This window comes from Pseudomonas sp. PDM03, from assembly GCF_014852385.1.
Classification (GTDB): domain Bacteria; phylum Pseudomonadota; class Gammaproteobacteria; order Pseudomonadales; family Pseudomonadaceae; genus Aquipseudomonas; species Aquipseudomonas migulae.
The window spans coordinates 1-57,671 of record NZ_JACVBM010000024.1 but is presented as its reverse complement, the minus strand read 5'-3'; the positions used below and the strand labels follow the sequence as shown (position 1 = coordinate 57,671).

The window sequence follows — 57,671 nt, the reverse complement described above, 5'->3', positions numbered from 1 at the left end:
TGCGATGCGGCGTTGAACCGGAGCAAGGAACGCGAACGCTGGATCGCGTTTTCCATTCCGGTGTTTCGGGCCATGAGTAACGGCGTCGCCGTGCGGCGCGTTGACAGTGGGACGCTTGCCCCCTTCATCCAGGACGGTGAACTGGACCTGGCGGCCTTCCTGGCGAGCGGCGGCGAGAAGTTGGGCATTATCGCCGAGCGTAACTATGGTGATTACCTCGACGCGCTGCTCAAACAGGCACCACCTGACTCGCTGACCCCGCACTACGGCAACGACGCCTTGGGCAGCCTGTTGCAGATGCAACGCCTGGGGCGCTTGCGGCTGCTGTTGGGATACCGCCCGGAAATCCGCTATCAGGCCCAACAGCAAGGGATCGCCGAGGATGAATTGCAGTTCTACCCGATTCGCGGCGCCGAGAAATTCTTGTCCGGTTACATTGGCTGCACCGACACGCCCAAAGGTCGGCAGGCGATTGTCGAGATCAATCAATTGCTGCGAAAAATGCCTCACGATCGCTTGAGCGAGGCGTACGCCGCGTGGCTCGACCCGGAAAGTCGCGGTGCCTATCTGGAAGAATCCAGGAAGTATTTCGAGCAACAGGCGCTGGAATGACAAATCGCGGGCAAAAAGAAACCCCGAGAAGTGGGGAGACATCTCGGGGTTAAACGTGGTCTACAAAAAGACCAGTGGCAGCACGACTACAAGCACCGGAGCACAATGCTTGATCTTGCTGTTACATGCTCTGACTGACCTGGGTCCAGGAAGGTTCCCACAAAAGACAATTCAATTACTGCGGGCCACGACCTTGTCCTGTGCAGCATTGCGCAATGCCGCGATAACGCAGGGTTCCAGGCGTCCTTCGGCAATCATCAGATCGCGATGCAAGCCGTCGACCACATCTGTGAGCAGACGTTTGTCGGTCAACTGGGCCTGATTGAACTCCCGCTCGACCACGATGGCGCCGGTTGTGCTCTTCAGTGTCACCAGGCATTCGCCGTGAGCGCCTGAGGGGGTCAACGTTACCTGGTACGGGCTCAGAGCCTCACCGAGCAATAGATTGATACTTTCCATCTCGATCACCACTCAATAGTCCGAAAACAAAGTGCCTGGGGCGTGTTCACATTAAGTGACCATTGGCCCGAGAAGAAAGTTCTGGATTCCAGGTGCAGGCGCGTCGGCGTCTCTGGTGGGTAGAGCATGCATGGGGTAGATGACAGGTTTGTGTATGGCTTGGGTTTTGGTGGTTGGTTGGGATCGGGATCGGGATCGGGATCGGGATCGGGTGAATATCCGTTTCTTCGGTGAGGGCGGCTATTGGTTTCGCCCTTACGGCGAGTCACTTGGAAGAGCCCCAAGTAACCAAGGGCTCTTGCCCCTTTCGTTCGGTGGCTCGCTAAGGCTCGCCATGCCCTCGCTCCGGTCCTGCTCCGTGGGCCCGCCGCCATCGGCCATCCATGGCCGGGGGCGGCTAACCCGGCATCCATGCCGGGTTGCCCACTACGCAGAACCTGCGCTCGGCCTCTCGAGGGGGCGCTCAGATCAAAAGCGCAAGGCGAGCTAACGCTCGGCCTGATGAGTGGTGGAAATCAAAAGCGTACGCGATTCCCTGTAGGAGCGAGGCTTGCCCGCGAAAAACGACCGGACAACGCGTTCATTCAGACAGCCCGCGTTATCGTTGACGCCCATCGCCAGCAAGCTGGCTCCTACAATTTTGAATCGTGTGAACCCAATCACCGTGTAGGAGCCGGCTTGCTGGCGATAGCGGTGGGTCAGTCAGCACATTTATTGACTGGACGGATGCCATCGTCGGAACGCCGCCCGCAGCAAGCCGGCCCCTACAGGGGAGTGGTGCACAGTCCGGAATGAGTGAACGCATCAAAGAAGGACAACGCGAACAACCGAAGAGCCAGGTCGGCTTTCAGGCCGCCTCGGCGGCTGTGGCGGTAGTCGCCCCCTCGAGAGGCCGAGTGGAGGTTCTGCGCAGTGGGCACCGCGGCAGGGATGCCGCGGTAGCCGCCCCCGGCCATGGATGGCCGATGGCGGCGGGCCCACGGAGCAGGACCGGAGCGAGGGCATGCCGAGCCTAGGCGAGGCACCGAACGAAAGGGGCAAGAGCCCTTTGGTTACTTTGGGGCTTTTCCAAAGTGACTCGCTGTAAAAGCGAAACCAATAGCCGCCCTCACCGCAGCAACGGATATGCCCCCAATCAATCCAACCGATTACAACGGCTTCCCACGATTCCCATGCTGACTGACAAAAGCCTGTACAGCCTTAAGATCATTCGGCAACACCGTGCAACGCTCATCCCGCTCAAACAGATCGGCAAGGTGAACAGGCAACTCCAGCGCTTTACCCACGCCTGCCTTCTCAACCGCATCCGGGAATTTGACCGGGTGCGCAGTGCCAAGGATCACCATCGGAATATCCAGACTACGACGGCATTCACGCGCAGCCTTCACACCGATAGCCGTGTGCGGATCCAGCAACTCACCCGTCTGCTCGTAAACCTCAGCAATCGTTTCGCAAGTTTGCGCATCATCCACAGCCAGCGAATCGAACAGCTTGCGCGCTTCGGTCCAACGCTCCTGTTCAACGCTGAAGCCGCCGCCCTGCTTGAACGAATCCATCAACCCGGCAATCGCCGCGCCGTTGCGACCGTGCAGGTCGAACAGCAGACGCTCGAAGTTCGACGACACCATGATGTCCATCGACGGCGACAACGTGGCGTGCAGGGTTTCCTTGACGTACTGATTGCCGCTCATGAAGCGGTGCAGGATGTCGTTGCGGTTGGTGGCGACGATCAACTGGTTGATCGGCAGGCCCATGTTGCGCGCCAGGTAACCGGCGAAGATGTCGCCGAAGTTGCCGGTCGGCACCGAGAACGACACCGAACGCGCCGGGCCACCCAGTTGCAGGGCTGCGTGGAAGTAGTAGACGATCTGGGCCATGATCCGCGCCCAGTTGATCGAGTTCACCGCCACCAGACGCGTGCCCTTGAGGAAGCTTTGGTCGGCGAAGCTCGCCTTGACCATTTCCTGGCAGTCATCGAAGTTGCCTTCGATGGCGATGTTGTGGATGTTCTCGCCGAAGATCGTGGTCATCTGCCGACGCTGCACTTCCGATACGCGGTTATGCGGGTGCAGGATGAAGATGTCGACGTTTTCGCAGTGCTTGCAGCCTTCGATGGCGGCCGAACCGGTATCACCGGAAGTGGCGCCGACGATCACCACGCGCTCACCGCGCTTTTCCAGCACGTAATCAAGCAGGCGACCGAGCAGTTGCAGGGCGAAGTCCTTGAACGCCAGGGTCGGGCCGTGGAACAGCTCCAGCACCCACTCATTGCCGTTCAGTTGACGCAACGGTGCCACGGCGTTGTGCGAGAACACGCCATAGGTTTCTTCAAGAATCTTTTTGAAATCGGCATCAGGAATGCTGCCGGTGACGAACGGGCGCATCACCCGGAAGGCCAGTTCGTGATACGGCAGGCCGGCCCAGGAAGCGATTTCTTCCTGGGTGAAACGTGGCAGGTTTTCCGGGACGTACAAACCGCCGTCAGTGGCCAGACCGGCCAGCAGGACGTCTTCGAAATTCAGGGCCGGTGCCTGGCCGCGGGTGCTGATATAACGCATGACTGACTCCAATGGACAGTGTTCGCAAACCCGGGCCCGCACGCAGGCCCGGTGAACGATAACGGCTTAGTTCAGGTGCTCGACGCGGATCCGTACAACCGGACCGACCACGCCCGTGAGGGCTTCGAGGGCGGCAATCGCGTCGTTCATGTGCTGTTCCAGCACACGGTGGGTCAGCAGGATCATCGGCACCAGACCGTCATGCTCTTCGACTTCTTTCTGCATGATCGATTCGATGTTGATGCCACGCTCCGACAGGATGCTCGCGACCTGAGCCAGCACGCCCGGATGGTCCTTGGCCTGAATGCGCAAGTAGTAAGCGCTTTCGCAGGCTTCGATCGGCAGGATCGGATGCGCCGACAGCGAATCCGGCTGGAAGGCCAGGTGCGGCACGCGGTTTTCCGGATCGGAAGTCATGGCGCGAACCACGTCTACCAGGTCGGCGATCACCGACGAAGCGGTCGGCTCCATGCCGGCACCGGCGCCGTAGAACAGGGTCGAACCGGCAGCGTCACCGTTGACCATCACCGCGTTCATCACGCCGTTGACGTTGGCGATCAGGCGATCGGCCGGGATCAACGTCGGGTGCACGCGCAACTCGATGCCAGCCGCCGTGCTGCGAGCGACGCCCAGGTGCTTGATGCGATAGCCCAGCGCTTCGGCGTAGTTCACGTCAGCCGTGGTCAACTTGGTGATGCCTTCGGTGTAGGCCTTGTCGAATTGCAGCGGAATGCCGAACGCGATGGAGGCCAGGATCGTCAGCTTGTGGGCCGCGTCGATGCCTTCAACGTCGAAGGTCGGATCGGCTTCGGCGTAACCCAGGGCCTGCGCCTCGGCGAGTACGTCTTCGAAGGTGCGACCCTTCTCGCGCATCTCGGTGAGGATGAAGTTGCCGGTGCCGTTGATGATGCCGGCGACCCAGTTGATCCGGTTGGCGGACAGGCCTTCACGGATCGCCTTGATCACCGGAATACCACCGGCCACGGCCGCTTCGAACGCAACGATCACGCCCTTCTCGCGAGCCTTGGCGAAAATTTCATTACCGTGAACGGCGATAAGCGCCTTGTTCGCGGTGACCACATGCTTGCCATTCTCGATGGCCTTGAGTACCAGCTCGCGGGCAACGGTGTAGCCGCCCATCAGCTCTATAACGATGTCGATCTCAGGGTTCGTGGCCACTTCGAAGACATCGTTGGTAATCGCAATACCGGTCGTTTGGAACTGAGGCTTTGGCGTGCGAATGGCAATTTGTGCCACTTCGATTCCACGCCCGGCACGACGAGCAATTTCCTCGGCGTTGCGCTGAAGTACGTTGAAGGTACCGCCACCGACGGTCCCTAACCCACAGATGCCTACTTTGACCGGTTTCACTGTGAACTCCCCATAAAACGGCCGACTCAAGGCCGGCCGTGAAAACAGCCGCATGCTCGCGGCTCTCTATTAATGGCCCGGCAAATGTTGCCGCCGGACCATGATCGTCAAAGGCTGGCCGTGACGATGCGAATTTACTTCGCGCCCAGCGCCAGTTTGGCGACTTGTGGCGCAGGCTGGTAGCCCGGAATGACCTGACCGTCGGCCAAAACGATGGCCGGTGTGCCGTTCACGCCAATCGACTGACCGAGGGCGAACTGTTTGGAAACCGGGTTATCGCACTTGGCGGCCTTGATTTCCTTGCCGTCGACCATTTTGTCCATGGCCGCTTTCTTGTCTTTCGAGCACCAGACCGCTTGCAGCTGTTCGTCACCCGGCGAGCCCAGGCCCTGGCGCGGGAACGCGACGTAGCGCACTTCGATGCCGCGCTTGTTCAGCTCAGGCACTTCGGCATGCAGCTTGTGGCAGTACGGGCAGGTGGTGTCGGTAAACACGGTGATGTGCGATTTGGTTTCGCCGATGGCCGGGTAGACCACGGTTTCCGCAACAGGAATGGCGTTGACCAGCTTGGAAATGCCCAGGCGTTCAGCTTTTTCGGTCAGGTTGACCGGCTTGCCGTCCTTGAGCTGAAACATGTAGCCCTGAACCACGTATTGACCGTCGGCACTGGCATACAGCACGCGGCTGCCCTGCAGTTTGACTTCATACAGGCCCGGCAGCGGACTGGCGGAAATGCTTTCTACCGGCACTTCGAGCTGGAGGGTTTCCAGGCTTTTACGAATGGCTTTGTCGGCCGCATCATCGGCGACGGCAAGGGTGCTGACCAACGCAATGGCTGCGGCGGCGAAAATCTGGGTCAGACGCATGAGAACTCCTGAAGGCGGACAAATGGGACGACCAGAACGCCCGTGCCGAAACACCGGGTCATAACCGCCCATCGTGCAAACCGGCAAAGCCTACCACATAAGGGCTGTGTGGCCGAATGTGGGGTGACAAGACAACGCCCGCCCAGCGAAAACGCCGCGATCCTTGTAGGGATTGTGATCATCCACGCGGATGGTGTTTGGCATGCAGGTCCTGCAAGCGTGCCCGGGCAACGTGGGTGTAGATCTGAGTGGTCGACAGGTCGCTATGGCCGAGCAGCATCTGCACCACTCGCAAGTCGGCGCCATGGTTGAGCAGGTGCGTGGCGAACGCGTGACGCAGCGTGTGCGGCGACAGCGATTTGCCAATCCCGGCAACCTTGGCCTGATGCTTGATGCGGTGCCAGAACGTCTGGCGGGTCATCTGTTCGCCGCGCTGACTGGGGAACAGCACATCGCTCGGCCGCCCGCCGAGCAGCTCGCCGCGGGCGTCGCGCATGTAACGCTCGACCCAGACAATCGCCTCTTCGCCCATCGGCACCAGCCGCTCCTTGCTGCCCTTGCCCATCACCCGCAGCACGCCCTGGCGCAGGTTGACCTGCTCCAGCGTCAGGCTGATCAGTTCCGTCACCCGCAAACCGCAGGCGTACAGTACTTCGAGCATGGCGCGGTCACGCTGGCCGATCGCTTCACTCAGATCCGGCGCCTTCAGCAGTGCTTCCACATCGGCTTCCGACAAGGATTTTGGCAATGGCCTACCGAGTTGAGGCATATCAACGCGTAACGTCGGATCGACCGCGATCAACTTTTCCCGCAACAGATAACGATAAAAACCTCGAACACCCGAGAGAAATCGCGCAGTGGAACGGGGTTTGTAATTCTGCTCCAGGCGCCAGGCCAGGTGATCGAGGATCAGCTCGCGACCGGCGTTGATCAACTCCAGTCCCTTCTCCTGCAGCCAGCCATTAAACAAGGCCAGGTCACTGCGATAAGCATCGCGAGTGTTGTCGGAAAGGCCTTTCTCCAGCCATAACGCGTCGAGGAATTGGTCTATCAGTGGATGATCGATGGCAGGCATGGGCACTCGAAACATGCAGTCTTGAGACTGCGCGCGAAAAAAAGGTGAACAGTAAAAACCACCGCTAGTCTTTCATAGCCCGCTACTTCAAGGAACAGGAAGACTCAATGAACGAGCAACAGATTCTGTTGGCTTTTGGCGGTATTGGTGTGGCGCCCCCAAAGCCTCGATTGCCAACATCCTGCGTTGGGAAGGCATCGTCATCGACCCTATCGGCGCCCTCCTCGCCGTAGTGGTGTACAGCTTCATCATCGCCCGTACGTCGGGTGACGGCTTGAGCCAAGGCCTGCCGACCTTCGGCGGAGTTGAGGAACTGACCTACAACAAACTGGCTAATCTGCTGCATCAGGGGGCCGAGCTGTACAGCACAACTCTGACGGAGGGGTTCGGCAGGGAGGATTACCGGGCGCTGCACGGGGAGCGCGCGGCATTGCTGTTCGCTCGCAATGACAGCGGATGGGTGCATGTCGCGACGCCGGACAGTCCGTTGAAGCCTTCGGCGGGGTGGTCGTTGCTGGCGTTGATTCAACCGCAGGTCGGCGGCGCCTGATAGATCGATTCGCGGGCAAGCCACGCTCCTAAAAGGGTCTACTTAATACCTGCAGGAGCGAGCGGTGCGGCGACCCGACTTGCCCGCGAAGGCCACACCTCGGTCCCGCGTCAGGCGGCAAACCCAGGCAACACCGGCACCGGCCGCTTGTCTTCATCAATCGCCACAAAGCTGAACTGCCCATGAATCGCCTTCTCGCGACCATCACAGCTCATGCTTTCAACAAATACTTCAACTTCGACCTTGAGGCTGGTGTTGCCGACCTTGATCACCCGCCCGACCAGTTCAACGATGGAGCCGGCAGGGATTGCGTGATTGAAGTCGATACGGTCCGTGGAAACGGTCACCAACGGTAGCCGGCAAAAGCGGGTGGCGGTGATGAATGACACTTCATCCATCCAGGCCAGCGCAGTGCCGCCGAACAGGGTGTTGTGGTGGTTGGTGGTCGACGGGAAAACCGCCTTGGTCACGCGGCTCACCGAGAGTTCGGTGCGGCGTTCGATTTCTTGCTCACGAGCGGTCATGGGTCTACAGCCTGAAACGAAATTCCGGGATAAATGGCGGGCAACAAAAAAGCAGCCCGTAGGCTGCTTTTTTCTGCATCGGAAGCTGGACTTAAGCCAGTTTTTCCTTGATGCGAGCTGCTTTACCGGACAGGTCACGCAGGTAGTACAGCTTGGCTTTACGTACGTCACCGCGACGTTTAACGGCCATGCTGTCGATTTGCGGGCTGTAGGTCTGGAAAGTACGCTCTACGCCAACACCGTTGGAGATTTTACGAACGGTGAAAGCACTGTTTACGCCGCGGTTACGCTTGGCGATAACAACACCTTCGAACGCTTGCAGACGCGAACGGTCGCCTTCCTTCACTTTCACCTGAACGACAATGGTGTCGCCCGGGGCAAAGGTAGGGATCTCTTTGGTCATCTGCTCTGCTTCGAGTGCAAGGATGATTTTGTTAGTCATGCTGTGCTCCTAAGGTAAATCAACGGACTTACCATCGATACGTTGTTAACTATCGTCCCGCTCGCGGATGTATTCCTCGAGCAGCTTCTTCTCTTCTCCAGAAAGCGAGCGGCTTTCCAGAAGATCGGCGCGTCGTTCAAAGGTCCTACCAAGGGACTGCTGTAAACGCCAACGCCGGATGTGCGCGTGATTGCCACTTAGCAATACGTCGGGAACACGCTGATCCGCATACACCTCCGGTCGGGTGTAGTGCGGGCAATCCAGCAAACCATCCGTAAAGGAATCTTCCTCGGCGGAGTCCGCATGCCCTAAAGCTCCAGGCAGCAGTCGTGTAACCGCATCGATCAGGACCATCGCCGGCAGCTCGCCGCCAGACAGTACATAGTCGCCAATCGACCACTCTTCATCGACATGAGCATCAATAAAACGCTCGTCAATGCCTTCATAGCGGCCGGCAATCAGGATCAATGCATCCAGATTCGCCAACTCGCGTACCGCCGACTGAGTCAGTTGACGGCCTTGGGGGGACAGGTAAATCACCTTCGCCGCCTCCCCGGCTGCTGCCTTGGCCTGAACCAGAGCATCTTCCAGGGGCTTGATCTTCATCACCATGCCCGGGCCACCGCCAAATGGGCGATCGTCCACAGTGTGATGTCGATCCGTCGTGTAGTCTCGCGGATTCCAACAGGTGAGCTGCAAGAGCCCCTGTTTCACCGCCCGACTGGTGATGCCGTACTCGCTGATGGCGGAGAACATCTCGGGAAACAAACTGATCACTTCTACGCGCAAGTTAGCCACGCTTAGAAGTCCGCGTCCCAATCCACCTTCATCTCGCCTGCGGCAAGGTCGACAGCCAACACACATTGCTCCGTATAGGGCAACAGGCGTTCGCGATCATCCAGGCTGCCAGCGCAAGGCTTGACCACCATTACATCATTGGCGCCGGTTTCCAGAAGATGATCGATTTTCCCGAGCAATTGCCCAAGGTGATCAATAACCTTCAGACCTTCCAGCTGGTACCAGTAGTACTCGCCGTCGGTCAATTCAGGGAACAGGTTGCGCGGCACGCAGATCTCATAACCGGCCAGAAGACGCGCTTCTTCACGATCATCAAGACCCTTGAGCTTTGCGACCAGGAACTTGTCGCTCCCGCGTCCGCTGACCAGCTCGACCTGTTTCACATTGCCTTCGCGCTTGAGCGTCCAGGTTTTGTACTGCAACAGGTTTTCAGTCGGATCAGTAAAGGAATACACCTTCACTTCGCCGCGAACGCCATGAACAGAATAAATCTTGCCGATAACGATCAAATCATCAGCAATGGCTGGCGTCGCGTTCATATTGCTCAGGCCGCAGCCTTAGCAGCGTCCTTCAACAACTGAGCAACACGCTCAGAAGGTTGTGCACCAACGCTCAGCCAGTAGGCTACGCGCTCTTGGTTCACGGACAGACGGACTTCTTGACCACGAGCAACAGGGTTGAAGAAACCAACCTGTTCCTTGTGCGAACCGTCGCGCGGGTTGCGGCTGTCGGTTACGGTCAAGTGGTAAAACGGGCGCTTTTTGGAGCCGCCAAGGGCAAGACGGATTGTTAGCATGTGAACATCGTTCCTGTAGTCGGTGCTGCAAATCTAAAGGCACAGCGGGCATAGGTGCCCGAAAGGCCGCATATTCTAAGGAATATCCGGACTTTTGCAAATGTCTTTTTCCGGCGGCCTATCGGACGCCAACCAGATTTGCTATAGAGCCGTCGTTGAAAACGGCCAGTCAGCTCCCGCCAAGTGCGGGTTTGCTGGAGATCCCACTTCCGTGTGGGCTGCGCAAGAGCAAGCCCCTGCGCGAATTCTTTACATTTTCGGCATGCCGCCGCCGGGCAACATACCGCCCATGCCGCGCATCATTTTGGCCATTCCGCCTTTCGCGGAGAATTTCTTCATCATCTTCTGCATCTGCTTGTGCTGCTTGATCAAGCGACCGATGTCCTGCACCTGAGTGCCGGAACCCATGGCGATCCGGCGTTTGCGCGAACCGCTGATCAGCTCAGGGTCGCGGCGCTCGGCCGGGGTCATGGAATTGATGATGGCTTCCATCTGCTTGAATTGTTTCTCTGCCGCGCCCTGGGCATTGCCCATTTGCGCCAGGTTCACACCGCCGATGTTCGGCAGTTTGTCCATGAGGCCACCGAGGCCGCCCATGTTCTTCATCTGTTGCAGCTGATCGCGGAAGTCTTCGAGGTCGAAGCCCTTGCCCTTCTTCAGCTTCTTGGCCAGCTTGTCGGCCTTGTCCTTGTCGAGCGTCGCTTCGGCCTGTTCGATCAGGCTGAGCACGTCGCCCATGCCGAGGATCCGCGAAGCGATACGCTCCGGATGGAACGGCTCAAGGGCTTCGGTCTTCTCGCCCATACCGATGAACTTGATCGGCTTGCCGGTGATGGCACGAACGGACAGTGCGGCACCGCCACGGGCGTCGCCGTCGACCTTGGTCAGGATCACACCGGTCAGCGGCAGTGCATCGCCGAAGGCCTTGGCCGTGTTGGCGGCATCCTGGCCGGTCATGGCGTCGACCACGAACAGCGTTTCGACCGGGTTGATCGCGGCGTGCAACGCCTTGATCTCGCCCATCATCTCTTCGTCGATGTGCAGACGACCGGCGGTATCGACGATGACCACATCAATAAACTTAAGCTTTGCTTCTTTTATAGCCGCTTGCGCGATGTCGACCGGCTTCTGGCTCAGGTCGGACGGGAAGAACGTCACGCCGATGTCGTTGGCCAGGGTTTCCAGCTGCTTGATCGCCGCCGGACGGTAAACGTCCGCGGACACCACCATCACCGACTTCTTCTTGCGCTCTTTAAGGAAGCGCGCAAGTTTACCGGCGGTGGTGGTTTTACCGGCGCCCTGCAAACCGGCCATCAATACGACGGCGGGCGGAACGGCGCTCAGGTTCAGGTCTTCGTTGGCCGCGCCCATCAGGCTTTCGAGTTCGGCCTGGACGATCTTCACGAAGGCCTGGCCCGGCGTCAGGCTGCGCGACACCTCGGTGCCGACGGCGCGTTCCTTGACCGAATTGACAAAGTCCTTCACCACCGGCAAGGCGACGTCGGCTTCAAGCAACGCCATGCGCACTTCGCGCAGGGTGTCTTTGATGTTGTCCTCGGTCAGCTTGGCCTTGCCGGTGACATGGCGCAGCGTCTGCGAGAGACGGTCGGTTAAGTTTTCAAACATTGCGCGATCCTTTCAGGCCCTGTGTAGACCGGGATAATGGCGGCCCAGACCGGAATCAACATGTGCTCGGCGAGCCTGCGGCGTGGGCAGGTCGCGGATTATAGCGAAGACTGCGACTGGCGGACACCTCGCACTTTCGTGGTGTGTGGGTTCTATGCCAAACTCAGCGCCTTTCGGGCTTGCCTAACAGGATTTATGCTCCCCTTGTCACCCAGTTTGCTTACCACCCTCGCCGCCGCCTGCTTATATGCCGCTGCGACCATTTATCAGGGCTCTCGCCTGGCCACCGGCGCCAAGGCGAACAAACGCCTGCTGGTCACGCTCGGCGTGCTCGCCGTGCTGGCTCACAGCGCCAGCCTGTTCACCCACCTGCTGACACCGATTGGCCTGGGCCTGGACTTTTTCAGCGCCGCCAGCCTGATCGCCGCAGCGGTCATTGCCCTGACGCTGCTGGCCTGCTCGCGGATCCCGGTGGAAAACCTGCTGATATTGCTGTTTCCGTTAGGCGCCGCCACCGTGCTGCTGGCACAGTTCGCCCCGGCCGGCACGGTGCAGATCATCGACGAAGAGCCGGGCATCCTCGCGCATATCCTGTTGTCGATCCTGGCCTACGGCATGTTCACCATCGCGGTGTTCCAGGCCTTGCTGCTGCTGGTTCAGGACCATCAACTCAAGCACAAGCACCCGTCCGGACTGATCAAGAACTTCCCGCCGCTGCAAACCATGGAAAGCCTGCTGTTCAGTTTCCTGTGGGCCGGCTGGACCTTGCTGTCGCTGTCGCTGATCTCTGGCTGGCTGTTCGTCGACAATCTGTTCGCCCAGCATCTGGTGCACAAAACCTTGCTGGCGTGCCTGGCCTGGATCGTCTTCAGCGTGCTGCTCTGGGGCCGCAACCGCCTCGGCTGGCGCGGACACAAGGCCATTCGCTGGACCCTCGCCGGTTTCTGCCTGTTGATGCTCGCGTATTTCGGCAGCAAGCTGGTCCGTGAATACATCCTGCACATCTGACGGGCGGCATAAATGGACGACTTGCCCATAGGGCCGATGCTCGCCGTAGTGGCCCTGCTGATTTTATGGTCGGGGCTGTTCACCGCCATTGAAGCGGCACACCAGCACTTGCTGGCCCAGCGCACCGCCTCGCGCGCAAGCGACAAACCGGTGGCAAAGCTGAGTTTTCCGCTCAACAGCCTGATTCTCTGCAACACCCTGTGCCGTGCACTGGTAGTGGTCATCAGCACTTTGCTGGCGATTTTCACTTGGGCTGAAAACGGCCCATGGGCCGCGTGCCTGGGGGCCGGCGCGATTCTGCTGGTGTTTGCCGACTACCTGCCGCGCACCCTGGCCGTCCGCTATCCCGACGCGGTCCTGGCGCTGGGCAACACCTTGCTCCGCGCGCCGCTGAAAATCATCTACCCGGCCGCCTGGCTGCTCAATGGCATCAGCCAGTTGCTGATGCGGCCGTTTGCCCGCAAGGCCAAAGTGGTGCAGCAGAGCGAGGACGAGACGCCGAAGGATCGTCACGACGACCAACAACCGGTTTGCCGTCCGCACGCGGTGTCCGGCATCCACGCGCTGGACAACATCACGGTCAACGACATTCTTGTGCCGCGCAGCGATGTCGACGGGATCAACCTCGACGACTCCATCGAAGAAATCCTCGAACAGCTTCGGGCCAACCGGCGCACGCGCCTGCCGGTGTTCCACAGTGACATCAACCAGGTCGAGGCGGTGCTCAACACCCGGCAGATCCGCCATCTGCTGCCCGACGGCCAACTCACTCGCGAAGCACTGCTGGCCGCGTGTCACGACCCGTATTTCGTACCGGAAAGCACACCGTTGCAGCTGCAACTGTTGAATTTTCACAAACAGCAGCGGCGCCTGGGCATGGTGGTCGACGAGTATGGCGAAGTGCTCGGCATCGTCACGCTGGAAGACATTCTCGAAGAAATCGTCGGCGAATTCGAAAGCCAGCACAGCCTGGACAACCCGCACATCCATCCGCAGGCCGATGGACGCCTGGTGATCGACGGTGCGGCGTCGATTCGCGACCTGAACAAAAGCCTCGGCTGGCATTTGCCCAGCGATGGCCCGAAAACCCTTAACGGGCTGGTGACCGAAGCGCTGGAGACAATTCCGGACAGTGCGGTATGCCTGAAGATCGGGCGTTATCGGCTGGAGATTCTGGAGACCGAAGACAACCGCGTGACCCGCGTGTTGATCTGGCACACGGCTGCAACCCCCACAACTGTGTGACAACCCGCCCTTGTAGGAGCCGGCTTGCCGGCGATGGCGTCCTTGAAATCGCTATCGCCGGCAAGCCGGCTCCTACAAAAAGCGTTTCCGACCGTGGCATAATCGACGCCGCTTACCCAAGCCCCGCCCCACCCCCGTGCTACCCGCACCCCCGCATCAAACCCACATCCCTGGGTGTTCGACCATAATAATTCGCTCCACTGGGGCACATGACTGTCAGGGATTACCGCATGACTACCAGCACGACCTACACCGAAACCACGCCTGTGCAACCGACGAACTCCGCCACCCGCGTGGCGACTGCGAGTTTCATCGGCACCGCCATCGAGTTCTACGACTTCTACGTGTACGCCACTGCCGCCGCGCTGGTGATCGGTCCGGTGTTTTTTCCGCAGACCTCCGGCACGGCCCAGATGCTCTCGGCGTTTCTCACATTCGGCATCGCGTTCCTCGCCAGGCCACTGGGCTCGGCACTGTTCGGCCACTTCGGTGACCGCATCGGGCGCAAATCGACCCTGGTCGCCTCCTTGCTGCTGATGGGCGTGTGCACCACGCTGATCGGCGTGCTGCCGGGTTACGACAGCATCGGGGCCTGGGCGCCGATCCTGCTCTGCGTGCTGCGCTTCGGCCAGGGTTTGGGCCTGGGCGGCGAATGGGGCGGCGCGGCATTGCTGGCGACGGAAAACGCGCCCAAGGGCAAGCGCGCCTGGTTCGGCATGTTCCCGCAGCTTGGTCCATCGATCGGCTTTCTCGCGGCCAACGGGCTGTTTTTGACGCTGGCAATGACGCTAAATGACGAACAGTTCCGTTCGTGGGGCTGGCGGATCCCGTTCCTGCTCAGCGCCGCGCTGGTGATGGTCGGCTTGTACGTGCGCCTCAAGCTGCACGAAACCCCGGTGTTCGCCAATGCCATGGCCCGTCAGGAGCGAGTGAAGATCCCGCTGGTCGAGTTGTTCAGCCAGTATTGGGCGCCGATGCTGCTGGGTGCCGGTTCGATGGTGGTGTGCTACGCGCTGTTCTACATCTCGACGGTGTTTTCACTGAGTTATGGCGTGTCGACGCTGGGCTACACCCGCGAGACCTTCCTCGCGCTGCTGTGTTTTGCGGTGCTGTTCATGGCCGCCGCGACACCGTTGTCGGCCTGGGCCAGTGACCGTTACGGGCGCAAACCGGTGCTGATCATCGGCGGCGTGCTGGCGATTCTGTCCGGGTTCTTGATGGAGCCGCTGCTGACCCAGGGTTCGACCTGGGGCGTGGCGCTGTTCCTGTGCATCGAGCTGTTTCTGATGGGCGTGACGTTTGCGCCAATGGGTGCGCTGCTGCCGGAGCTGTTTCCGACACACGTGCGTTATACCGGTGCGTCAGCGGCCTACAACCTGGGCGGCATTGTCGGAGCCTCGGCGGCACCGTTCTTCGCGCAGAAGCTGGTGGCGATGGGTGGTTTGAGTTATGTCGGCGGGTATGTGTCGGGGGCGGCGGTACTGAGTTTGATTGCGGTGCTGTGCCTGAAAGAGACGCGTCACAACGATTTGAATCGGGTGGCCTGAACCAGAAGCATCGCCAGCAGGCTGGCTCCCACAGGGTTATTGGGTGTACACAAAATCTGTGACCGCCCAATAACCCTGTAGGAGCTAGCCTGCTGGCGGGATTATTGGGTGTACACAAAATCTGTGACCGCCCAATAACCCTGTGGGAGCTAGCCTGCTGGCGATAGGCGCGCCTCGGTTACAGCTCGACTACGACCGCCTGAGAAGCACGGGTCGCTTTAGCACGGGCAGCCTCGATCGACTCATCCCGCGCCAGCGCCACACCCATCCGGCGCTGACCATTCACTTCAGGTTTGCCGAACAGACGCAACGCCGTGTCCGGCTCGCTCAATGCCGCGCCGAGATTGGCGAAAGCCGTCTGGGTCGACTGCCCTTCCACCAGAATTACCGCCGAAGCCGAAGGCGCGAACTGACGGATCAATGGAATCGGCAGCCCCAGAATGGCCCGTGCGTGCAGTGCGAACTGCGACAGGTCCTGAGAAATCAGGGTCACCAGGCCGGTGTCGTGCGGGCGCGGCGAGACTTCGCTGAACCACACCTGATCGCCTTTGATGAACAGCTCGACGCCAAACAGACCACGACCGCCCAAGGCTTCGGTGACCGCTTTGGCCACACGCTCGGATTCCGCCAGGGCAACCGGGCTCATGGCTTGTGGCTGCCAGGATTCCTGATAGTCGCCCTTCTCCTGACGGTGACCGACCGGCGCGCAGAACGTGGTGCCGCCGACGTGACGCACGGTCAGCAAGGTGATTTCGTAATCGAAGTCGATGAAGCCCTCGACGATCACCCGACCTTTACCGGCACGGCCGCCTTCTTGCGCGTAATCCCACGCGGTTTTCACGTCATCGACGCTGCGCAGCAGGCTCTGGCCCTTGCCCGACGAACTCATCACCGGCTTGACCACGCACGGGAAGCCCAGGTCCTGAACGGCTTTGCTGTAATCCTCGAAGGTGTCGGCAAAGTGGTACGGCGAGGTCGGCAGGTCCAGCTCTTCAGCAGCCAGGCGACGGATGCCTTCACGGTTCATGGTCAGTTGCGCGGCGCGGGCGGTCGGGATCACGGTGAAGCCTTCGGCTTCCAGTTCAACCAGGGTCGCGGTGGCGATGGCTTCGATTTCCGGCACGATGAAATGCGGCTTCTCGGCTTCGATCACGGCACGCAGGGCAGCGCCGTCGAGCATGTTGATCACATGGCTGCGGTGAGCGACTTGCATGGCCGGCGCGTTGGCGTAACGGTCAACGGCAATCACCTCAACGCCCAGGCGTTGCAGCTCGATCACCACTTCCTTGCCCAACTCACCACAGCCACACATCAATACGCGGGTCGCGGTTGGCGACAATGGAGTTCCGATACGGGTCATCTCAGGTCCTCAAAGGAGCGGATCATCGAGGGTCGCGGTGCCTGGCACGCTTCCCATGGGGAGAAAGCGCGGCATTTTACATGAACCTGAGGGTTTGGCTTCAGCCGGCGATGGCCAGTTTGCGCAAGCGCCACGCCATGATCAGCCACACGGCGGTCACGCCGGCGAACTTCGAGCCCATGGCGGTGAGGATCACGGCCGGGGTGAACGCGTCGATCATGCCGAAGAAGATGAAGGTATCGAGGGGAATGCTCAGGGCCGAACTTATCCACAGGCGGTCATGCAGCGGGCGTTTGGTGATGCTGAACACCAGCCAGTCGATGCATTCGGAGACCGCGAAGGCCGTGGCGCTGGCCAGGGCGATGGACGGATCGGAGGTGACATAGGACAGCACCAGCGCTGCGAGCATCGCTGCGATTGCACCGTGGCCGAAGCGGGTTTGCACCATGTCGCGCAGGACGAAGACCAAACCGCCCCAGGCAGACCAGATGATGTCCAGGTGCGGCGCGGTGGAGAAGGCGTAGTTGATCAGCACGACGCTGCTGATGTAGGCGATCAGGAAGAGCATGGAGGTACCTGTCAAATTGGCGCACAGGTTACTTCAGAGGAGGCGGTGGTGTCAGCGCTGACGCTTTCGCGAGCAGGCTCGCTCCCACATTTGATCGCATTCCCTTGTGGGAGCGAGCCTGCTCGCGATGGCCGCACCTCAATTTCCCGGTTTTGCCCCGATCATCCAGAGCAACCCGCTGGACTTCGCCCGCTCATGGCACAACCCCAACACCTTGCGCCGCTCTTCGTTGTCCATCCGGCTCCAGCCCGTGATTTCCGCCACGGTACGCTGGCACCCGGTGCAGATGTCATCGTCGTCCAGCGCACAGATATTCACGCAGGGCGATAGCACCGGGCGTTCGGGCGTGTTCATTCTTCCTGCTCTGCCAGATCGCGGGCATAACGCTGGGCGTTATGCACATAGTGCGCAGCGCTGGCCTCGAGCATTTTTTTCTGCGGCTCGGTCAGCTCGCGCACGACCTTGCCGGGCGAGCCCATGACCAGCGAACCGTCCGGAATTTCCTTGCCTTCGCCGATCAGCGAGTTGGCGCCGATGATGCAGTTCTTGCCGATTTTCGCGCCGTTGAGGATCACTGCATTAATACCGATCAGGCTGTAGTCACCGACGGTGCAGCCGTGGAGCATGGCGTTGTGGCCGATGGTCACGCCGGTGCCGATGGTCAGCGGGTAGCCCATGTCGGTGTGCATCACGGTGCCGTCCTGAACGTTGCTGTTCTTGCCGATCAGGATCAGTTCGTTGTCGCCACGCAACACGGCGTTGAACCAGACGTTGGCGCCCTCTTCCAGTTTGACCTTGCCCACCAGCACGGCGTTGGGGGCAACCCAGCTTTGCGGATGGGTGTCGACGCGGGCGTCGCCCAGGCGGTATTTCATCGTGTTGTCCTCAGGCTCAGGCAGCCGCGGCTTCACGCCATACGAGCGATGGCTTCAGGTGTTGATAAAACTCTTGGGCGGCTGGTGCAGGCTGATTTTGGCGTCATAGAGCAAGTTGATCAACTCGACGATCATGATCGCGGTCAGGCCCCAGATCTTGTATTCGCCATAACGATAACTCGGCACGTACCAACTGCGGCCCTGGTAATCGATGCGATGGGTATGTTCACGCGGGTCTTTGCGGAAGAATTCCAGGGGAACGCTGAACACCGCAGCGATCTCGGCGTCGTTGGCCAGGTACTCGACAAAATCCGGAATCACGCCGACATAAGGCGTGACCTTGATGCCGTGCAGGGAAATCAGCGGGCTCAACGGCCCGATCACTTCGACCAGCCCCGGCGGCAGGCCGATTTCTTCTTCGGCCTCGCGTAGCGCGGTGAAAATCAGGTCCGGGTCTTCCGGGTCGCGGCGTCCGCCGGGGAAGGCCACTTCGCCGCCATGGGTCGAGAGCCCGCTGGCGCGCAGGGTCAGAACCAGTTCCGGTTCATCACTGCGAGTGATGGGCACCAGAACCGCGGCCTCCGGGAAACGCTTGTCGGTTTCCAGTGTGCGTGGGATGTGGTTGCTTACTCGATGCAGTAGCTCGTCCAGCATGAGTCTTCTCGATTTATTCGCTACCTCGCATCATGCACCAATCACACCGACCGCCCAACCCCCCGAACTGCGGAGTGTCGCTAAACGACAACTTGCCGACAGACACCGCCGCACGCCAAGATAGGCGCAGCATTCAGGAACCCAAGCATGAAATTTTGCAGTCAGTGCGGCAACCCGGTCACCCAGCGCATTCCCGAAGGCGATTCGCGTCTGCGTTTTGTCTGTGACAGCTGTCAGGCGATTCACTACCAGAACCCCAATATTGTCGCCGGCTGCGTGGCGACCTGGGGCTCGAAAGTGCTGCTGTGCCGGCGCGCCATCGAGCCACGGCTCGGTTACTGGACCCTGCCCGCCGGTTTCATGGAGAACGGTGAAACCATCGAGCAGGCGGCCATTCGCGAGACCGCCGAAGAAGCCTGCGCGCGGGTGCGTAACTTGAGCATCTATACGTTGATCGATGTGCCGCACATCAGTCAGGTGCATGTGTTCTTTCGTGCAGAGCTGGTGGACCTGGATTTTTCCGCCGGCCCCGAGAGCCTGGAAGTGGCACTTTTCGACGAAGCCGACATCCCGTGGTCTGACCTGGCTTTCCGCACGGTGGGTCGTACCTTAGAATGCTTCTTCGCTGACCGGCGGACCGAGGTCTACCCCGTGCGATCCGAGTCGATCCCGCCGCTTGCTCAGCCTGCCATCACTTAAAAAACATCTATAAATAAAATAGCCGCGACACCTCTTAGGGATATCGTTTCAATGCGCTGGTTGCTTGCCCTGTTTTGCTTGTCGTTCGTCGCTATCTCCCAGGCTTCCGTTGCGGAAACGCTGGACGGCAAAGTCATCGACAAAGTTCTGGTTCTCAAGTCCGCCCACCAATTGCAATTGATCAACGACGGCAAGCCGCTGAAGACCTATCGCATCTCCCTGGGCAAACGCCCCAAGGGGCCGAAACTGATGGAAGGCGACAAACGCACGCCTGAAGGTTTCTATTGGCTGGACTGGCGCAAGGTCAGCGATAAATTCAACCTGGCGATGCACATCTCCTACCCGAACATCAGCGACTCTGCGCGCGCCCGGCGCGAAGGCGTCGAGCCCGGCGGCATGATCATGATCCACGGCACGCCGGACACCGAAGAAAATCCTGAAAACCTGTTCCACACCCTGGACTGGACCGACGGCTGCATCGCCATGCGCAACATGGACATGCGCGAGGTATGGGGCCTGGTGCCGGACGGCACGATGATCGAAATCCGCCCGTAATCCCACCGAGGGATTGTCGCCTCCTGACAGCCCGCTATCGCCGGCAAGTCGGGTCGCCGCATCGCAGCTCCTACAGGGTATGCGCAACCTTTGTAGGAGCTGGCTTGCCAGCGATGAGGCCCGGACAGACGCCAAAAATCTCCAACCCTGTCCAGAACCTGAACACACGTTACGAAATCCCTCCTGCCATTGAAACCACCCCCCACCTGCCCCATCTAAGACCCATACCCCATTGCGCAGGTGCCCCATGAGCGACCAGCAAGAATTCCCCGAAGACCCGAGCGACTACGCCGACCCCGAAAACGCCCCGCACCACTCCACCGGCAAAGGCCTCGCGCTGCCCGGCCAGAACCTGCCGGACAAGGTCTACATCATCCCGATCCACAACCGCCCGTTCTTCCCGGCCCAAGTGCTGCCGGTGATCGTCAATGAAGAACCGTGGGCTGAAACGCTGGATCTGGTGAGTAAATCCGATCATCACTCCCTGGCCCTGTTCTACATGGACACGCCCCAGGAAGACCCGCGCCATTTCGACACCTCGGCCCTGCCGCTCTACGGCACCCTGGTCAAGGTGCACCACGCCAGCCGCGAAAACGGCAAACTGCAATTCGTCGCTCAGGGCCTGACTCGCGTGCGTATTCGCACCTGGCTCAAGCACCATCGCCCACCGTACCTGGTGGAAGTCGAGTACCCGCACCAGCCAACCGAGCCGACCGACGAGGTCAAGGCCTACGGCATGGCGCTGATCAATGCGATCAAGGAACTGCTGCCGCTCAACCCGCTGTACAGCGAAGAGCTGAAGAACTACCTCAACCGCTTCAGCCCCAACGATCCATCACCGCTGACCGACTTCGCCGCCGCCCTGACTTCGGCGACCGGCAGCGAGCTGCAAGAAGTGCTCGACTGCGTGCCGATGCTCAAGCGCATGGAAAAAGTCCTGCCGATGCTGCGCAAGGAAGTTGAAGTCGCGCGGCTGCAAAAAGAAATTTCCGCCGAAGTTAACCGCAAGATCGGCGAGCATCAGCGCGAGTTCTTCCTCAAAGAACAGTTAAAAGTCATCCAGCAAGAGCTGGGCCTGACCAAGGATGACCGCAGCGCCGACATCGAGCAGTTCGAACAGCGCCTGGTCGGCAAGGTGTTGTCGACGCAGGCGCAGAAACGCATCGAAGAGGAGATGAACAAGCTGTCGATCCTCGAGACCGGATCGCCGGAGTACGCGGTCACGCGCAATTACCTCGACTGGGCGACCTCGGTGCCGTGGGGCGTGTATGGCGAGGACAAACTCGACCTCAAGCACGCACGCAAGGTGCTGGACAAGCACCACGCCGGCCTCGATGACATCAAGGACCGCATCCTCGAATTTCTCGCCGTGGGGGCCTACAAAGGCGAGATCAGCGGCTCCATTGTGCTGCTGGTCGGCCCGCCGGGCGTGGGTAAAACCAGCGTCGGCAAGTCCATCGCCGAATCCCTTGGCCGACCGTTCTATCGCTTCAGCCTCGGCGGCATGCGCGACGAAGCCGAGATCAAGGGCCACCGCCGAACCTACATCGGCGCGCAACCGGGCAAACTCGTGCAGGCGTTGAAAGACGTCGAAGTGATGAACCCGGTGATCATGCTCGACGAAATCGACAAAATGGGCCAAAGCTACCAGGGCGACCCGGCCTCGGCGCTGCTGGAAACCCTCGACCCGGAACAGAACGTCGAATTCCTCGATCACTACCTCGATCTGCGGATGGACCTGTCGAAAGTGCTGTTCGTCTGCACCGCCAACACCCTCGATTCAATCCCCGGCCCGTTGCTCGACCGGATGGAAGTGATTCGCCTGTCGGGTTACATCACCGAAGAAAAAATCGCCATCGCCAAGCGTCATCTGTGGCCCAAGCAGCTTGAGAAAGCTGGAGTGTCGAAAGGCAGCCTGAGCATCAGCGACACCGCGTTGAAGGCGCTGATCGACGGTTACGCCCGTGAAGCCGGGGTGCGACAGTTGGAAAAGCAACTGGGCAAACTGGTGCGTAAAGCCGTAGTGAAGCTGATCGACGAGCCGAAAGCGGTAATCAAAATCGCGCCGAAGGACCTGGAAGCCTCACTCGGCCATCCGGTGTTCCGCAACGAGCAAGTTCTGTCCGGTACCGGCGTGATCACTGGCCTGGCCTGGACCAGCATGGGCGGCGCGACACTGCCGATTGAAGCGACGCGGATTCACACGCTCAACCGTGGTTTCAAACTCACCGGGCAACTGGGCGACGTGATGAAGGAGTCGGCGGAAATTGCCTACAGCTACGTCAGTTCGAATCTGAAGTCGTTTGGCGGCGATCCGAAGTTCTTCGATGAAGCCTTCGTCCACCTGCACGTACCGGAAGGCGCCACCCCGAAAGACGGCCCGAGCGCCGGCGTGACCATGGCCAGCGCCTTGCTCTCGCTAGCACGCAATCAGCCGCCAAAAAAAGGCGTGGCCATGACTGGCGAGTTGACGCTGACCGGGCATGTTTTGCCGATTGGCGGGGTGCGCGAGAAGGTGATTGCGGCGCGGCGGCAGAAGATTTTTGAATTGATTCTGCCGGAGCCGAATCGCGGCAGTTTCGACGAGTTGCCGGATTATCTGAAGGAAGGGATTACCGTGCATTTTGCCAAGCGTTTTGCGGATGTGGCGAAGATACTGTTTTAATTCCTCGCCTCACTGCACAACGACCACCTGTCTGAACTGACACTTCTGACAGGTGGACTCATTTCCATGTCCTGATAAAACGATTGCTCATCGCCCATCAAAGTGAGAGCAATCATGGAAGAAAAGACGCAATTAGCCCCTCCGACTATCTTGAGTCCTAAAGAGGGGGATAAGGTTGAAAAACTGGTAATGAACGGGGAAGGCGAAAAGTTTGCCTTCACTGAACTGAACTTCAGTTTTTGGGCTGAATACGTTTGGAACCCCATGACCGAGGTAAAACCGGACGGGACGTGGAGCTTTACACCCGAAGGAACAGGACTTGAAATACCTATGCAGGCCTGGGTTCGTGTAAGGCAACGACGGTATTGGCCAGAAGAAGAGATCTCCGAACCAAGCGAAAAAGTACATTACCAAAAACTGCTTAAACGACCAGAAATAACCAAACCCCTTGAGGGAGAGTCACTTCCTCTGATCGACCAAACTATCCAAGGAAATGCATACCACTTCAGTACTCAGGTCGACATTGAACTGATCAAGGTAAGTCCATTACCCATTGCCCCATACAAAACCAGCATCATTCCTGATGGCAGCGGTTATTGGAAGGCAACACCCAACTGGGCGCTGACCCCAGGAGATTATGTAATGAAGGCCATGCAAACACATACAGACATAAGTGGAACAGTACATAAATCGAACTGGACTACCGACTTACCCATCAACATAAAATGACTTTACTGTTGTTCCGTAAAAAAGCAGACAAGTGCATAGCGGATATAGCTGAAAATCTGTGGCAGAAGATCTTTGAATTGATTCTGCCAAAACACAATTTTGGCGGTTTCGGCGAGTTGCCGAAAGGAAGGGGATTACCGTGCATTTCGCCAAGTGCTTTGCGGATGTGGTGAAGGTGTTGTTCTGATTGCTATGTAGCGCCTGCGGAATCGCCATCGCCGGCAAGCCGGCTCCTACACGGTTTTTTTGTCGTACGCATGTTTTGTGGCTGGACTAATCCCCTGTAGGAGCCGGCTTGCCGGCGATGGCGTCAGCACTGACAGCGCCGACTTCCGCAGCTGTCACACTTTGTCTCATCTTCAGTTATGCTCGCCGTTCGTCGTGAATGCCGGAGCCACTGACCTCATGTCCCCCACCCGCCTGTTTGTCCCCCTCGCCCTCGCCTTGCTGGCCGCGTGCGCCACGCAACCGAAACAGAACGTGACCGTGGAAAAACAAAGCGAATGCCCCGTGCAATTGCACAACGGGCAAAACCTGATCCTGACCCTGCCGAGCAACCCGACCACGGGTTACCGCTGGGCGATCCAGGATTCGGCCGGTGGCGTGTTGCGTGCGTTAGGGCCAGAGGTCTATCGAAATCCGGAAGATGCTGGCGTCGTCGGTGCTGCCGGTGTTTCTACCTGGCGTTTCCAGGCATTCGCACACGGTGACGGGCGCTTGCGCCTGACGTCGCAACAACCCTGGGCGACAGAAGTGCCGGCGGTGGAAACCTTCGATTGCGCGATCTCGGTTAACTGATCATGGGCTGGCTGATTCTGGCGCTGATGGGCGCGGTGACCTTTCTTTACGGCCTGAGCGTGCACGCCGCGCTGCTCTGCCTGCTGGTCAAACCGTTGCCCGTGCTGGCCTTGCTCGGCTGGCTGCACGATGCACCGCCCAGCGAATATCGACGCTGGATCAGCCTAGGCTTGATCTTTTCCCTGCTCGGCGATGTGTTGCTGGCGTGGCCGGGGGATTTGTTTGTGTTCGGCCTCGGGGCGTTTTTGGTCGCGCACCTTGCCTATCTGAAAGCGTATTTGAGTGATTGCCGGCGGTTGGCGGTGTTGCCGTTGATCCTCGCGCTGGGCGTCGGTGCCGTGCTGTTGGGGATTTTGATTGCCAATGGCTTGGGCCCGCTGCTGATCCCGGTGATTGTCTACGGCCTGGCCATCAGCGCCATGCTTTGGCGGGCACTGGCGCGTCTGGGCACCGATGTACCGAAACGCTCGGCGCTGCTGGCGGCGGGCGGCGCGCTGGCGTTTGTGTTTTCGGACAGCGTGATTGGCATTAACCGGTTTGTTGCGCCGTTTCATGCCGCGCCTTACGTGATCATCCTCAGTTACTGGTTGGGGCAATGGGGGATTGCAGCATCCGCGTTCGGCACCAAACCACGCTGAATTCATCGCGAGCAGGCTCGCTCCCACAGGTACAGCGCCCCCCCTGTAGGAGTGAGCCTGCTCGCGAAAGCGGCATCACTGAACACACAGGCCTCACAGCCTGCCCACCGCTTTATCAGACAACCCGCGCATCCCCGCGCCAAGTTGGCTAAAATGCCGGCCTTTTCCACATACGCCGCTGGAACCGCCGTGAGCAAAGAACCCGATCGCCTTTTCGCCCAGCCTTTGGCCCAGGTGCCCGACTTCGCCTTTAACGAGGACGTGGTGCGGGTGTTCCCGGACATGATCAAGCGCTCGGTGCCAGGTTATCCGACCATTGTCGAAAACCTCGGCGTACTCGCCGCGCAATTCGCCCAGCCCAACAGCGTGCTCTACGACCTCGGCTCGTCCCTCGGCGCCGTGACCCAGGCGTTGCGCCGTCACGTGCGCACCGATGGCTGCCGCGTCATCGCTGTGGATAACTCGGCGGCGATGGTCGAACGCTGCCGCGAATACCTCAACGGTCAGGATTCGATGTTCCAGGAGTTGCTGCCGGTGGAAGTGATAGAAGGCGACATCCTCGCCCTCGACTTTCAGCCAGCCTCGGTGGTGGCGCTGAACTTCACGTTGCAATTCATTGCTCCCGAGCAGCGCACCGCGTTGCTGAGTCGCATCCGCCAGTCGCTGCTTCCCGGTGGCGCGCTGATTCTGTCGGAGAAACTGCGCTTCAACGACCCCGAAGAACACGCGCTGCTCACCGACCTGCACGTCGCGTTCAAACGCGCCAACGGCTACAGCGAACTGGAAATCGCCCAGAAGCGCAGCGCCATCGAAAACGTCATGAAGCCCGACAGCCTCGAAGAACACCGCGAGCGCCTGCTGGCCGCCGGGTTCTCGAAAGTCGTGCCGTGGTTCCAGTGTCTTAACTTTGCCTCGTTGATTGCCTTGCCATGATTGATCTGTCCCCCCTCGCCCGCCGTCTGGCCGGTACACCGCTGGCCGAATGGGCCAACACCCTGCAAGCGCAACTCGACAAGAAAATGGAAAAGGGTCACGGCGACCTCGAGCGCTGGCAGAGTGCGCTGGACGCCTTGCCAAAAATCCAGCCGAGCGAAGTCGACCTGCTGAATGGCCTGACCCTGGACACCGATTGCGACGCTGAGACCCGTGCGCAAATGCGTACCGCATTGATGGGGTTGTCGCCGTGGCGCAAAGGCCCGTTCGATCTGTTTGGTGTGCACGTCGACACCGAATGGCGCTCGGACTGGAAATGGTCGCGTGTCGCGCCGCATCTGGACCTGAAGGGCAAACGCATCCTCGATGTCGGCTGCGGCAATGGTTACTACATGTGGCGCATGCTCGGCGCCGGCGCGGACAGCGTGATCGGCGTCGACCCGAACTGGCTGTTCTTCTGTCAGTTCCAGGCGGTTCAGCGCTATTTGTCCGAGCCGAATGCCTGGCACCTGCCGTTTCCTTTTGAAGACCTGCCACCGGAACTCGAAGGCTTCGACACAGTGTTTTCCATGGGCGTGTTCTACCACCGCCGCTCGCCGATCGAGCATCTGTTGGCGCTGAAGGATTGCCTGGTCAAGGGCGGCGAACTGGTGCTGGAGACGCTGGTGATCGAAGGTGATCAACAGCAGGTGCTGGTGCCGGAAGACCGTTATGCGCAGATGCGTAACGTGTGGTTTTTGCCATCGGTGCCGGCGCTGATGCTCTGGTTGCGGCGTGCCGGTTTCACGGACGTGAAGTGCGTGGATGTCAGCGTGACGACGGTCGAGGAACAACGCGGGACGGAGTGGATGAAGTATCAGTCGTTGAGCGACTTCCTCGATCCGGAAGATCACAGCAAGACGATTGAAGGGCTGCCGGCGCCGATGCGGGCTGTCATTGTTGCGAAGAAGTAAATCTCTCCAACACCGAATAACCCTGTGGGAGCGAGCCTGCTCGCGATAGCGGTCTGTCATTCAACATCATTGTTGACTGTCAGGCCCTCATCGCGAGCAGGCTCGCTCCCACAGTGGTTTGGTGTTCAGTCTGTAGGTTTCGCGCGTCGGGCCTTGAAGAATTCGCTCAAAACAGCCCCGCATTCCTCCGCCAACACCCCACCTTCATACAACACCCGGTGATTCAGAAAGCCCTGGGTAAAGAACTGCCCCTGACTCTGCACAATCCCCGCCTTGGGTTCCAGCGCGCCGTACACCACCCGCGCAATGCGCGAATGCACGATCAGCCCGGCGCACATGCTGCACGGCTCAAGCGTCACGTACAGCGTACTGCCGGGTAAACGGTAATTGCTGGCGGCCAATGCTGCCGCGCGGATGGCGACCATCTCGGCATGCGCGCTCGGGTCGTTGCCGCTGATCGGGCAATTGAAGCCACGGCCGATGATTTCACCGTCCTGCACCAACACCGCGCCCACCGGCACTTCACCCAGCGCAGCGCCTTGTGCGGCCAGCGCCAGTGCTTCGCGCATGAAGTCGCGATCACGACTGCGGTCGATGATCGCGGCGGGACGAATCTGACGCATCACGCCACCTCGATCGCGGCCATCAGGCCGGTTTCCATGTGGTCGATCACATGGCAATGGAACATCCACACCCCAGGGTTATCCGCCACCAGCGCCACTTGCGCGCGCTCGTTCTTGCCCAGCAAATAGGTGTCGGTGAAGTACGGGATGACCTTGTGCCGGTTCGAGGCAATGACCTTGAAACTCATGCCATGCAGGTGAATCGGGTGCTGGTACTGAGTCATGTTCTTCAATTCGAAAATGTAGCTCTTGCCCTTCTCGAGCTTGGCAATCGGGCGGTCGGCGCAGGTCTTGTCGGTGATGTCCCAGGCCTTGCCGTTGATCTGCCACAGGCTCGGCGGTCGGCCGTTGTCGACGTTCACCGAGACGGAACCCACCCATTCGAAATTGAAGTTGAGTTTCTCGGCATTGGCCAGGTCAGGCTCGGCCACCGGGTTGGCGGGCAGCGCGGGCGGCCACTCGGTTGGGGCATCGGTGTTCGCCACAGAGCGGAACGTGCCCAAGCGTACCGGGCCGTTGCGCAGGGATAATTCTTCACCGGCCGCAGGTGCCTTGATTGCCAGGCAAATGCGCATGCCTGGCCCGAGCCAGTATTCCTTGCCCAATGGACGCGGCTCGACGGGATTGCCGTCCAACGCGTAGATCTGCGCCTCGACACCGGGAATGTTGAGGCGATAGGTCAAGGTGTTATCGAGATTGAGCAGGCGCACGCGGGTGATCTGCCCGGCCGGCAAATCGATGACCGCTTGCGGCACACCGTTGATCGTCGCCAGACGCCCCGCCGTGCCGCCCCGGGCCGCTTCCCGGGGAATGCTGAACTCGACGAAATTGCCCACCTCGTCGACATGCCAGCTCTTGAGGCTCAAGGTTTTCTCGTACTTGAAACCGGTCGGCTCGCGCTCTTCGACAATCAGCGGTCCCACCAGACCACGGCCCAGTTCTTCGCTACTGTTCACATGCGGGTGATACCAGTAGCTGCCGGCATCGGGCACGCGAAATTTGTAGTCGAAGTATTCGCCCGGCAGCACCGGCAACTGCGAAACGTAGGGCACGCCGTCCATCTCCAGCGGCAGGCGGATGCCGTGCCAGTGAATGGTGGTCGCCACCGGCAAGTGGTTGATGAACCGCACCCGCAGCCATTCGCCCTGACGCACGCGCAACTCGGTGCCCGGCGCCGACGGGCCGAACGCCCAGGCTTGGGTCTTGTGCCCGGCCACCAGTTCGACGTCCAGCGGCGCCGCAATCAGCTCATAGTCGTGGCCCGCATCGGCGTCGGCCATCTTGCCCAGCCAGTAACGCGACGCGCCCCCTGCACCGACGCCAACGACAACAAGACCGGCCAGGCCACCGAGGATTTGGCGACGGGTAAAGGACATGAACTCAACTACCTCACGTATCAGCGACAGGTCCGGGGACCTGGAAAAGGCGAATACGATACACCTGCGGTTGAGAAACGGTAAGGGCGACCGAGTGACTCACATCATCAGTGGCGAGGGATCGGTTATGGCTGAAGGCCGGTGATCAGGTGCACCACGCCGCCCTCCAGCATCATGACGCCTGGCACACCTGCCAGATTCAAAGCCTGTCGATTCATCCGCCCCACATCGCGCAATTCCACCCGAACCCGGGTCAGCGCCACAGGCTGCTGCGACTTGAGGTTATCCACACCACCCAACGCAGCCACCACATTCGCTGCCAGGCCAGGCGCCGATGGCGCAGCCACCTTCGGTTCATCCACGATCAGATCCGGCGTCAAGGCTTTCCAGAACGCTCGCTGCATTTTCTCGAACATGTTCAGTTCTCCATAACCAGTGAAGTTTCGACCGTCGCGTCGCGATACAGCCTCAAGAACTCGCGTACTTGCCCGGCACTTTCCAGGCCCAGGATCTGTTGGGCAATGGCCTTGCAATCCGCCAGGTCCACTGTGCGAACCGCCGCTTTGACCGCCGGAATCAACGGTACACTCACCGACAACTCATCCACGCCCAGCCCGAGCAAAAGCGGCGTGGCCAGGGTTTCGGAGGCCAGGGCGCCGCACACGCCCACCCACTTGCCGTGGCTATGGGCGGCTTTCACGGTGCTGGCGATCAATCGCAGCACCGCAGGATGAAAACTGTCAGCTTGACTGGCCAGCCGCGGATGATCGCGGTCCATGGCCAAGGTGTATTGGGTCAGGTCATTGGTGCCGATGGAGAAAAAATCCACTTCAGGCGCAAACAGATCAGCCATCAGCGCCGCTGCTGGCACCTCGATCATGATCCCCAGCTTCGGCAGTTCCGTGAGGCCCAGGGCCAGCGCCTCCTCTTCGAGCAGTTGACGAGCCACGCGCAACTCCGACAGCTGCGTCACCATCGGCAGCATGATGTGCAAACGCGTCAGGCCCGCACAGCTCAGGATTGCCTTGAACTGATCGCGCAACAGCTGCGGACGCTCCAGGCACAGACGAATCCCGCGCACACCCAGAAAGGGGTTGGTTTCACTGTCCATAGGGACATAGGCCAAAGGCTTGTCACCGCCAACATCCAGCGTGCGCACCACCAGATTACGCGCAGGCCCGAGAGCTCGGGCGATGGCGCTGTAGGTGGAGGCCTGCTCGTCCTGGCTCGGCGCATGATGGCGATCCAGATATAGAAACTCCGAACGCAGCAAACCTACACCCGCACCTCCCAACGCCATGGCCTGTTCGGCTTCAGCCAGCGAAGCGATGTTGGCTGTCACCTCGACATGATGTCCGTCGCGAGTACAGGCAGCCAGCGACGCCTGCGCCAATTCATGGTGCTGACGTTGCTGCGCAAGCGCGCGCCTGGCTTGAAGTTCTTCAATGGCAGCCAGATCCGGGTCGAGCTGCAACTCCCCCTTATCGGCATCGAGCAACACCTGGGTACCGTTGACCAGCGCCAGCACTTGCACCGGTAACCCACAGATCGCCGGCAAACCGAACGCCCGCGCCAGGATCGCGACATGGCTGGTGGCGCCACCGCCGACCGTGGCAAAACCCAGCACCTTGCGGGTATCGAGCCCGGCGGTCTGGGACGGTGTCAGTTGTTCAGCAATCAGAATGGCGCCTTCAGGCAACTCCAGCTCGCGGTCCCGCACGCCGAGTAGCAACTTGAGCACTCTCTGACTGACATCGGCCAGGTCTGCCGCTCGTTCGGCCAGCAGCGCATTGCCCAGGCCTTTGAATAAGGCTGCCGTCGACCCGGTGGCCGCACGCCAGGCGAATCCGGCGCTTTTGCCTTCGTCGATCAGCACATGAGCCACCTCCAACAAACCCGGGTCTTCGAGCAGTTCCTGATGCGCCCTGAAGATCTCTGCCTGAGCATCGCCCGTGGCGTTATCACGCATCTGCTGCAACGCTGAAAATGCCTTGGTCAACGCTGCGGACAGATGATCGCGCTCAACCCGCGAACTCTCACCCCATTCGCTGACATCAAGGACCTGCTCGGCGATCTGCACCACTTGGCCAAATGCCGAACCCGCCGAAGCACATACCCCACGCAGCACCTTGGGCGATGATGCCTCCAGGGGCTGCGGGGCAACATCCGCCGTCACGGGCACGGTCTCGCCGCATCCGGCGGTCAGCAGCTCGGCCAGTGCCTTGATCGCCTCCTCAGCATCCGGGCCGACCGCACTGACTTGCACAACATCATCGTGAACGGTCTGCAATGCCATGATCGCCACCAGGGATTTCGCATTCGCACTCTCCTGCTGTTTATGCAGGTGAATGCTTGCCGAGAAACCTTTCGCCGCTTGGGCGAACACCGCCGCAGGACGGGCGTGCAAGCCGTTCGGGTTGGGCAACGTCACCGGTTTGGAGAACAGCGCCTCGCCATCTTTAGCCACAGACTCATCCGTTGTCAGCTCGACAGAATTCAAACCCAGCAATGGCTGACCACTGTCTACCCACCCGGTTTCCGCCGTCAGCCAAGTGAACGGCTCACCGCTGACCACCAGCATCAAGGTCAGCAGGCTGCGTGCATTCAACGCAACAAAATCAGCATCGAACTCGATCAGCGACTGCCCGACGGCAACCTGCTGCCCCTCCTCCACCAACCGCGTGAACCCCTTTCCTGCAAGGTTCACCGTGTCGAGCCCAATGTGCATCAACACCTGCACGCCATTTTCATCGGTGATGCTGACCGCATGCCCACTGGCCTGCACATTGCTGACAACCCCTGCCAGCGGCGCGCACAACGTTGTTGACGTCGGATCGATGCATAGCCCATCGCCGATGATCCGGCTGGAAAAAACTCGATCGGGCACAAGGTCCAATGGCATCAATATGCCGGACAGGGGGGCGTGAAGCTGCAATTGTTGGGGTGTGGCCATGACTTCACCTGCTGTTCTGTTCTTTGAAGTGCCGATGGAGCGCGACGCTCCGACAGCATCGCTTATTTCCACCAGTACTCGACCTGCAATCCGACGTTCGCACCGTGTCGCGCCGTGCCGAAGGCTCCGGTGTCGGACAACGCTGAACCCGCTGCCAGTTCATTGGCCGCACGCTTGGCCGCCTCGTTCCAGCTGGCATAGGTGTAATACAAGCGCACTTCGGGCCGCGCCCAGAATTCAGGCCCCTTGGGCGACCAGGTCGGGGCAAAGGTGAACTTGCTCAGCTTGCGCGTGCCACCTGTGGCTTCGACCTGATCGTGACCCAGCTCGGTCACCAGTTTGAACTGCTCGGTAATCGCGTAGGCCGGCCGAACGCCCAGGGAAATCCAGTTCTGGTCTGATCCGTCGGGGCGAATATCCTTCTGGTAAACCGCCTCGACCTGCCCGCCAAACCGGGGCGTCACCTGCCAGTCGAAGAACTCCACCACCCGGTAGCTTTTATTGCTGTCATCCAGTTTCACGTTACCGGTATAGCCCAACCCGGTGCCCGGCCCTTCACCGTACTGAAACGCGAGTTTGTTCTTGCCACCCAGAAATCCTTTTTGCACATGCTGGGTGGTAATCGCCCAGCCACGATGAGCGTCGCGGCTGTCGGGTTTGTCGATGTAGCTCAGGCCTAACTCCAGCTCACCGCCGGGGTTAGTGTTGAAACCGGCAACGTTGAAATCGTGACGATTGATGTAATCCTTCTGGTACAGGTTGTCCTTGCGCGAAAAGGCGTAGCTGTATTTCAGATCTCCGATCAGCACGTCCTCGATGCCGCCGCCGGTGGCGCTCTGGTTCCAGTAGTAGAAGTCGGAAATGTGGATGTCGTTCCGTTTGTAATAGCGGCGACCGGCCCACAGCGAACCGCCGTTGAGGCCAGGCATGTTCGACCATTGCGCGTACAGCTGCGGCAGACGCACCGAGCCGTTGTCGCCATTGAACGTCAGGTCCTTGTCGTACTGGTTATACAGTGAGGCCATGCCATCGACACTTAGCACCGAACCGTCATCCAGCGTGTACAAGTCCTGACGAAGTTCCAGTTCCCCATACTGCTCGCACTCGTTACCGAGGCGGTATTTGGTCTGTGCTCCGGGCAGTTGGAAACACTGTTGTTTATCACTGTTGACCGACGTACCGACGCCGCTGCGCAGGTAACCGCCGAACTCCAGCGCATGGGCCGTCAGTGGCAACGCCAGGCAAATGCCAGCGGCTGCAAGGCCGCGATTTATTGTTGTTTTCAAGAAACACTCCATTATTTTTATTGTGTGCAGCAGCAAAATCGGCGCGCAAAACTCCCCCGCGCAGCGTTCTGCGTGTTTTTGAAACGGTGTTTTTTGTGAGGGGTCAGTGGTCGGTCAAGTGCAAGACAAACGACTCATACGGTCGTAAAAACACCTGTCGATTTCGCTGCGGACAATCCGCATAGTTGCTGATGACCAAGCGCTGAGTCATGAATTCAGCGATCACTGCATCCGGCAATTCAACTTCGCAAGGCGTCCCGTAGAAGTTGTTCAGTACCAGCAAACGTTCGCCGCTTCCTTCCCGTACATAAGCCCAAACTTGCGCGTGCTCAGGCAACAGCTGACGGTAAACACCATCGGACATCAGCACTTCGGTACGCCGCAAGTTGATCAGTCGACGGTAGTGATGCAGCACTGAATCCGGGTCGTCGAGTTGAGTGGCGACGCTGATCTGCGCCGAATTGGCCGGTACGCCGATCCAGGGTTGCACAGAGCTGAAACCGGCGTTCGGTCCGGTATTCCAATGCATCGGCGTACGGCCGTTGTCACGGGACTTCTGCATGATCGCCGCCATGTTGTCGGCATCGCTCGCACCCGCCTCGCGCTTGAGCCGGAAAATGTTCAGGGTCTCGACGTCGCGGTATTGATCGATGTGATCGAAGCCCGGATTGGTCATACCCAGCTCTTCCCCCTGATACACAAATGGCGTGCCCTGGAGAAAATGCAGCGCGGTGCCGAGCATCTTGGCCGACACCACACGGTGCTCGCCGTCATGACCAAACCGCGAGACCACCCGAGGTTGGTCGTGATTACACCAGAACAGCGCATTCCAGCCGCCGCCGGCCTGCATGCCGGTTTGCCAGTCGGAGAGGATGCGCTTGAGCTCGAGGAAGTCGAAATCGGCGCGAATCCACTTTTGCAGGTTCGGGTAATCGACTTTCAGGTGATGGAAGTTGAAGGTCATCGACAGCTCGTTGGAGTCCGGCCGCGAATAACGAATACAGTGTTCGAGACTGGTAGACGACATCTCGCCGACATTGATCAGGTCATGGCCTTCGAACACTTCGCGGTGCATTTGCTGCAAGTATTCGTGAACATTCGGCCCGTCGGTATAGAAGCGTCGGCCGTCGGTATTGTCCTCGGGAAAGTCCGCCGGTTTCGAGATCAGGTTGATCACATCCAGCCGGAACCCGCCCACACCTTTATCCCGCCAGAACCTCATCATCTTGAAAACTTCGGCGCGCACCTTCGGGTTGTCCCAGTTCAGGTCGGCTTGAGTGTGATCGAACAGGTGCAGGAAATACTGGCCGGTCTGCGCCTCGTACTCCCATGCCGAACCACCAAACTTGGACTCCCAGTTATTGGGCTGATCGCGCCAGATGTAGAAGTCGCGATACGGATTGTCGAGACTGCTGCGCGCCTGCTGGAACCAGGTGTGCTCGATCGAGGTGTGGTTGACCACGATATCGAGCATCAACTTGATCCCGCGCTTGCCGGCCTCGGCGATCAGCAATTCACAGTCGGCCATGGTGCCGTAGCTCGGATCGATGGCGTAGTAATCGCTGATGTCGTAACCGTTGTCACGCTGGGGCGAACGCAGGAACGGCGTGATCCACAGGCAATCGACGCCCAGCCAGTGCAGGTAGTCGAGCTTGGCCACGACGCCGAGCAAATCACCCGTGGGATTGCCTGCGTGGCTGTAAAAACTCTTCGGGTAGATCTGGTAGATCACCGAACGTTGCCAGTCTTGCATGGCTGTATTCCTTCTTGAACTGCGATAGCGATCTATCAAGCGACCCGATACCCAGGCCGAACAATCTTCATGCTCAACCCACAGGTCAAAACAAACGGCACGACCATGGCGATGATCATCCCGATCACAAACATCGGGATGAACTGCGGAATGATCGAGATGAATCCGGGCAAACCGCCGACTCCGATGGCCGAGGCCTGGACCTTGTTCATCGACAGGAAGATTCCCCCCAGCGCCGAGCCAATCAGTGCGGCGTAAAACGGAAACTTGTAGCGCAGGTTGACCCCGAACATCGCCGGTTCGGTGATGCCGAAATAGGCCGAAATCGCTGAGGTCGACGCCATGGACTTGTCCCGCGCATTACGGGTCATGTAGAACACCGCGAGCGCCGCGCTGCCTTGGGCGAGGTTGGACATGACGATCATCGGCCAGATGAAAGTACCGCCCTGGGTCGAGATCAGCTGCAAGTCGACCGCGAGAAACATGTGGTGCATGCCGGTGATCACCAAGGGGGCGTAAAGCAGGCCGAAGATCGCGCCGCCGACCATCGGCGCCAGATCAAACAGGGTAACCACACCTTCGGTGATGAGAATCCCCAGATGCCGGGTCACCGGGCCAATGACCGCCAGCGCCAGCACGCCGGTAACCACGATCGTGGTGATCGGCACCACCAGCAATTGCACCGCATTAGGCACTCTCGCCCGCAGCCATTTTTCGATGACGCTCATCACGTATGCCGCCAGCAGGATCGGCAGGATCTGCCCCTGATAACCGACCTTTTCGATCTGGAACAGACCGAGAATGTCGAAATACGGCAGGCTCTGGCCGTCGAGACCTGCGACTGCCTTGCCATAGTTCCAGGCATTGAGCAGATCGGGATGAACCAGCATCAGACCGAGCACAATGCCGAGGATTTCGCTGCCGCCAAACCGCTTGGCTGCTGACCAGCCCACTAGCGCAGGCAGGAACACGAACGAAGTGTTGGCCATCAGGTTGATCAGGCTCCAGAGCCCGTCAAGCTTGGGGTAAGCGTCCAGCAGGGTTTGGCCCTCGATGAACATGCCCTTGGCGCCGATCAGGTTATTGATGCCCATCAGCAGGCCCGCGATGATCAACGCCGGAAGGATCGGCATGAACACGTCGGAAAACACCCGCACCAGACGCTGCATCGCGTTTATCTTGTCGGCGCTTTTCTGTTTAACGTCGGCGATTGTTGACGCGGCAAGACCGGTTTGATGGCGAAGCTCTGCGTAAACCTTCTCCACCTCGCCAGGACCGATGACCACCTGGAACAGGCCGCCGGTAAAGAATGAGCCTTTGACCAGGTCAATCTGGTTCAGCGTGGCGCTGTTGACCCGGCTCGGGTCCTTGAGGGCAAGGCGCAGGCGTGTGACGCAATGCGCGGCTTGCTCGAGGTTGTCGCTGCCACCGAGGCTTTGCAGCAGCTCGCTGACGATGTTCGGATAGTCGTGGCTCATGCTTGTTTTTCCGCTGTGGTTTTTTGTTATTGGCAGCACACGCCGAAGCGAAAAGTACTCGTCTGTACGAGTTAAATCAACAACTCGTACAGACGAGTTTGAATTTGTTTACTTGTCACCCGACCGGCGGCGATTTTTCCCACCCTCTCAGACGATGAAAACCCAAACCCGCATGGACAAACCCCTACCCTGCCCTTAAGGTTCGAAACCTTGAGCACATTGCGGCACAGAGCCATCCCCATGAGTAAATACAACCAGATCTACAGCGATCTGCTTGCCAGCATCACGACCGAACGTCTGGAGCGCGGCGCCCGGTTGCCCTCCGAAACCGAACTGATGGACAGCTACCAGGCCAGTCGCGGCACCGTGCGCAAGGCCATCGAGCAATTACAGGAGCGCGGGTTCGCCCAGAAAGTCCACGGGAAAGGCACCTTTGTGTTGTCGACCGACCCGATCGAATTTCAGTTGGGCGGCATCGTCAGCTTTCAGGAAACCTATCCGCGACTGGGCAACAACGTCAGCACCGAAGTGGTCGAGTTCAGCCAGATCCCTCTCGAAGGTGCGCTGCTGGAACATATCAAGGCTGAAGAAGGCAGCCTGATCACGAGGATCAAACGCGTACGGCGGATCGATGGAAAACGAGTGATCCTCGACATCAACCATTTCGTCAGCGACGTGATCCCCGGACTATCGCGGGACATCGCCGAGCACTCGATCTACGCCTTCATCGAACAGACCCTGCAACTGCAAATCGCCTACGCCCAGCGCACCATCGAAGCCGTGCCCCGCAGCAAGGACGATCAGCAACACCTCGACCTCGACGGCCAGAGCCATGTGATCGTGGTCAGCAACCATACGTTTCTGCAGGACGGCCGGCAGTTCGAGTACACGGAATCACGGCACACCCTCGACAAGTTCTACTTTTCGGATGTGGCACGGCGCTGACCCTACAGGTTATTGAATCGCGTTTGGGTATAACTATGTAGTGCACCTCCTGCATGGAAACGGGCAATCATCGCTGCCCATTTCTCAAGGAGCGAGAGCATGTCCACCGAACAAAACACCTCTGCATCAAGCAATGCCGCCGATCAGAAAACACTCAGACTCATCGCGCCGGTCGTGGTGACAGCCTGCCCCGGTTTGCAGGAGGAAGCCCATGCGGTCGCCAGTGAAATCCTGCAAAAACACGGCATCACCCACCTGGACCCGGATCAGGTCTGGTGGCATCGCTTCAACAATGTCTCGGCCAGCAGCACCAAGGCTTTTCTGGGTTGGGAGCACGCGCCCAAACCCAGTGAATCTCTAACCCTGACGCAACTGGTGATCCACCGATACCGCGTGACCGACCAGGACGACGCCCTCGAACTGGACAGCAATGGCGGTTTTTACACTGCAGATGCGAACGCCAGTATTTACAACGAAACCAATGAAGTGCGGATGTACCCCAGGCAGGTGCTCGCGGACCTGTGGGAGAAGAACCTCAGTCAACGCTACCTGGATAAGCTGAATGCGTTTTGGGCCAGCCATTTTGATGACTACCGCACACTGGCCAAATGTAACTACCTCAGCAAAGCCGAGGCGGCGCGGCAAAACGGGCAACTCGAAGAGGAGGATTTCCAGACCGTCATCAGGGCCGTGGTCGGTGGCGCGTCGTGGCCGATCACCCTGGCTACCCTGCAAGCGCAAACCGCTACGCCTGCGGATCTTCGTGTCTGCGCGCTGGATGTCGCAGGGCATGTCGCCACCGATATTCTGCGCATCGTTGAGCCCAACGGCCGGCAGATCACCTACGTTCCCGGCGCTGCAGAACCCTTCCATGTGCATCCGACAGTGACGGACATGCACTGGTGGATGCTGCTGCAAATGAACGAAGAGCAGCCCCGTACCGAATTCATGACTCATTTCCCGATGCCGGTTCGCAAGGAGGTCCACGACAACATCACCCCGCTGATGAATCAGCTGGTCGGCACCTGGGGCAAGTACGACCACCATTTGATCAATCAAAAAGACATCACCATCAGCGGTGACGTGTTCACCTGGCAGAGCCGGGCCGTCCAGCACACGATGCTGGAAGAGGCTGACCTGACGCTGGTGAGCAATGGGCAGATGCGTAAGCAGCTATGGCTGGGTTATCTCACCGCCGGACTGCATGTATTCGGCCCGTTGGCGGTGCTTGGCTGGCCGATCGCATTGCCGGTGATTGGGGCCAGCATCGCGGCGATGGGTTTGAACATCGACAAGGCGGTGAATGGCAAAACGGCGGCGGATCGCAAGGCGGGCGTCATTGGCGCGGTGCTTGATGGCATCAATGTGCTGTTCAATATTCCGCTGCTCAAAGAGGTCAGTGTGTTGGACGAAACCGGGGCTGCGGCTGAGGCGGCAGAAGCGGCCGAGATGGCGGACTTGAACAAGACGCTCGATCCCGAAGAAACCACTGGCACGCAAGAAACGCAGGCACCCGGCGAATCAGAGGAAGTCACCCTGCAACCTGGAGAGTTGCCCGGCCCGCCCGATGAAACCGCGCAAGCGTTTGATGTACCGGAGCACTGGCAAAGCAATGAAATCCTCGAAAGCTACCCGATGGCCACCAGCGGAAAATTTCAGGGTGTCTACACACTCGACTCACAACCACCCAACGCCATCTTGATAAATGAGCAGGCTTACTTCGTACGTTTCGAAGCAGACGCCAATGGTGGCGGAACATGGGCCATCATTGATCCGCAGAACCCGAATGCCTTTACGGGTTCGATTCCCGTACGCCTGAATGCCGAAGGTGAATGGGAGCTGGCGCCGAAAAGCGGGTTGAAGGGTGGCGGCAAAGGCCTCAGCAAGCCCGCTCGCGGACCATCGCGCCCTACGGCTCCAGTGCGGCCCACTGCTCCAGTGCCGCCAAAAGTGACGGATCTCACGCACTTGACCCGATACGACGCCCCCAACGGTCGCTCGTTGAACTTCCTGGCGTTGGGAAAACAGGAAACCCATATAAAAGTCGTCAACATGCCTGGTGGGCAAATCAGAGGGCTCTCCCCCTACGAAGAGTTTGTCGCCGGACGCCACGCCGTACTCGTCAGGGATGCAAACGGATTCCAGATACCCAGGGACTTTTTTGCCTCGTTGCCTCCTCGCCCGGTCCAGCCTGCTATCACGCCATCCACAACCGTTACCGAACTCATCGAGAAGATATTCGACACAGCGCCAGGGCTGGTGGTCGGTGAAAGTCAGGATCGCATTGCCAGCATGCGGTTCCTGATCGAAAACATGCCGACGCTGGCCAGGAAAGGCGTCAAGACGATCTACATGCATCGTCTGCTCAATGACTTCAGTCAAGTCGACCTGAACAACTTCGCCGAGACCGGGAAAATGCACGGCATGCTGGAGAAGTACCTGAAACAGCTGCCAGGCGATCCTGCGGGACAGTTCACGCCACTGGAAGTGATCAAAACGGCCCAACAGAACGGCATACGAATCCAGGCCACTGATTGTTTGGCAAGTTATCGCTATACAGAGGCGACTATGACCACCTCAATCCGTCAATCCGTCAAAACCTACCTCACCCACACCATCATGCAGGCCACCCAAGCCCGCAATGGCGGTGGAAAATGGCTGGTGCTCACTGATCAGGAGAGTACTAACACGTTCCGGGGATTGGCCGGCATCAGCGAAACGGAGGGTGGTATCGGATTGCGCATCGAAGAAGTGCGACCCGATCAGAGCCTGCACCTCGACATCGATCACGGCATCGAAGTCAGTCATGACATGGCGGGGGCAGTTGGCCCGATGCGCGGCCATGTCGACACCCTGTACGCTGACATCAGCTTGCAGATGCCGACGCCATTCATTCAACGAACGCCCGATCAGGTCAATCAGCTGCTGTTCCGCCAAGGCATGTTCACCATTGAAAGCTCGGAAGAAACCCTCACGCTGATTCATCGCAGCCGCACTGGCCAGATTGTGCGAACAACTATTGAGCGAACGATGGATAACGGCTTTCGGATCAACCGCCCTGCCTGGGTCGGCGTGCATCAGGTCACCTACGCGAATCTGCTCAGCCTTTCCCACGCACTCAACCGCATGGGTCTGACACTGGAAGGACGCCTGCCCTTCGTAGCTGCCTGATACGCAAAAGGCCCCGTGAATTCACATTCACGGGGCCTTTCAGGTGTTACAGGCGATCAGTCAGATCGGGATCACTCCCACTCGATTGTAAATAATAGATAAAAACCCATAAATATCATTCACTTATGATACGAAAGGATCTCAATGCCATGAAATATGCCATATCCTGTTATGTAGACGATGGCTTGCGCTCTGCATCGGCAAGACTCCACCCTTCATCCTGCCCGAACACCTTGGCCATCTGTCGCAATAGGATAGCCAGCTCGGCAGAGTCGCCGTTTCGGCGCACTTCAATCAGCAGCTCGGCCGCATAGTCCGGATCGGCGCGGAACTGCTCGGCCATTGCCTCGTCATGTGGTCGGCATGTCATCTGGTGCCATCCTCTTTTTGAGCGGGCGGTACAATGTTACGCGATACACGCTCAGGAGCGCAGCGACTTCGGTTGTCGCTTCCCTCTCCACTATCGGCCGCCGGATAGATAATAAGTTGAGTAATTGCATGGGCTTGACCACCCCGTTCTGGCTCGTTCGTCCTGTACCGCTGGTGTACCTGAAATCACCATGGTGCGTGGCCAGAATTGGACACAGTGTCTCAGCGGTCGGCTCAGGACTGCGTACCAACCCTTGACTGGCAGCGGCAGCCGAGCTGCCTTGGTCTCGGGTTAGCTTTCAGTTGTGAGTGCTGCCAAACGAGGTTTTAAGAGATCAAACCTCAATCAGTAGATCAATTACCGTCTGAACCGGTGTGTAAATATCAACATCAGTTTCAGGAGCCTCAATAGTAACCACTAAGCTAAAACGCGCTTTCTTTCTCCAGCTCTCATCGGAAGTTTTGTATTTCCACCAACCACCAACAGGATAGACAGCAATATGCTTCATACTTGCAAGCTTAGCAGCGTCTCCAGTCCAGCAATCGGAGTGAATTGAGCCGCGCTTCCTGAGTTTTGGACCGAATTGCCAACCACTGTTATCTCCTTCAGGCCCATCATAATCTTCATCATCCTCATTGGTCAGGCCGTTCACGAACAGTTTAAAATTCGCGAGGCTTTGTTCAGGTCGGATCACTTCGAAACGTAGCCCATGCGACTGATAGCTGTATCTGCTCCTGTAACCTTTCCTCCCAGGATTAGGTTCAATAAAGTACGAGAGAGTGACCTTTAGTCTGACTTGAGTATCTTGAAGGGATTGCAGAACCTCTTCCGGCCAAGGAAGTTCGTAAAGTACCATTTCATTGAGTTTGGCGTCTGAAGATGGTGTTTCTTTCCCCGGCGTTTTTATAAAAGGCTGAATTTCTTCTTGCGAAATAAGAGTTAAGAGATTGTCGGCGCTGTGTTGGGCTTTTGCTAAATTTACAACACCATGCCCCACAGTTCTCAGCATGATCTCTTTAGAGTTAGATAAGTTATGAGCTTGTTGGAGTGCTTCATACCTTTCAAGCATACGCTGGGTCCAGCCTGCAGAATGAATCATCAAACCGCGGATCGTTTCTGGCCAGAAGTGCGGGTACTCCGCAGTAAGAATACCCGCATCTCGCGAGACTAAGCCGCTTGCTGCACTGGTGTCTTTAGTAGTTTCCAGTACTAGTCCTGCAGAGCGTCCTGATGTAGTAAGAATAGAGACGCAGTCAGCATCTGTGAGCTCTGTCTCATTAGGCGATAGAAGCCGGTTTCCCCCTTCGGCGACCACCTCTGGTTTATAAGGCGCCTGTTTACGCCAACTCCAGTTTATTGATGATCTAGATGATGGAGAAATATCACCCGGGTGGGAGAATGGAGACCAGCCCTTAAAAGTCGGATCATCTACTTCTGTGAGAAACGTGCACGCGCCCACGGTCACCGCATTCCAAGATTGAGCAGGATCCTCAATTTCAGAGAGGTGAACTTGATCCCAATAGTCCATATCCGTTCTTAAATTGGTGTTGTTGCCAGCTGAAATTATGAATAATCGCTGTTTTTCATCCTGGTACCCAGAGGAGTAGTAGTCAATTTCTGCTGACCAAGAGGAAGGCAGTCCACTTGGGCCTGACGGTTGTGCAGTCACCGCCATAGAGTAAACTCTATTCCAATTTGGGCTTTGTATCTCAATCTTGTTGGCTGTATCAATTGTTACAGCACCATACAATTCAGGATCATTGGTGCCGACTGGAGGAAAAATTCGAGCAGACTCAATATGGTATGGCGCTTCAAATACATTGTTTGAGAAAAGTAGTTCTTGTAGTTCTAACCCATATAGAGCCAGCCCTGCCTGTCGGGAGCCGTGATCATTATAAGCATTACCTGGGGTGTCAAAATGGTCCCATCGAGCATCCCAGCACTCAGATTTTTCAGTGCTGCAATTTGAAGATAAAAGAGGATTATTGTAGTTGATGCCGGTATCAAGTATACAAATTGAGGCTATGCTATCGTTATTGAAAGTAGTTCTGGCTAGTAAACTTTCTGATAGATCCTGCTGGTCTCTTGGGCCCAATGTTATGGAAATGTTTGGTGAGCACTGGGCTTTACGCAGCTCCGACAGATTTCCAATCAATTCCGGAGCTGTTTGGAGGTTGTTGGCTGATGCCCTTATTAAAAATACTGCAGACTTAAAAAAAGTTAAATACGAGTTGGATGCTTCTGCACCAATTCTTTCGGCAAGTTGATTGGCAAGTGGCAGTGGGCTGCCTAGGCGATCGCTCCAATTCATCCATACTTCCCACCAAATTATCTCATCTGCATTAGTGGGATACGCCTCGACTCTATCTGTCCAAAATGATCTTAAATTAGCTAGTTTTACTTCCTCAATGCTATCGATCAGCTTGCGGTTTTTTGGCGTTTTATTCCCTGTAGTAACATTTTCAAAGTCTTTGTCTGGATTTAAGTATGTTTCTACTTTTTTTGAGAAGTCCAACCTCTTACTGTCTGGTACAAAGATGACTGCGATCTCTCGTTCGCCTTCCAGATGCCAGCTTTGTAGGTGATAACTTTTTTTCGTATCAAGACTATCAAGCTGTAGTTGGCATTTTGGGAAACTTCGAACTTCGAGGTATATGCCACTTTCTTCAGTTAATGGCTGAACGGCTGCTTTTCGTTGACTGCCTTCGGATATTGCATTGTTATACCCGGCGAAAATTCTACCACCATGAGCCCCGCGATCTTGTGTAGGTATCAATGGATTTCTACCGACACCCTTAGGCTTGAATTTTTCTTTCTTATTGAAGCCTGGTACTACAATGTGTGGCAATCCTTCGCGCATACGGGCTTTCCGGTCAGTTATGAATATGTTTGTAAGCTAGTGCGTCAGTCAATAGTTTTGTCGTAAGATCGGAATCATGATGAAGAACAGCCTCTTTAGCTGCGTCTTCACAGGCTCTAGTGATTTCAGCGGAACTTAGACCTGTTGCCTTACCGATTACCGACGGCCAGCGAATCCCGTTAAGTTTAAACTGACTCAGCCGATTTATTATTATCTTCTTTATGTTTTCTTTGTCAGGTTTTTCAAACGGTATTATATCGTCAAATCTTCTGTACAATGCTTTATCGAGAAGCTCAGGGTGGTTGGTTGCAGCGATAATAATGCTTTCTGATGTGTCTTGCTCAACGAATAGTAAGAAGGAGTTTAAAACTCTTCGTATTTCACCGACGTCGTTTTGTGACCCGCGCTGCGTACCAATTGCATCAAACTCATCAAAAAAATAAATAGCTCGTGTTTGCTTTATATGATCAAAAACCAATCTGAGCTTTGAGGCTGTCTCGCCCATGTACCGAGTGATCAATGAATCTAAAACTATAGTATAAAGTGGAAGTTTTAGTTCGGCTGCGAGCACTGAGGCAGTTAGGGTCTTTCCTGTTCCAGGAGGACCAGTAAATAGCATTTTTCTTCTAGGGAGGAGTCCGAAATCGTGCAACTTATCTTTTTGCCGCTGCTCAATGACGATCCTATCAATTCGACTTTGAGTTTCAGAAGACAATATTAACTCGGATAGTCGTGCAGATGGATGCGAAAGCTCAAGCAATCCATTCAGCTCTTGAGATGAGCGATTAAGCTGAACTGTACTTTTTACTGAGGAGAGTTTAGGCTCAAAATTAGATGTTTGCGCTTTCTCGATGAGTCCCTTTATTTCCCCCGCAAGTTTCGTATGGCCCACGCGCGCCTCTTTCGCCGCAACCTGTAAGGCGATCGAGTAGAAGCGATGCTCGTCACGATCAATGTGACTTCTGAGTAACGCTTTAATCTGTTCGGCTGTTGCCATGATAAGTCCCGTATTACGCTAGCTAGACTTTTAATATGCTCAAGTTCACATTTCGCATGTGAAATTTAGAAGCATCTCCCTGTCACGTTAGACATCAGCATTAAGCTCACGATCCCCTCCTTAGGTGTCTGAGGCGCTGCCTGAGGCAGGCGTCCTCGTATGTTGGTAAATTATGACAGCTCTCTCACTTCAGCAACATGACTCAATGATGGGTGGTCCGCAGCGGATTGCGCACGACACCGCTGAAGCCCTTGATCCACTTGATTTCATCTCCAAGGGCCTAAAGCGCTTTGTTTCACTTATTTCAAAACCCGAGACCAAGGCAGCTCCGCTGCCGAAGCGTGCCGAGGGTTGGTGGCACAGTATTCCTGGATGAACCTTGGTGCAACGACTCCTGTTAGCTAGTGAGCTCGGGAGCGGTTCGCAGATTAGGGATGGGGCTACGAGTCCGTAGTATCGGCCGTGCCGACAGGACCGACGATGGCTAGAGGTCGGGGCCTCTCGACTTTCCAATTTGAAACTGGCCGTAGTAGCTTGCGGTTTTGTTTACGCAGTGGCCCATTGCTGCCGAGACGTCGTCTTGACTGAGGTGCGTAGCGCACTTGAGATCGCAACCGAAGTCATGACGAAGGCAGTTGGGGGTCAATCTAGGGCCGTACGGCCAGAGTTTTTACCCATTGAGCACATGGCCAACCTCAAACGCGAAATTAAAAAAATCAATAACTACCTATGCTTACGATTGTAGGAACTCAGCCTAAATCGCTAGCGACATACTGCCAGATCAGAAGTAGCCTTTAAAAGGCACCAAAAAGGAAGTGCAGAAATTAGCCATCAAGGACCTTTTCATTTTCCTTCATATACCACCTTGCTCATAATCGCCCTTACCTCCCCTTGCAGCTCGCGAAATTCCACCATTAGGGCGTGCACATCTATCGCTCTTTCCCCCTGACCACGCTTTTCGAGAAGCATCAATTTCAATAAGCCCGCGACTCGCCCAAGGTCGCCATTGACCTTGGCAAGGTCTGTTACGGCCGCCAGATCCACCACAGACCGTACTGGGTAGTTCAATCCCACCGCACGCAAGTAGCCAGATCGAGACAAACCGCACTCTTTTGCGCGGATGGCAATCTGCGATTTTTCCTCATCATTAACCCAAACCTCAATCGGCTTACCGCGTCGGCGAGCTTTTGTTTCTGCTGGTTGAGGGCTAATCATGGAGTCGCTCCTACTATGTCGATTTTGATTCAGTCGCGGCAGCGACGGTGGGCCTCGCAGAGCAAAATCCCGTCGAGCCGAAGGCGAGTAAGGCAAGGTGTTGGGAGGGGAAGGGCGAAGCCCGTACCCGTACAACACACATCTTGCCGTCCAGTTCTACGCGATTTTATGCAATGAAATTACAGATACCAATTGACTAGTGCCCAATCGCATAAAATCGCATTGATTCGCATTGATTCGCATTGATTCGCATTGATTCGCATTGATTCGCATAAAGTCGCATTGATCACAGTCCCATTTGATTCCTACCGATTGATAGCACCAAAAGGAAAGGCATCCCGCTCTGTCTTTCTGTCATCGAGAAGCCTTACTGCTTGGGGCAAAACTTTGCGGGACACTGGCCTGCGCTTTGAGCAATTTGCGAGGCGATGAGCGCCTTGGGCATTGCCAACACTTTGGAACCTTTTTGCCGTCTTCTGCGGCCTATAGCTCGTGCTAAGGATGTCCTTCCCCACTACCCTTCCCTTTGGTGGGTAATCGCACTGACTTGACCACCCGTTTGCATTCGACCTAACCAAACATTTGCACCGGATTTGACCCGCCCCGTTAGCAAACATGACCGGCAGTGAAGGGCCAAAAGCTGTCATTTAGGAAAGGCCGGAAACGATCCATCGCTGACGGTCGAGATGGTCAGCTTTCGACGAAGCAATAATTCGTTGTCTATGAGATCCGTGATGCCTCAATTTATGTGGCGCGTGGCCTTGCCTCCACACCATGACCCTCTTTGTGTGGTAGGTTTTTCAATCCATCGACTCGATAATGGCAAAGCGGTATCGTAAGAGGGTTGCACCTTTACGGCACCTAAAAAGAGAATGCACAGTGGGCGCGCCAAATAATAGTGCTATAGAACTACTTACGGTGCCCCCTCATGACTTGGCAGAGCTTTTCGCCGCGAAGATGGCTGCTCCCCCTCGAATAATCCCTCACTCATCTATAACTATTATTTCAAAACTTTTTTGCAAATAGAGGATCGAAATTGAATATTATAAAGGTGTCCATATCAAAGCTATTCGGTATCTTTGACCATGAGATTCCATTTAATCAAGAAAGTGGCGTGACCATAGTTCTTGGGGAAAACGGGATTGGTAAAACAAAGATATTAGAAGCCGTGAACGCTGTATTTAATAACGATTACAATTTCTTAAGCGAATTAGACTTTGAAAAGTTAACCATCTACTTCGACAATAAAGAATCCTGGGAGTTTTCCAAGGCTGTCTCTGATGAGGACTCCGCTCTTTACGTATATAGACGGAGTACGAACTCAAAATCCAAGCCGGAAAAAGTTTTTAGTTACGGAAGAAAAGTTGGTTATGATGTTCGACATCTGCGTACTATTGAAATGCAGTTGGAGAATTTTCGTAATGAAATGATGCATGGCAGCCGCACATACGAAGCCAGAGATCTGCAAAGAATGATGCTGGAACGTGAGTATGTGGAAAGAAATTTAGTTCACAACCGTGAAAAGACAATACCTCTAAAATGGCTAATCGACGAATCAAAAAAGATAAATGTTAGGTTGATTGAAACCCAGCGCATAATAACGCGCAACGAAAGCGCAAAAGACTCCTACAGGAGCATGGTTACGCAATGTTCTAACGAGCTAAAAGATCTCATTTCAAATGCAATCAAATCGTCCGCAGATATTACTTCAGCGCTCGACAGTACGTATCCCAACAGGCTGGTAAAAAACCTTAGGGAAAAAACGGATTACACATATGCTCAGCTGAATGAGGAGCTGTCAGATTTAAATGAAAAGCGAAAATACTTATCAGCGGCAGGATTAGTGGTCGATGCGCAAGACTCTGAGCTTGCAGTTATTCAGGATGAACATAATGACCTTATAGTCATATCAATGAAGCAATATGTTGAGGATAGTAAGCTAAAACTTGAGCCGTACGAAAATCTTGCAAAAAAAATAAGCCTCTTCATGAGTATTCTTAGCAGTCGATTTAAGCACAAAAGGTTGAAAGTCAGTAAGGAAGACGGGCTAGAGTTCACATCCATTATAAACGACAAAAATAATAAACCGATAGAGATCGATCTAACAAAGTTGTCTTCGGGGGAGCAGCACGAGCTAGTTTTGTTTTACAAACTTATCTTTAATTCAACCCCCGGCGATCTGATTCTCATTGATGAGCCTGAGCTTTCATTGCATATTTCTTGGCAGAATCAGTTTATTGACGATTTAAAGCGCGTTGCAGAAATTAATAAATTCACTGCAGTAATTGCAACGCATTCGCCAGACATCATTTCCTCCAACTGGGATCTGCGTATTGAGTTAGAGGGGATTGAGTAATTGGAACAGCATATCACTCCTGAACGAATTGCCAATTCACTTATGCAGGATACACGATTTAAAGGTACTCATGTTTTGGTGGAAGGCATCAAAGACTTAAAGGTCTACACAAAATTTTTCAATCGCGAGGAAGTCAGGCTAACTCAAACAACAGGCAAATACAAACTTAGAGAAGCGTATGGGATTTTATCTTCTAGGGGGTTCACGAGAAAAATCGCGATTAGGGACGCGGATTTTCTGCGCATCAAAGGAAACATAAAATTTGACCAGGACTTCAAAGACGATATTTTTGTGACGGATGGACATGATTCGGAAGTGATGATGATCATGGTTGATACATTGGAAGACTTGTTATCGGTCGGAGTAGATCAACAAATACAACGTGCTTTTGAGGAAAAAGCGAACTCTACGATAAAGAAAGTAGTATTGGATCTCGCCTACCTGACCGGCTGCCTTCGACTTGCTGATAAAAAAGAAAATCTTGGCCTGTCTTTTAAACCAGCGTCACCAGATGGAAATAGAATAAGGTTTAAAAAATTTATATGCGAAAAAACTTTTTCCTTAAATATAGACCAGATGATTCATATCGTCTGGGAGTATTCAAAGAATAGACAAAAGGTAGTCAGTACAAAGCAGGTGATACGTGCAGCGTTTGACAAAATTCTTCTACAGGAAAATAATTATGAAGATATGATTAATGGGCATGATGTTGCTGAAATAGTCTGCATTATTGCCTCGGTAGCTTTAAAAAGCAAAAGCAATATTTTTCAACATCCAGACCGAGTTGAAGAGTCATTGGCACTTTCCTTTGATCGTGGCAAATTTAGAAAGACTAATTTATTCCAGAATATCAACCGATGGCAGGGTGAACGCAATCTAGTTGGTTTGTTTTCAGACTAGGAAGTAAAGATCTTTGGCATTGCGAAGTTAATTTTTGCTTTTGCATGATCTCTGCTAACCATGGGCAGATTGCTGTTTTTGTACAGCAATTTTCCTTCGGAACGTATCCGATGATAGCTGTTAACAAGTAACAACTTCGATAGAACTTTCCGCGCTTGGCCGTTTTTTGCATGCCACCACCGGCAGATTTGGGTCGTTCTTTGCCGGTCATGGCCACGCAGCGTGATTGTCAAATCCGATGCAAATGATTGGTCAGGTCGAGTGCCAATGGGTGGGCAGATCTGTGCAATTATCCATTGTGAGCAATTTCCGGAGTGTAAGAACCCCTACCGTGCACCAATCCCTTGAAAGCGCCGTTGATGGCTCCTCCGGTCTCTTGGTAAGCACAACGAACAATCCAGCCCACGGCCTTTCCTTTTGGTGTCCAAAGGCCGTAGGCCGATCAAGTTGCAAGTGATGGGCTGCGCCTCGAGGCGCGGCGCTTCGCGCGCAGAGTAGAAGCTTCTTAGAACTTCTTAGAGCGGAATTTCGCGAAAGGACTGGAAGCCAGACAGAGCACGATTTTGCGCCCATATTTGGCACGTGACTTATTTCCACCTCGGCCGGGGGTAGTTTCCACATAGGCCGGGGGATGTTGCCACCTAAGCCGGGGCTTGAGTTAAGTCGTGATACTCGCTAGGCGTCTCACAACCTGAATACTGTTCGATTAGTGGCATACTTTTTGGGCGGCTGACCAGCACTAGCCCACTGCTCATCTGGTCGATGGACCAGCCATAGCCGCCATGCAGGCTCCGTGTTTGATCCGCGATCTCGTGCAATGCCGCCCGTAACTGGTCGCGCTTCTTGCTACGGTCTGAGGCGGCGAATCTAGCCCAAGCCGCACCGCCCCAAACATGCGGTGCAATGGTATCGAGGTGTGCCCCGTTTCCGTTACCCAACGCCCGACCTAGCCGGATATTCGAGCACAGCCAGGCATGTAGAATTTTCGCCACTCCTGTCTCCAGCTCGTTGCGCTCGAACAGTGAGACTTTGACATACTGCCCATGAAACACTGCATCCGTTAGACGCGGATTTGCTGCGACGTGAATTTCCCCGGTTTTATGGTTAAAGCTGACAGAGATCAGGTTGCACCGCCGGTCCCATCCCGTTTGGCGGTTAATCTCCCGAATCTGTGTATTGGCCAGACGATTCAAGCTCTCTTTTGCCGCCTTCAGTGCCCGCCCACTCTCAGGGTCTTGATATCCAGCGTCAATAAGTAGACTTCGCAGGCTGGTGCGTTTGCTCGCCAACGGAGCGCCGTCATCTTGATTAAATTCCAACGCAAGGCGTAGCTGCTTATTGATTGGCCCGGCTGAGGTGCTTTCGATCACAAGCTTTGCAATACCAAGCTGAGCCGTCAGGGCGTACAGAATTGACTGATCATCGGCTCCAAGTTGCTCAAACCCCTGAAATCCGATCTCTAGCTTACCGAAGCGGCGCGGCTCGACGAGCAAGCGTCCTCGTTTTTTACCCTTGGTAGGCACGAACAGCCCGTCAAAGACGTGGGCGGGGTCAAGTAGGGCGTAGGCTGGTTTAATATGTCGCTGCGACAAGTCGCGCCCTCTTGGCCTTGGGCTGTTTCTCCAGCACGGCGGGCTTCAATACACCGCCCTCATTCCGACGGAACCAACGCTCCTGAAAGGGTGTGCCGTAGTTGGCTTTGCTGACACCATAGCGGACAAAATACCCACGCTGACTGTCCTCGACTCCCCACTCCTCAGACTCGCTCTGCGTCATGCCGGACAGATACGATTGCCACCGGATGTTATCGACCAACACGGACGACCCACGACTGGCCTGCTGCTGGTCGCCTGCGTTCATCATGGCCGCGCCCTTACTGGTGTGGTGCAGAAACACGATTGAGCAACCGGTCTCGGCGGCGATAGCCTCCATGCGGCCGATGATCTGAGCCATCGGGCCGCTGGAATTCTCTTCCTCGATGTGGAACCGACGCAAGGTGTCGAGCACCATCAGGCGACGGCCCTCACCAGCTCGCCTAAGCCAGTCGAACCAGTTAGGCTTCATGATGTTGGGCTGGCTGCCGATCAGCGGCTGGATGACCAGGCCAGCGGCAACCACTTGGTGCTGCTCGTCACTGAGATACGCCCCTAGAGCATGCAACCGATGATGGATAGCGGCGGTAGGATCTTCGGCAGGCAGATAGATCACCGGACCAGTGGGTAGCTCGCCCAATCCCAAGAGATCAGGGCCACCGGCGATCTGTGCGGCTATTTGCAAGGCCAGCATGGATTTGCCGACACCGCCGGGCGACACCAGCGCCCCGACCGTACCGCACACCATGCTAGGCAAAACGTAATCCAGCGGTGGCGGCTTATTCTCGAACGCTTTTCGTAGGTCAATAGCCACAGTTCAGGCCCCCATTCCGGGGCGGGGGGCTGGGCCGGATTCCTTACAGGTATCGATCCATGCCTCAATTTCGGCCAAATCCCACACGACTTTACGACTGCTAAGAGCGATGCGTCTCGGGAATTTCCCTAGTTTCTCAAAGTTGTAAATCGTGCGCTCGCACAACGGAATTATTGCCAGCAATTGCTTCTTGCTAATGAGAACCTTATTCCCTTTTCTCGATTCTTTCTCCACACCGAACTCCTCGTTTTCCGCATATCGAGGTTCGATTATTGCCCCACAATTCCAGAGCTTTCCAGCAAAAATTAATAGTTTTTTATCTTTAATATCAATCACTTACTGCCCGTAAAACGTCTAGTTTCTGGACAGGAAAATATATCCAGACGTCTGTTTTTAGAGGAATTTTTCCCTCAGACATTTCAACAATAAAATGTGTCCCACAAACGGACCATTGCGGACAGAAAAAAACCCACAAATGTGGGCTTTTCGCTACAAAAGCAGAGGGATCACTGCGCGCTTAAAGCATCACGAAGAACAAAATCAGCTCTCTGGACGTGTTTTTTGCACGTCCATTCATCAATCATGTCTGCCCAGTCCTGAAGCATTGCCCGGCGCTGATCCCGGTATTCAGCCTTGTTGTAGACGGCCCGCACGCCCTTCTGCTCGTGTGCAAGGCACTTCTCAATCCAGTCTGAGTTGTAACCTGCTTCGTGCAGCAACGTGCTTGCTGTCCGTCTCAGATCATGTGGTCCGAACTTACTCAGTGGCTTCCCTTCTTTCTGCGCAAGCCGATAGGTCAGCGTCAGCACCTGATTGATTGTTGCGGTGCTCATTGGCAAGTCAGAATCGTAGCGAGAGGGCAAGACGTAATCCGAGCCACCGGCAAAGGTCTTCAATGCAATGAAGAAATCCAGCGCCTGTCTAGATAAGTACACCAAATGGGGGTTACGCCGCTTCATCCGCTCTTTCGGAATGGTCCACAGAGCTTCGCTAAAATTGATCTCGTCCCAGGTGGCGTTGGTCAGCTCACTTTTGCGCACCATGGTGAGCAATAACAGCTTAGCCGCAGCTCTCACAGAGGAGGCGGTGCCGATGCGGTCCATGTATTGGTACATCAACGCGATTTCGTCGGGGCCCAAAGCGCGGTCACGGGGCTCAAATTTAGCGATGCTTGCAGGACGTACCAGATCGGCCGGATTCTCGACCTTCTGGCCACGCTCAATCGCCCATCGAAACACCTGCATTACGATCTCGCGGGAGTGTACTGCTGTTGCTGGCGCACCTCGCTCCACGATTACATCGGTAAGTGTTCGCAGATCCTCATGGTTGATTTCTACCAGTTTCTGATTGCCAAATTGCGGCTTGAGCTCGCGCTCGTAAACAGATCGGCGCATATCACGTGTCGAGTCGGCCATTTGATAGCCGCGTAGCCATTTCTCGGCCCACGCATCAAACGTTTCTGCACCCTTGGTACGAGCCTTAGCACGGGCCTTTTCTTTGGCTGGTGACTTACCGGCCGAAACCATCTTTTTAGCCTCACCCAAGCGCTCTCTAGCTTCCGCAAGTGTGATGCCGCCCACGCCATAGCGACCGAACGTAACGGTCTCCTGACGGCCGTTGATGGAGTAGTTGTAGCGAAAGGAGATTGAACCCGCAGGAGTAACAGCCACGTAAAGTCCGTCGCGGTCGTTCACCTTGTAGAGTTTTTCTTTCGACTTGAGGTTACGTAGCTTGGTATCGGTCAGCATGGAGGTCACGTATTCCACGTAAAAAATACCATGCTCAGAAAAGCACTCACGCATCAGGAGAAAACCCAATGAAACCGGGCAGATGATGAGGTTTGATACCATGTCCCTCCCTACTGAGGCGACATGGTATCGAGCATCGAGCATGGCATTGGGCTCAGTTAATGCCCCGTACCATGCCACACAAACACGGTGCTTGGCGATGCGCAAATTTGCCAGAATTTGCCAGACCCAAAAAGCCAAAAGCCCGCAATTACGCGGGCTTCAGGGCATTTCTTGCTAGGTGGTGCCGGACAATGCCGGACGCCCAATCATTCCCACTCAATCGTCGCTGGTGGCTTGCTCGACACGTCGTAAGTGACGCGGGAGATGCCTTCGATTTCATTGATGATGCGGCCGCTGACGGTTTCCAGCAGTTCGTAAGGCAGGTGAGCCCAACGCGCAGTCATGAAGTCGATGGTTTCCACGGCACGCAGGGCCACGACCCAGGCGTAACGACGGCCATCGCCTACAACGCCAACCGATTTCACCGGCTGGAACACCACGAACGCCTGGCTGACTTTGTGGTACCAGTCGGCCTTGCGCAGTTCTTCGATGAAGATGTGGTCGGCGCGACGCAGCAGGTCGGCGTATTCCTTCTTCACTTCACCGAGGATCCGCACACCCAGGCCCGGGCCCGGGAACGGGTGACGGTAGACCATGTCGTACGGCAGGCCGAGTTCCAGGCCCAGACGACGGACTTCGTCCTTGAACAGCTCGCGCAGCGGTTCAACCAGCTTGAGGTTCATTTCTTCCGGCAGGCCGCCCACGTTGTGGTGCGACTTGATCACGTGCGCCTTGCCGCTTTTGGCGCCAGCCGACTCGATCACGTCCGGGTAGATGGTGCCTTGGGCGAGGTACTTGATGTTGTCCAGTTTGTTGGACTGGGCATCGAAGACGTCGATGAAGGTACGGCCGATGATCTTGCGCTTCTTCTCTGGATCGCTTTCGCCAGCCAGGTTGTTCAGGAACTGGTCTTCAGCGTTGGCGCGGATCACCTTGACGCCCATGTTCTCGGCGAACATGGCCATCACTTGCTCGCCTTCGTGCAGACGCAGCAGGCCGTTGTCGACGAAGACGCAGGTCAGCTGGTCGCCAATGGCTTTGTGCAGCAACGCGGCAACCACCGAGGAGTCAACGCCGCCGGACAGGCCGAGCAATACGTTGTCGGTGCCGACCTGGGCGCGAACCTGGGCGATGGCGTCTTCAGCGATCTTCGACGGCGTCCACAGTGCTTCGCAGCCGCAGATCTCGAGGATGAAGCGCGACAGGATGCGACCGCCCTGCTTGGTGTGGGTCACTTCCGGGTGGAACTGCACGCCGTAGTAGCGCAGGTCGTCGTTGAACATGCCGGCAATCGGGCAGCTCGGGGTGCTGGCCAGGATGTGGAAGTCCTGCGGCATTTTGGTGACCTTGTCACCGTGGCTCATCCACACGTCGAGGCCGAACAGGCCGTCGGCGTCGATGTGGTCTTCGATGCCATCCAGCAGCTGGCTCTTGCCGACCACGTCGACACGGGCATAACCGAATTCACGCAGTTCGGAACCTTCGACCTTGCCACCCAGCTGTTCAGCCATGGTCTGCATGCCGTAGCAGATGCCAAAGACCGGCACGCCCAGGTCAAACACCGCTTGCGGGCAGCGAGGGCTGTTGGCTTCGTGCACGGACTCGGGACCGCCGGCGAGAATGACGCCTTTTGGAGCGAATTCGCGAATCGCTTCGTCGTCCATGTCGAACGGATGCAGTTCGCAGTACACGCCGATTTCACGCACGCGGCGGGCGATCAGCTGGGTGTACTGGGAACCGAAGTCGAGGATCAGGATGCGGTGGGCGTGAATGTCGAGGGCCATGATTCAGTCTCGTCTAAGTAATTCAGAAACAGTCGTGATTCAGAAACAACTCGGGGCTGAATCGAACAGCCCCGGGTTACTTAACGTTTTGCTTGAAGGCTCAACCTACGCGGTAGTTTGGCGCTTCTTTGGTGATCTGTACGTCATGAACGTGGGACTCGGCCATACCAGCGCCGGTGATCCGCACGAACTCAGGCTTGGTGCGCATTTCTTCGATGTCGGCACTGCCGGTGTAGCCCATCGAGGAACGCAGGCCGCCCATCAGTTGGTGGATGATCGCGCTCAGGGTGCCCTTGTACGGAACACGCCCTTCGATGCCTTCCGGAACCAGCTTCTCGGCGCCTGCCGAAGAGTCCTGGAAGTAACGGTCGGAGGAACCTTGAGCCTGGGACATGGCGCCCAGCGAACCCATGCCACGGTAAGCCTTGTACGAACGACCCTGGAACAGTTCGATCTCGCCTGGCGCTTCTTCGGTACCGGCGAACATCGAGCCCATCATCACGCAGGAAGCACCGGCGACGATGGCCTTGGACAGGTCACCGGAGAAACGGATGCCGCCGTCGGCGATCAACGGAACACCGGTGCCTTCAAGGGCAGCGGCGACGTTGGCGATGGCACTGATTTGCGGGACGCCGACACCGGCGACGATACGGGTGGTGCAGATCGAGCCAGGGCCGATACCGACCTTGACTGCATCAGCGCCAGCTTCGGCCAGGGCCTTGGCGGCAGCGCCGGTGGCGATGTTGCCGCCGATGACCTGCACTTCAGGGAAATTCTGTTTGACCCAGCGAACGCGGTCGATCACACCTTTGGAGTGACCGTGAGCGGTGTCGACCACCACCACGTCAACGCCGGCATTGACCAGCGCGGCAACGCGGTCACCGGTGTCTTTACCGGTGCCGACCGCAGCGCCTACGCGCAGACGACCTTGATCGTCCTTGCTGGCCAGTGGGTAAGCCTTGGCTTTTTCGATGTCTTTGACGGTCATCATGCCTTTGAGGGCAAACTTGTCGTCGACGATCAGGACTTTTTCCAGGCGGTGCTTGTGCAGCAACTCGCGGACTTCGTTCTTGTTGGCGCCTTCACGGACGGTGACCAGACGCTCTTTAGGCGTCATCACTTCACGTACGGTGGCTTCCAGACGGGTTTCGAAGCGCACGTCACGGGAAGTGACGATGCCGACCAGGTCGCCATCGTGCAGTACCGGAACGCCGGAGATATTGTGCATGCGGGTCAGTTCGAACAGATCACGAACCGTGGCGTCAGCCTCGATGGTGATCGGATCCTTGACGACGCCGGCTTCGAACTTCTTGACCTTGCGAACTTCGGCAGCTTGCTGCTCGATGGTCATGTTCTTGTGGATAATGCCGATGCCACCTTCCTGAGCCATGGCGATTGCCAGACGGGCTTCAGTAACGGTGTCCATGGCGGCAGAAACCAGAGGAATGTTCAGCTCGATGCCACGGGTAAGGCGGGTCTTGAGACTGACTTCGTTAGGAAGCACCTCGGAATAACCGGGCACTAGGAGAATGTCGTCGAATGTCAGAGCTTCTTGGCTGATACGCAGCATCGCGGGGGCTCCCGAGCGGGAAAATGGAAGCGCGCCATTATAGTCAGACACCCCCTCGGGTTCAATGTAAAACTCTGTCTATTATCGACGTAGTGATCGACGGGAGATTTTAAGAGCATCGCCAGCAAGCCGGCTCCTACAAAAACACCGTCGATCTGTAGGAGCCGGCTTGCTGGCGATGAACGATAACGCGGTCTCCCGGACGTATTACAACTCGACTTTCACCCAGCTCACGGGCTGATCCAGCCAATCGGCAAACTCATCGATAAAGCTCTGCTTGAACCCGGCCTCGGCCCAGTTGTTGAAAATGAACCCCAGGTTGGAAAACCCGCACTCCTGCAAAAACAGAAAGCCGTTGATGTCATCTTCATGCCCGCATTCGGGACAGGTGAAGTTATCGGTACGCCCCGGCATCCAGTCTTCGAGGCTTTCGAACAGCGCTTCGCCGATTTCCTTGCGGCACTCGGCGCAACCCGCCTCCCCCAGAAAACCTTTGGCCGGCGTATAAATGCAGCGTTTGGTAATGATCTCCAGGCCATTGACCGGCTCGCCGAACGGCAGCGCATCCGGGTGCAGCACCACGGCGCGGGCACCGTCGGCGATCGCGTGCCCCATGCGGTTGCCGGTTCGGCCGCAAGTGGTCAGCTCTTCCTTGATGATGTCCTTGCGCACCAGCCACCGCACGACCGCCCGGGCCCGGGGTTCGTGCACCGGCAGCGTGGAGATTTTCGGGACGATGATGCTTTGGGAATTCATGGGTACAAGCCTGCTGCGTCAAATGGATATTCTGCGGTGCGCCGTCCGACGCCTTCGCGGGCAAGTCGGGTCGCCGCACCGCTCGCTCCTACAGGTTCTGCGCCTGCCTTTGTAGGAG

The 57,671-nt window shown here is 56.9% G+C and carries 50 protein-coding genes and 3 pseudogenes (1 of these 53 running past the window's edge); 19 read left to right on the top strand and 34 right to left on the bottom strand.

The window, feature by feature from the left end; genetic code table 11:
- On the top strand, positions 1 to 612 hold the 3' portion of the coding sequence (locus IB254_RS25660; protein ID WP_225602499.1) for a TIGR02285 family protein. Its footprint begins 252 nt before the window's first position; only the last 612 of its 864 coding nucleotides appear in the window; the start codon falls outside the window, past its left edge; the stop codon is at positions 610 to 612.
- Positions 613 to 783: 171 nt separating this feature from the next.
- Here the strand turns inward: IB254_RS25660 and IB254_RS25655 are convergent, their stop codons facing one another.
- From IB254_RS25655 to xerD, 5 genes are all read right to left on the bottom strand, one after another.
- Positions 784 to 1,071 carry a DUF3509 domain-containing protein gene (locus IB254_RS25655; RefSeq protein ID WP_192420165.1) on the bottom strand — a complete coding sequence of 96 codons (288 nt, stop codon included), beginning with the start codon at positions 1,069 to 1,071 and terminating at the stop codon, positions 784 to 786.
- 1,148 nt (positions 1,072 to 2,219) lie between these two features.
- Positions 2,220 to 3,629 carry a threonine synthase gene (thrC, locus tag IB254_RS25650; protein ID WP_008025609.1) on the bottom strand — a complete coding sequence of 470 codons (1,410 nt, stop codon included), beginning with the start codon at positions 3,627 to 3,629 and terminating at the stop codon, positions 2,220 to 2,222.
- Between the two features lie 66 nt (positions 3,630 to 3,695).
- Positions 3,696 to 5,000: a homoserine dehydrogenase gene (locus IB254_RS25645; RefSeq protein ID WP_032828598.1), complete on the bottom strand. Its 1,305-nt coding sequence runs from the start codon at positions 4,998 to 5,000 to the stop codon at positions 3,696 to 3,698.
- 134 nt (positions 5,001 to 5,134) lie between these two features.
- Positions 5,135 to 5,866: a bifunctional protein-disulfide isomerase/oxidoreductase DsbC gene (gene dsbC, locus IB254_RS25640; RefSeq protein ID WP_192228458.1), complete on the bottom strand. Its 732-nt coding sequence runs from the start codon at positions 5,864 to 5,866 to the stop codon at positions 5,135 to 5,137.
- Between the two features lie 178 nt (positions 5,867 to 6,044).
- Complete coding sequence (xerD, locus tag IB254_RS25635) at positions 6,045 to 6,941, bottom strand: site-specific tyrosine recombinase XerD (protein WP_008025604.1); 897 nt, start codon at positions 6,939 to 6,941, stop codon at positions 6,045 to 6,047.
- A gap of 157 nt (positions 6,942 to 7,098) precedes the next feature.
- On the opposite strand from xerD, the pseudogene IB254_RS30025 reads away from it, so the two are divergent.
- Together IB254_RS30025 and IB254_RS30020 are read left to right on the top strand one after the other, a co-directional pair.
- A pseudogene (locus IB254_RS30025) lies at positions 7,099 to 7,248 on the top strand (hypothetical protein); the annotation flags it as partial.
- A pseudogene (locus IB254_RS30020) lies at positions 7,243 to 7,491 on the top strand (sodium:proton antiporter); the annotation flags it as partial. The pseudogenes IB254_RS30025 and IB254_RS30020, both read left to right, overlap by 6 nt.
- A 110-nt stretch (positions 7,492 to 7,601) precedes the next feature.
- On the opposite strand, the gene IB254_RS25625 reads toward IB254_RS30020, so the two are convergent.
- From IB254_RS25625 to ffh, 6 genes are all read right to left on the bottom strand, one after another.
- Positions 7,602 to 8,015, bottom strand: coding sequence for an acyl-CoA thioesterase (locus IB254_RS25625; protein WP_008025600.1), 414 nt, complete (start codon positions 8,013 to 8,015; stop codon positions 7,602 to 7,604).
- A gap of 91 nt (positions 8,016 to 8,106) precedes the next feature.
- Positions 8,107 to 8,457, bottom strand: a complete 351-nt coding sequence (gene rplS, locus IB254_RS25620) for a 50S ribosomal protein L19 (protein ID WP_003175895.1) — start codon at positions 8,455 to 8,457, stop codon at positions 8,107 to 8,109.
- 45 nt (positions 8,458 to 8,502) lie between these two features.
- Positions 8,503 to 9,255: a tRNA (guanosine(37)-N1)-methyltransferase TrmD gene (trmD, locus tag IB254_RS25615; RefSeq protein ID WP_007897583.1), complete on the bottom strand. Its 753-nt coding sequence runs from the start codon at positions 9,253 to 9,255 to the stop codon at positions 8,503 to 8,505.
- 2 nt (positions 9,256 to 9,257) lie between these two features.
- The gene (rimM, locus tag IB254_RS25610) at positions 9,258 to 9,794 is read right to left on the bottom strand and encodes a ribosome maturation factor RimM (protein ID WP_008025598.1); all 537 of its coding nucleotides are present in this window, start codon (positions 9,792 to 9,794) and stop codon (positions 9,258 to 9,260) included.
- Positions 9,795 to 9,799: 5 nt separating this feature from the next.
- Positions 9,800 to 10,051, bottom strand: a complete 252-nt coding sequence (gene rpsP / locus IB254_RS25605) for a 30S ribosomal protein S16 (RefSeq protein ID WP_007944872.1) — start codon at positions 10,049 to 10,051, stop codon at positions 9,800 to 9,802.
- 249 nt (positions 10,052 to 10,300) lie between these two features.
- Positions 10,301 to 11,677, bottom strand: a complete 1,377-nt coding sequence (ffh, locus tag IB254_RS25600; RefSeq protein WP_008042378.1) for a signal recognition particle protein — start codon at positions 11,675 to 11,677, stop codon at positions 10,301 to 10,303.
- 195 nt (positions 11,678 to 11,872) lie between these two features.
- Between ffh and IB254_RS25595 the strand changes: the two genes are divergently transcribed.
- The 3 genes from IB254_RS25595 to IB254_RS25585 all read left to right on the top strand — a co-directional run bounded on the left by IB254_RS25595 (position 11,873) and on the right by IB254_RS25585 (position 15,477).
- A complete protein-coding gene (locus IB254_RS25595) occupies positions 11,873 to 12,685 on the top strand; it encodes an inner membrane protein YpjD (protein WP_192420162.1) in 813 nt (270 codons plus the stop codon).
- A gap of 12 nt (positions 12,686 to 12,697) precedes the next feature.
- Positions 12,698 to 13,930: an HlyC/CorC family transporter gene (locus tag IB254_RS25590; RefSeq protein ID WP_192420160.1), complete on the top strand. Its 1,233-nt coding sequence runs from the start codon at positions 12,698 to 12,700 to the stop codon at positions 13,928 to 13,930.
- A 230-nt stretch (positions 13,931 to 14,160) separates the two neighbouring features.
- On the top strand, positions 14,161 to 15,477 hold the full coding sequence (locus IB254_RS25585) for an MFS transporter (RefSeq protein WP_192420153.1): 1,317 nt from the start codon (positions 14,161 to 14,163) through the stop codon (positions 15,475 to 15,477).
- A gap of 178 nt (positions 15,478 to 15,655) precedes the next feature.
- Here the strand turns inward: IB254_RS25585 and purT are convergent, their stop codons facing one another.
- From purT to IB254_RS25560, 5 genes are all read right to left on the bottom strand, one after another.
- Positions 15,656 to 16,837 (bottom strand): formate-dependent phosphoribosylglycinamide formyltransferase, encoded by a 1,182-nt coding sequence (gene purT / locus IB254_RS25580; RefSeq protein ID WP_008042382.1) that lies wholly within the window; start codon positions 16,835 to 16,837, stop codon positions 15,656 to 15,658.
- A 100-nt stretch (positions 16,838 to 16,937) separates the two neighbouring features.
- Positions 16,938 to 17,405 carry a VUT family protein gene (locus IB254_RS25575; protein ID WP_192228454.1) on the bottom strand — a complete coding sequence of 156 codons (468 nt, stop codon included), beginning with the start codon at positions 17,403 to 17,405 and terminating at the stop codon, positions 16,938 to 16,940.
- A 138-nt stretch (positions 17,406 to 17,543) separates the two neighbouring features.
- A complete protein-coding gene (locus IB254_RS25570) occupies positions 17,544 to 17,759 on the bottom strand; it encodes a DUF1289 domain-containing protein (protein ID WP_008025585.1) in 216 nt (71 codons plus the stop codon).
- Entirely contained in the window at positions 17,756 to 18,280 is a 525-nt protein-coding gene (locus IB254_RS25565) for a gamma carbonic anhydrase family protein (RefSeq protein ID WP_192420151.1), read from the bottom strand. The genes IB254_RS25570 and IB254_RS25565 overlap by 4 nt, the downstream gene beginning before the upstream one ends.
- A 54-nt stretch (positions 18,281 to 18,334) precedes the next feature.
- The gene (locus IB254_RS25560) at positions 18,335 to 18,934 is read right to left on the bottom strand and encodes a CoA pyrophosphatase (protein ID WP_008025581.1); all 600 of its coding nucleotides are present in this window, start codon (positions 18,932 to 18,934) and stop codon (positions 18,335 to 18,337) included.
- Positions 18,935 to 19,081: 147 nt separating this feature from the next.
- Between IB254_RS25560 and IB254_RS25555 the strand changes: the two genes are divergently transcribed.
- From IB254_RS25555 to cmoB, 9 genes and pseudogenes are all read left to right on the top strand, one after another.
- Positions 19,082 to 19,633, top strand: coding sequence for an NUDIX hydrolase (locus IB254_RS25555; RefSeq protein WP_008042386.1), 552 nt, complete (start codon positions 19,082 to 19,084; stop codon positions 19,631 to 19,633).
- A gap of 51 nt (positions 19,634 to 19,684) precedes the next feature.
- A complete protein-coding gene (locus tag IB254_RS25550; RefSeq protein WP_008025576.1) occupies positions 19,685 to 20,188 on the top strand; it encodes a L,D-transpeptidase family protein in 504 nt (167 codons plus the stop codon).
- A gap of 247 nt (positions 20,189 to 20,435) precedes the next feature.
- A complete protein-coding gene (gene lon / locus IB254_RS25545) occupies positions 20,436 to 22,853 on the top strand; it encodes an endopeptidase La (RefSeq protein WP_192420149.1) in 2,418 nt (805 codons plus the stop codon).
- A 114-nt stretch (positions 22,854 to 22,967) separates the two neighbouring features.
- Positions 22,968 to 23,582: a hypothetical protein gene (locus tag IB254_RS25540; RefSeq protein WP_192420147.1), complete on the top strand. Its 615-nt coding sequence runs from the start codon at positions 22,968 to 22,970 to the stop codon at positions 23,580 to 23,582.
- A gap of 62 nt (positions 23,583 to 23,644) precedes the next feature.
- Positions 23,645 to 23,769, top strand: a pseudogene (locus IB254_RS30015) (hypothetical protein); the annotation flags it as partial.
- Positions 23,770 to 23,987: 218 nt separating this feature from the next.
- Positions 23,988 to 24,380 carry a protease inhibitor I42 family protein gene (locus IB254_RS25535; RefSeq protein WP_192420145.1) on the top strand — a complete coding sequence of 131 codons (393 nt, stop codon included), beginning with the start codon at positions 23,988 to 23,990 and terminating at the stop codon, positions 24,378 to 24,380.
- A gap of 2 nt (positions 24,381 to 24,382) precedes the next feature.
- Positions 24,383 to 25,018, top strand: a complete 636-nt coding sequence (locus tag IB254_RS25530; RefSeq protein WP_192420143.1) for a lysoplasmalogenase — start codon at positions 24,383 to 24,385, stop codon at positions 25,016 to 25,018.
- 153 nt (positions 25,019 to 25,171) lie between these two features.
- A complete protein-coding gene (gene cmoA / locus IB254_RS25525; RefSeq protein ID WP_177318187.1) occupies positions 25,172 to 25,951 on the top strand; it encodes a carboxy-S-adenosyl-L-methionine synthase CmoA in 780 nt (259 codons plus the stop codon).
- Positions 25,948 to 26,904, top strand: coding sequence for a tRNA 5-methoxyuridine(34)/uridine 5-oxyacetic acid(34) synthase CmoB (cmoB, locus tag IB254_RS25520; protein WP_192420141.1), 957 nt, complete (start codon positions 25,948 to 25,950; stop codon positions 26,902 to 26,904). Before cmoA ends, cmoB begins: the two co-directional genes overlap by 4 nt.
- 125 nt (positions 26,905 to 27,029) lie before the next feature.
- Here cmoB and tadA read toward each other — a convergent pair whose 3' ends face one another.
- From tadA to treP, 7 genes are all read right to left on the bottom strand, one after another.
- Positions 27,030 to 27,527 carry a tRNA adenosine(34) deaminase TadA gene (gene tadA / locus IB254_RS25515; protein ID WP_192420139.1) on the bottom strand — a complete coding sequence of 166 codons (498 nt, stop codon included), beginning with the start codon at positions 27,525 to 27,527 and terminating at the stop codon, positions 27,030 to 27,032.
- On the bottom strand, positions 27,527 to 28,903 hold the full coding sequence (locus IB254_RS25510; RefSeq protein WP_192228449.1) for a multicopper oxidase family protein: 1,377 nt from the start codon (positions 28,901 to 28,903) through the stop codon (positions 27,527 to 27,529). The genes tadA and IB254_RS25510 overlap by 1 nt, the downstream gene beginning before the upstream one ends.
- Positions 28,904 to 29,028: 125 nt before the next feature.
- On the bottom strand, positions 29,029 to 29,319 hold the full coding sequence (locus IB254_RS25505; protein ID WP_008042402.1) for a PTS transporter subunit EIIB: 291 nt from the start codon (positions 29,317 to 29,319) through the stop codon (positions 29,029 to 29,031).
- A 2-nt stretch (positions 29,320 to 29,321) separates the two neighbouring features.
- The gene (gene ptsP / locus IB254_RS25500) at positions 29,322 to 31,856 is read right to left on the bottom strand and encodes a phosphoenolpyruvate--protein phosphotransferase (RefSeq protein ID WP_192420137.1); all 2,535 of its coding nucleotides are present in this window, start codon (positions 31,854 to 31,856) and stop codon (positions 29,322 to 29,324) included.
- Between the two features lie 62 nt (positions 31,857 to 31,918).
- Complete coding sequence (locus IB254_RS25495) at positions 31,919 to 33,142, bottom strand: maltoporin (RefSeq protein WP_192420136.1); 1,224 nt, start codon at positions 33,140 to 33,142, stop codon at positions 31,919 to 31,921.
- Between the two features lie 103 nt (positions 33,143 to 33,245).
- A complete protein-coding gene (gene treC / locus IB254_RS25490) occupies positions 33,246 to 34,895 on the bottom strand; it encodes an alpha,alpha-phosphotrehalase (RefSeq protein WP_192420131.1) in 1,650 nt (549 codons plus the stop codon).
- A 35-nt stretch (positions 34,896 to 34,930) separates the two neighbouring features.
- On the bottom strand, positions 34,931 to 36,373 hold the full coding sequence (gene treP / locus IB254_RS25485) for a PTS system trehalose-specific EIIBC component (protein WP_008025554.1): 1,443 nt from the start codon (positions 36,371 to 36,373) through the stop codon (positions 34,931 to 34,933).
- A gap of 240 nt (positions 36,374 to 36,613) precedes the next feature.
- Here treP and treR point away from each other — a divergent pair, with 240 nt between their 5' ends.
- Together treR and IB254_RS25475 are read left to right on the top strand one after the other, a co-directional pair.
- Entirely contained in the window at positions 36,614 to 37,318 is a 705-nt protein-coding gene (gene treR, locus IB254_RS25480; RefSeq protein ID WP_192420129.1) for a trehalose operon repressor, read from the top strand.
- Between the two features lie 99 nt (positions 37,319 to 37,417).
- On the top strand, positions 37,418 to 40,489 hold the full coding sequence (locus IB254_RS25475) for a membrane-targeted effector domain-containing toxin (RefSeq protein ID WP_192420127.1): 3,072 nt from the start codon (positions 37,418 to 37,420) through the stop codon (positions 40,487 to 40,489).
- Between the two features lie 169 nt (positions 40,490 to 40,658).
- Here IB254_RS25475 and IB254_RS25470 read toward each other — a convergent pair whose 3' ends face one another.
- The 4 genes from IB254_RS25470 to IB254_RS25455 form a co-directional block, all read right to left on the bottom strand.
- Entirely contained in the window at positions 40,659 to 40,859 is a 201-nt protein-coding gene (locus tag IB254_RS25470) for a transcriptional regulator (RefSeq protein WP_192420125.1), read from the bottom strand.
- A gap of 334 nt (positions 40,860 to 41,193) precedes the next feature.
- Complete coding sequence (locus tag IB254_RS25465) at positions 41,194 to 43,719, bottom strand: S8 family peptidase (protein ID WP_192420123.1); 2,526 nt, start codon at positions 43,717 to 43,719, stop codon at positions 41,194 to 41,196.
- 13 nt (positions 43,720 to 43,732) lie between these two features.
- Positions 43,733 to 44,716, bottom strand: coding sequence for an AAA family ATPase (locus IB254_RS25460; protein WP_192420121.1), 984 nt, complete (start codon positions 44,714 to 44,716; stop codon positions 43,733 to 43,735).
- A gap of 843 nt (positions 44,717 to 45,559) precedes the next feature.
- Positions 45,560 to 45,931 (bottom strand): plasmid mobilization protein, encoded by a 372-nt coding sequence (locus IB254_RS25455; RefSeq protein ID WP_192420119.1) that lies wholly within the window; start codon positions 45,929 to 45,931, stop codon positions 45,560 to 45,562.
- 1,036 nt (positions 45,932 to 46,967) lie between these two features.
- Here IB254_RS25455 and IB254_RS25450 point away from each other — a divergent pair.
- The gene (locus IB254_RS25450) at positions 46,968 to 48,287 is read left to right on the top strand and encodes an AAA family ATPase (protein WP_192420117.1); all 1,320 of its coding nucleotides are present in this window, start codon (positions 46,968 to 46,970) and stop codon (positions 48,285 to 48,287) included.
- Positions 48,288 to 49,187: a DUF4435 domain-containing protein gene (locus tag IB254_RS25445; protein WP_192420115.1), complete on the top strand. Its 900-nt coding sequence runs from the start codon at positions 48,288 to 48,290 to the stop codon at positions 49,185 to 49,187.
- 641 nt (positions 49,188 to 49,828) lie between these two features.
- Here IB254_RS25445 and repC read toward each other — a convergent pair.
- From repC to IB254_RS25410, 7 genes are all read right to left on the bottom strand, one after another.
- The gene (gene repC, locus IB254_RS25440) at positions 49,829 to 50,779 is read right to left on the bottom strand and encodes a replication protein C, IncQ-type (RefSeq protein ID WP_192420113.1); all 951 of its coding nucleotides are present in this window, start codon (positions 50,777 to 50,779) and stop codon (positions 49,829 to 49,831) included.
- The gene (locus IB254_RS25435; protein ID WP_192420111.1) at positions 50,760 to 51,593 is read right to left on the bottom strand and encodes a helicase RepA family protein; all 834 of its coding nucleotides are present in this window, start codon (positions 51,591 to 51,593) and stop codon (positions 50,760 to 50,762) included. The genes repC and IB254_RS25435 overlap by 20 nt, the downstream gene beginning before the upstream one ends.
- A gap of 3 nt (positions 51,594 to 51,596) precedes the next feature.
- Positions 51,597 to 51,827: a helix-turn-helix transcriptional regulator gene (locus tag IB254_RS25430; RefSeq protein WP_192420199.1), complete on the bottom strand. Its 231-nt coding sequence runs from the start codon at positions 51,825 to 51,827 to the stop codon at positions 51,597 to 51,599.
- A gap of 272 nt (positions 51,828 to 52,099) precedes the next feature.
- Entirely contained in the window at positions 52,100 to 53,341 is a 1,242-nt protein-coding gene (locus IB254_RS25425) for a tyrosine-type recombinase/integrase (RefSeq protein ID WP_192420197.1), read from the bottom strand.
- A gap of 308 nt (positions 53,342 to 53,649) precedes the next feature.
- Positions 53,650 to 55,227 carry a glutamine-hydrolyzing GMP synthase gene (guaA, locus tag IB254_RS25420; RefSeq protein WP_008025547.1) on the bottom strand — a complete coding sequence of 526 codons (1,578 nt, stop codon included), beginning with the start codon at positions 55,225 to 55,227 and terminating at the stop codon, positions 53,650 to 53,652.
- 100 nt (positions 55,228 to 55,327) lie between these two features.
- Positions 55,328 to 56,797, bottom strand: coding sequence for an IMP dehydrogenase (gene guaB / locus IB254_RS25415; RefSeq protein ID WP_008042411.1), 1,470 nt, complete (start codon positions 56,795 to 56,797; stop codon positions 55,328 to 55,330).
- Between the two features lie 207 nt (positions 56,798 to 57,004).
- Entirely contained in the window at positions 57,005 to 57,553 is a 549-nt protein-coding gene (locus IB254_RS25410) for a hypothetical protein (protein WP_008042413.1), read from the bottom strand.
- Positions 57,554 to 57,671: the final 118 nt, after the last annotated feature.

Bases quoted from the DNA above. Each gene is read 5' to 3' on its own strand.
- IB254_RS25655 (WP_192420165.1), bottom strand. From the start codon at position 1,071: ATGGAAAGTATCAATCTATTGCTCGGTGAGGCTCTGAGCCCGTACCAG.
- thrC (WP_008025609.1), bottom strand. From the start codon at position 3,629: ATGCGTTATATCAGCACCCGCGGCCAGGCACCGGCCCTGAATTTCGAA.
- dsbC (WP_192228458.1), bottom strand. From the start codon at position 5,866: ATGCGTCTGACCCAGATTTTCGCCGCCGCAGCCATTGCGTTGGTCAGC.
- xerD (WP_008025604.1), bottom strand. From the start codon at position 6,941: ATGCCTGCCATCGATCATCCACTGATAGACCAATTCCTCGACGCGTTA.
- IB254_RS25625 (WP_008025600.1), bottom strand. From the start codon at position 8,015: ATGACCGCTCGTGAGCAAGAAATCGAACGCCGCACCGAACTCTCGGTG.
- rplS (WP_003175895.1), bottom strand. From the start codon at position 8,457: ATGACTAACAAAATCATCCTTGCACTCGAAGCAGAGCAGATGACCAAA.
- rimM (WP_008025598.1), bottom strand. From the start codon at position 9,794: ATGAACGCGACGCCAGCCATTGCTGATGATTTGATCGTTATCGGCAAG.
- rpsP (WP_007944872.1), bottom strand. From the start codon at position 10,051: ATGCTAACAATCCGTCTTGCCCTTGGCGGCTCCAAAAAGCGCCCGTTT.
- ffh (WP_008042378.1), bottom strand. From the start codon at position 11,677: ATGTTTGAAAACTTAACCGACCGTCTCTCGCAGACGCTGCGCCATGTC.
- IB254_RS25595 (WP_192420162.1), top strand. From the start codon at position 11,873: ATGCTCCCCTTGTCACCCAGTTTGCTTACCACCCTCGCCGCCGCCTGC.
- IB254_RS25590 (WP_192420160.1), top strand. From the start codon at position 12,698: ATGGACGACTTGCCCATAGGGCCGATGCTCGCCGTAGTGGCCCTGCTG.
- IB254_RS25585 (WP_192420153.1), top strand. From the start codon at position 14,161: ATGACTACCAGCACGACCTACACCGAAACCACGCCTGTGCAACCGACG.
- purT (WP_008042382.1), bottom strand. From the start codon at position 16,837: ATGACCCGTATCGGAACTCCATTGTCGCCAACCGCGACCCGCGTATTG.
- IB254_RS25575 (WP_192228454.1), bottom strand. From the start codon at position 17,405: ATGCTCTTCCTGATCGCCTACATCAGCAGCGTCGTGCTGATCAACTAC.
- IB254_RS25570 (WP_008025585.1), bottom strand. From the start codon at position 17,759: ATGAACACGCCCGAACGCCCGGTGCTATCGCCCTGCGTGAATATCTGT.
- IB254_RS25565 (WP_192420151.1), bottom strand. From the start codon at position 18,280: ATGAAATACCGCCTGGGCGACGCCCGCGTCGACACCCATCCGCAAAGC.
- IB254_RS25560 (WP_008025581.1), bottom strand. From the start codon at position 18,934: ATGCTGGACGAGCTACTGCATCGAGTAAGCAACCACATCCCACGCACA.
- IB254_RS25555 (WP_008042386.1), top strand. From the start codon at position 19,082: ATGAAATTTTGCAGTCAGTGCGGCAACCCGGTCACCCAGCGCATTCCC.
- IB254_RS25550 (WP_008025576.1), top strand. From the start codon at position 19,685: ATGCGCTGGTTGCTTGCCCTGTTTTGCTTGTCGTTCGTCGCTATCTCC.
- lon (WP_192420149.1), top strand. From the start codon at position 20,436: ATGAGCGACCAGCAAGAATTCCCCGAAGACCCGAGCGACTACGCCGAC.
- IB254_RS25540 (WP_192420147.1), top strand. From the start codon at position 22,968: ATGGAAGAAAAGACGCAATTAGCCCCTCCGACTATCTTGAGTCCTAAA.
- IB254_RS25535 (WP_192420145.1), top strand. From the start codon at position 23,988: ATGTCCCCCACCCGCCTGTTTGTCCCCCTCGCCCTCGCCTTGCTGGCC.
- IB254_RS25530 (WP_192420143.1), top strand. From the start codon at position 24,383: ATGGGCTGGCTGATTCTGGCGCTGATGGGCGCGGTGACCTTTCTTTAC.
- cmoA (WP_177318187.1), top strand. From the start codon at position 25,172: ATGCCGGCCTTTTCCACATACGCCGCTGGAACCGCCGTGAGCAAAGAA.
- cmoB (WP_192420141.1), top strand. From the start codon at position 25,948: ATGATTGATCTGTCCCCCCTCGCCCGCCGTCTGGCCGGTACACCGCTG.
- tadA (WP_192420139.1), bottom strand. From the start codon at position 27,527: ATGCGTCAGATTCGTCCCGCCGCGATCATCGACCGCAGTCGTGATCGC.
- IB254_RS25510 (WP_192228449.1), bottom strand. From the start codon at position 28,903: ATGTCCTTTACCCGTCGCCAAATCCTCGGTGGCCTGGCCGGTCTTGTT.
- IB254_RS25505 (WP_008042402.1), bottom strand. From the start codon at position 29,319: ATGTTCGAGAAAATGCAGCGAGCGTTCTGGAAAGCCTTGACGCCGGAT.
- ptsP (WP_192420137.1), bottom strand. From the start codon at position 31,856: ATGGCCACACCCCAACAATTGCAGCTTCACGCCCCCCTGTCCGGCATA.
- treC (WP_192420131.1), bottom strand. From the start codon at position 34,895: ATGCAAGACTGGCAACGTTCGGTGATCTACCAGATCTACCCGAAGAGT.
- treP (WP_008025554.1), bottom strand. From the start codon at position 36,373: ATGAGCCACGACTATCCGAACATCGTCAGCGAGCTGCTGCAAAGCCTC.
- treR (WP_192420129.1), top strand. From the start codon at position 36,614: ATGAGTAAATACAACCAGATCTACAGCGATCTGCTTGCCAGCATCACG.
- IB254_RS25475 (WP_192420127.1), top strand. From the start codon at position 37,418: ATGTCCACCGAACAAAACACCTCTGCATCAAGCAATGCCGCCGATCAG.
- IB254_RS25470 (WP_192420125.1), bottom strand. From the start codon at position 40,859: ATGACATGCCGACCACATGACGAGGCAATGGCCGAGCAGTTCCGCGCC.
- IB254_RS25465 (WP_192420123.1), bottom strand. From the start codon at position 43,719: ATGCGCGAAGGATTGCCACACATTGTAGTACCAGGCTTCAATAAGAAA.
- IB254_RS25460 (WP_192420121.1), bottom strand. From the start codon at position 44,716: ATGGCAACAGCCGAACAGATTAAAGCGTTACTCAGAAGTCACATTGAT.
- IB254_RS25455 (WP_192420119.1), bottom strand. From the start codon at position 45,931: ATGATTAGCCCTCAACCAGCAGAAACAAAAGCTCGCCGACGCGGTAAG.
- IB254_RS25425 (WP_192420197.1), bottom strand. From the start codon at position 53,341: ATGCTGACCGATACCAAGCTACGTAACCTCAAGTCGAAAGAAAAACTC.
- guaA (WP_008025547.1), bottom strand. From the start codon at position 55,227: ATGGCCCTCGACATTCACGCCCACCGCATCCTGATCCTCGACTTCGGT.
- guaB (WP_008042411.1), bottom strand. From the start codon at position 56,797: ATGCTGCGTATCAGCCAAGAAGCTCTGACATTCGACGACATTCTCCTA.
- IB254_RS25410 (WP_008042413.1), bottom strand. From the start codon at position 57,553: ATGAATTCCCAAAGCATCATCGTCCCGAAAATCTCCACGCTGCCGGTG.